The sequence below is a fragment of the Amycolatopsis sp. NPDC004772 genome (genome assembly GCF_053601215.1).
Genome location: NZ_JBSGBK010000057.1, coordinates 1 through 55,852 on the forward strand (window position 1 = coordinate 1; position 55,852 = coordinate 55,852).

38 protein-coding genes and 2 pseudogenes are annotated in these 55,852 nt (G+C 73.6%); 8 read left to right on the plus strand and 32 right to left on the minus strand.

Annotated elements, in window-relative coordinates; genetic code table 11:
- Positions 1 to 147: 147 nt before the first annotated feature.
- The 6 genes and pseudogenes from ACWEF6_RS28565 to ACWEF6_RS28590 form a co-directional block, all read right to left on the minus strand.
- Positions 148 to 660: pseudogene (locus tag ACWEF6_RS28565) on the minus strand (acyl-CoA dehydrogenase family protein); the annotation flags it as partial.
- Positions 653 to 931 (minus strand): acyl carrier protein, encoded by a 279-nt coding sequence (locus ACWEF6_RS28570; RefSeq protein ID WP_449685759.1) that lies wholly within the window; start codon positions 929 to 931, stop codon positions 653 to 655. The pseudogene ACWEF6_RS28565 and the gene ACWEF6_RS28570, both read right to left, overlap by 8 nt.
- A gap of 14 nt (positions 932 to 945) precedes the next feature.
- Positions 946 to 1,785: a 3-hydroxyacyl-CoA dehydrogenase family protein gene (locus ACWEF6_RS28575; RefSeq protein ID WP_449685760.1), complete on the minus strand. Its 840-nt coding sequence runs from the start codon at positions 1,783 to 1,785 to the stop codon at positions 946 to 948.
- Positions 1,782 to 5,168 (minus strand): thioester reductase domain-containing protein, encoded by a 3,387-nt coding sequence (locus tag ACWEF6_RS28580; protein WP_449685761.1) that lies wholly within the window; start codon positions 5,166 to 5,168, stop codon positions 1,782 to 1,784. Before ACWEF6_RS28580 ends, ACWEF6_RS28575 begins: the two co-directional genes overlap by 4 nt.
- The gene (locus tag ACWEF6_RS28585) at positions 5,165 to 5,488 is read right to left on the minus strand and encodes an acyl carrier protein (protein WP_176177228.1); all 324 of its coding nucleotides are present in this window, start codon (positions 5,486 to 5,488) and stop codon (positions 5,165 to 5,167) included. Before ACWEF6_RS28585 ends, ACWEF6_RS28580 begins: the two co-directional genes overlap by 4 nt.
- Complete coding sequence (locus ACWEF6_RS28590) at positions 5,485 to 8,382, minus strand: condensation domain-containing protein (RefSeq protein ID WP_449685762.1); 2,898 nt, start codon at positions 8,380 to 8,382, stop codon at positions 5,485 to 5,487. Before ACWEF6_RS28590 ends, ACWEF6_RS28585 begins: the two co-directional genes overlap by 4 nt.
- 203 nt (positions 8,383 to 8,585) lie before the next feature.
- Between ACWEF6_RS28590 and ACWEF6_RS28595 the strand changes: the two genes are divergently transcribed.
- The gene (locus ACWEF6_RS28595; RefSeq protein ID WP_449685763.1) at positions 8,586 to 8,993 is read left to right on the plus strand and encodes a RidA family protein; all 408 of its coding nucleotides are present in this window, start codon (positions 8,586 to 8,588) and stop codon (positions 8,991 to 8,993) included.
- 23 nt (positions 8,994 to 9,016) lie between these two features.
- The gene (locus tag ACWEF6_RS28600; RefSeq protein ID WP_449685764.1) at positions 9,017 to 9,847 is read left to right on the plus strand and encodes a class I SAM-dependent methyltransferase; all 831 of its coding nucleotides are present in this window, start codon (positions 9,017 to 9,019) and stop codon (positions 9,845 to 9,847) included.
- 46 nt (positions 9,848 to 9,893) lie between these two features.
- Here ACWEF6_RS28600 and ACWEF6_RS28605 read toward each other — a convergent pair whose 3' ends face one another.
- Together ACWEF6_RS28605 and ACWEF6_RS28610 are read right to left on the minus strand one after the other, a co-directional pair.
- Positions 9,894 to 11,786: a non-ribosomal peptide synthetase gene (locus ACWEF6_RS28605; protein WP_449685765.1), complete on the minus strand. Its 1,893-nt coding sequence runs from the start codon at positions 11,784 to 11,786 to the stop codon at positions 9,894 to 9,896.
- A 461-nt stretch (positions 11,787 to 12,247) separates the two neighbouring features.
- The gene (locus tag ACWEF6_RS28610) at positions 12,248 to 12,994 is read right to left on the minus strand and encodes a TetR family transcriptional regulator (RefSeq protein WP_449685766.1); all 747 of its coding nucleotides are present in this window, start codon (positions 12,992 to 12,994) and stop codon (positions 12,248 to 12,250) included.
- Between the two features lie 83 nt (positions 12,995 to 13,077).
- On the opposite strand from ACWEF6_RS28610, the gene ACWEF6_RS28615 reads away from it, so the two are divergent.
- Positions 13,078 to 13,524: a glycogen operon protein GlgX gene (locus ACWEF6_RS28615; RefSeq protein WP_449685767.1), complete on the plus strand. Its 447-nt coding sequence runs from the start codon at positions 13,078 to 13,080 to the stop codon at positions 13,522 to 13,524.
- Positions 13,525 to 14,101: 577 nt separating this feature from the next.
- Here the strand turns inward: ACWEF6_RS28615 and ACWEF6_RS28620 are convergent.
- The 3 genes from ACWEF6_RS28620 to ACWEF6_RS28630 form a co-directional block, all read right to left on the minus strand.
- Positions 14,102 to 14,704 carry a DM13 domain-containing protein gene (locus ACWEF6_RS28620; protein WP_449685768.1) on the minus strand — a complete coding sequence of 201 codons (603 nt, stop codon included), beginning with the start codon at positions 14,702 to 14,704 and terminating at the stop codon, positions 14,102 to 14,104.
- 94 nt (positions 14,705 to 14,798) lie between these two features.
- Positions 14,799 to 15,074: an anti-sigma factor family protein gene (locus ACWEF6_RS28625; protein ID WP_449685769.1), complete on the minus strand. Its 276-nt coding sequence runs from the start codon at positions 15,072 to 15,074 to the stop codon at positions 14,799 to 14,801.
- Positions 15,075 to 15,217: 143 nt separating this feature from the next.
- Positions 15,218 to 15,901 carry an RNA polymerase sigma factor gene (locus ACWEF6_RS28630; RefSeq protein ID WP_449685792.1) on the minus strand — a complete coding sequence of 228 codons (684 nt, stop codon included), beginning with the start codon at positions 15,899 to 15,901 and terminating at the stop codon, positions 15,218 to 15,220.
- Between the two features lie 225 nt (positions 15,902 to 16,126).
- On the opposite strand from ACWEF6_RS28630, the gene ACWEF6_RS28635 reads away from it, so the two are divergent.
- Positions 16,127 to 17,386: a peptide ligase PGM1-related protein gene (locus ACWEF6_RS28635; RefSeq protein ID WP_449685770.1), complete on the plus strand. Its 1,260-nt coding sequence runs from the start codon at positions 16,127 to 16,129 to the stop codon at positions 17,384 to 17,386.
- Positions 17,387 to 17,421: 35 nt separating this feature from the next.
- Complete coding sequence (locus tag ACWEF6_RS28640) at positions 17,422 to 18,849, plus strand: MFS transporter (RefSeq protein ID WP_449685771.1); 1,428 nt, start codon at positions 17,422 to 17,424, stop codon at positions 18,847 to 18,849.
- A gap of 22 nt (positions 18,850 to 18,871) precedes the next feature.
- Here ACWEF6_RS28640 and ACWEF6_RS28645 read toward each other — a convergent pair whose 3' ends face one another.
- The 15 genes from ACWEF6_RS28645 to ACWEF6_RS28715 all read right to left on the minus strand — a co-directional run bounded on the left by ACWEF6_RS28645 (position 18,872) and on the right by ACWEF6_RS28715 (position 44,336).
- Positions 18,872 to 19,960 (minus strand): DNA glycosylase AlkZ-like family protein, encoded by a 1,089-nt coding sequence (locus ACWEF6_RS28645; RefSeq protein WP_449685772.1) that lies wholly within the window; start codon positions 19,958 to 19,960, stop codon positions 18,872 to 18,874.
- A 7-nt stretch (positions 19,961 to 19,967) separates the two neighbouring features.
- The gene (locus ACWEF6_RS28650; RefSeq protein ID WP_449685773.1) at positions 19,968 to 21,317 is read right to left on the minus strand and encodes a cation:proton antiporter; all 1,350 of its coding nucleotides are present in this window, start codon (positions 21,315 to 21,317) and stop codon (positions 19,968 to 19,970) included.
- Positions 21,318 to 21,372: 55 nt separating this feature from the next.
- Positions 21,373 to 22,278: a DMT family transporter gene (locus ACWEF6_RS28655; RefSeq protein WP_449685774.1), complete on the minus strand. Its 906-nt coding sequence runs from the start codon at positions 22,276 to 22,278 to the stop codon at positions 21,373 to 21,375.
- Positions 22,279 to 22,359: 81 nt separating this feature from the next.
- Positions 22,360 to 23,223, minus strand: a complete 864-nt coding sequence (locus ACWEF6_RS28660) for a phytanoyl-CoA dioxygenase family protein (RefSeq protein ID WP_449685775.1) — start codon at positions 23,221 to 23,223, stop codon at positions 22,360 to 22,362.
- A gap of 21 nt (positions 23,224 to 23,244) precedes the next feature.
- Entirely contained in the window at positions 23,245 to 32,799 is a 9,555-nt protein-coding gene (locus tag ACWEF6_RS28665) for a beta-ketoacyl synthase N-terminal-like domain-containing protein (protein WP_449685776.1), read from the minus strand.
- A 117-nt stretch (positions 32,800 to 32,916) separates the two neighbouring features.
- On the minus strand, positions 32,917 to 34,467 hold the full coding sequence (locus ACWEF6_RS28670) for a lactonase family protein (RefSeq protein ID WP_449685777.1): 1,551 nt from the start codon (positions 34,465 to 34,467) through the stop codon (positions 32,917 to 32,919).
- A 55-nt stretch (positions 34,468 to 34,522) separates the two neighbouring features.
- Positions 34,523 to 34,897, minus strand: a complete 375-nt coding sequence (locus ACWEF6_RS28675) for an ectoine synthase (RefSeq protein ID WP_449685778.1) — start codon at positions 34,895 to 34,897, stop codon at positions 34,523 to 34,525.
- A complete protein-coding gene (locus ACWEF6_RS28680; RefSeq protein WP_449685779.1) occupies positions 34,894 to 36,300 on the minus strand; it encodes an AMP-binding protein in 1,407 nt (468 codons plus the stop codon). The genes ACWEF6_RS28675 and ACWEF6_RS28680 overlap by 4 nt, the downstream gene beginning before the upstream one ends.
- Positions 36,301 to 36,324: 24 nt before the next feature.
- The gene (locus ACWEF6_RS28685; RefSeq protein ID WP_449685780.1) at positions 36,325 to 37,770 is read right to left on the minus strand and encodes an FHA domain-containing protein; all 1,446 of its coding nucleotides are present in this window, start codon (positions 37,768 to 37,770) and stop codon (positions 36,325 to 36,327) included.
- Positions 37,767 to 38,204 (minus strand): hypothetical protein, encoded by a 438-nt coding sequence (locus tag ACWEF6_RS28690; RefSeq protein ID WP_310970039.1) that lies wholly within the window; start codon positions 38,202 to 38,204, stop codon positions 37,767 to 37,769. Before ACWEF6_RS28690 ends, ACWEF6_RS28685 begins: the two co-directional genes overlap by 4 nt.
- 23 nt (positions 38,205 to 38,227) lie before the next feature.
- The gene (locus tag ACWEF6_RS28695; protein WP_449685781.1) at positions 38,228 to 39,784 is read right to left on the minus strand and encodes a hypothetical protein; all 1,557 of its coding nucleotides are present in this window, start codon (positions 39,782 to 39,784) and stop codon (positions 38,228 to 38,230) included.
- A 91-nt stretch (positions 39,785 to 39,875) separates the two neighbouring features.
- On the minus strand, positions 39,876 to 40,697 hold the full coding sequence (locus ACWEF6_RS28700) for an AfsR/SARP family transcriptional regulator (RefSeq protein ID WP_449685782.1): 822 nt from the start codon (positions 40,695 to 40,697) through the stop codon (positions 39,876 to 39,878).
- Between the two features lie 336 nt (positions 40,698 to 41,033).
- On the minus strand, positions 41,034 to 41,789 hold the full coding sequence (locus tag ACWEF6_RS28705) for an SDR family NAD(P)-dependent oxidoreductase (RefSeq protein WP_449685783.1): 756 nt from the start codon (positions 41,787 to 41,789) through the stop codon (positions 41,034 to 41,036).
- An 11-nt stretch (positions 41,790 to 41,800) separates the two neighbouring features.
- Entirely contained in the window at positions 41,801 to 42,793 is a 993-nt protein-coding gene (locus ACWEF6_RS28710; RefSeq protein WP_449685784.1) for an LLM class flavin-dependent oxidoreductase, read from the minus strand.
- A 10-nt stretch (positions 42,794 to 42,803) separates the two neighbouring features.
- Positions 42,804 to 44,336: an acyl-CoA synthetase gene (locus ACWEF6_RS28715; RefSeq protein WP_449685785.1), complete on the minus strand. Its 1,533-nt coding sequence runs from the start codon at positions 44,334 to 44,336 to the stop codon at positions 42,804 to 42,806.
- 116 nt (positions 44,337 to 44,452) lie between these two features.
- On the opposite strand from ACWEF6_RS28715, the gene ACWEF6_RS28720 reads away from it, so the two are divergent.
- On the plus strand, positions 44,453 to 45,070 hold the full coding sequence (locus ACWEF6_RS28720) for a TetR family transcriptional regulator (protein ID WP_449685786.1): 618 nt from the start codon (positions 44,453 to 44,455) through the stop codon (positions 45,068 to 45,070).
- Positions 45,071 to 45,113: 43 nt separating this feature from the next.
- Here the strand turns inward: ACWEF6_RS28720 and ACWEF6_RS28725 are convergent, their stop codons facing one another.
- The 5 genes and pseudogenes from ACWEF6_RS28725 to ACWEF6_RS28745 all read right to left on the minus strand — a co-directional run bounded on the left by ACWEF6_RS28725 (position 45,114) and on the right by ACWEF6_RS28745 (position 49,357).
- Positions 45,114 to 45,665, minus strand: coding sequence for an RICIN domain-containing protein (locus ACWEF6_RS28725; RefSeq protein WP_449685787.1), 552 nt, complete (start codon positions 45,663 to 45,665; stop codon positions 45,114 to 45,116).
- 93 nt (positions 45,666 to 45,758) lie between these two features.
- On the minus strand, positions 45,759 to 46,463 hold the full coding sequence (locus ACWEF6_RS28730; RefSeq protein ID WP_449685788.1) for an IclR family transcriptional regulator: 705 nt from the start codon (positions 46,461 to 46,463) through the stop codon (positions 45,759 to 45,761).
- Positions 46,464 to 46,592: 129 nt separating this feature from the next.
- Positions 46,593 to 47,174: a LutC/YkgG family protein gene (locus ACWEF6_RS28735; protein ID WP_449685789.1), complete on the minus strand. Its 582-nt coding sequence runs from the start codon at positions 47,172 to 47,174 to the stop codon at positions 46,593 to 46,595.
- Positions 47,171 to 48,614, minus strand: a pseudogene (locus tag ACWEF6_RS28740) (lactate utilization protein B). Before ACWEF6_RS28740 ends, ACWEF6_RS28735 begins: the two are co-directional and overlap by 4 nt.
- A gap of 17 nt (positions 48,615 to 48,631) precedes the next feature.
- Positions 48,632 to 49,357 carry a (Fe-S)-binding protein gene (locus tag ACWEF6_RS28745; protein WP_449685793.1) on the minus strand — a complete coding sequence of 242 codons (726 nt, stop codon included), beginning with the start codon at positions 49,355 to 49,357 and terminating at the stop codon, positions 48,632 to 48,634.
- Positions 49,358 to 49,743: 386 nt separating this feature from the next.
- Between ACWEF6_RS28745 and ACWEF6_RS28750 the strand changes: the two genes are divergently transcribed.
- A complete protein-coding gene (locus ACWEF6_RS28750; RefSeq protein WP_449685790.1) occupies positions 49,744 to 50,958 on the plus strand; it encodes an MFS transporter in 1,215 nt (404 codons plus the stop codon).
- A 236-nt stretch (positions 50,959 to 51,194) separates the two neighbouring features.
- Here ACWEF6_RS28750 and ACWEF6_RS28755 read toward each other — a convergent pair whose 3' ends face one another.
- Positions 51,195 to 54,026, minus strand: coding sequence for a helix-turn-helix transcriptional regulator (locus tag ACWEF6_RS28755; protein ID WP_449685791.1), 2,832 nt, complete (start codon positions 54,024 to 54,026; stop codon positions 51,195 to 51,197).
- A 737-nt stretch (positions 54,027 to 54,763) separates the two neighbouring features.
- Between ACWEF6_RS28755 and ACWEF6_RS28760 the strand changes: the two genes are divergently transcribed.
- On the plus strand, positions 54,764 to 55,765 hold the full coding sequence (locus ACWEF6_RS28760) for an ABC transporter substrate-binding protein (protein WP_449685794.1): 1,002 nt from the start codon (positions 54,764 to 54,766) through the stop codon (positions 55,763 to 55,765).
- The last annotated feature ends 87 nt before the right edge of the window (positions 55,766 to 55,852 follow it).

The window sequence follows — 55,852 nt, forward strand, 5'->3', positions numbered from 1 at the left end:
GCCGCGAAGCGCACGGTGTCGCTGGACGCGCGCGGGCTGGCCGAGGAGTTCTTCGACGACGACCAGTTCGCCAACGTCCTGCAGCTCGGCGCGGCACCCCAGCGGGTCCGGCACCCGCGTCACGCGGACCCCCGGCGCGTCGGCGGGCACGACCACGCACCCGGCCTGGCCGTTCAGCTTCCCGATCACGACCAGCAGGTCGGCGTAGGCCCCGACGGTGACCCACACCTTCGCGCCGTCGACGACCACCTCGTCGCCCTCGACCGTCAGCGTCGTCTCCATCGCGGCGAGGTCGCTGCCGGCCCCGGGTTCGCTGAACGCCACGCCGGCGAGCGCACCCCCGGTGAGCGCGGTCAGGTGGGCGGCGCGCTGGCGGGCGGTGCCCAGCCGCTGCACCGCCCAGGCCGCCATGCCCTGCGACGTCAGCACGCTGCGCAGCGAACCGCAGAGCGTCCCCACGTGCGCGGTCAGTTCGCCGTTGTCCACACTGGACAGTCCGAGGCCGCCGTGGTCCGGGGCCACCTGCGCGCACAGGACGCCCTTGACGCCGAGCTCGCGCAGCACCGGCCGGGGCAGTTCCCCGGCGAGGTCCCAGCCCGCGGCGGCGTCCGCGGCGAGCCCGGTGGCGAGGGCGGCCGCCTCGGTGTGCGGCTCAGCCATCGGCGGTCTCCCGCAGCCGCAGCACCAGCGCGGTCATCGCGGTCACCGTGCGGAAGTGGTCCAGCTTGAGGTCGGGGCCGCCGATCGACAGGCCGAACGCGCTCTCCAGGTGCACCACCAGTTCCATGGCGAACATCGACGAGACGAGCCCGGAGGCGAACAGGTCGAGACCGGGGTCGACGGCCTGTTTCGTGCGCTGCTCCAGGAAGGCCAGCAGATCCGCCCGGACCGCGTCCGCGGTGACCGGCTCCCGGTTGGTCGTTGTGCTCACAGCTCTCCTCGGGGTCAGTGTCGGTGGAAGCCCTGGCCGGTCTTGCGGCCGAAGTCGCCGTCGGCGACCTTGCGCAGCAGCAGCGCGCACGGTTCGTAGCCCGCGTCGCCGGTGCGTTCGTGCAGCACGCGCAGCGAGTCGACGACGTTGTCCAGGCCGATCAGGTCGGCGGTGGCCAGCGGCCCGGTGGTGTGCCCGAGGCAGCCGGTGAACGCCGCGTCGACCGCCTCGGGGCTCGCGATGCCCTCCTCGACGATCCGCGCGGCTTCGTTGATCGTCCGCTGCAGGATCCGGTTGATGACGAAGCCGGGCCCGTCGCCGACGACGACGGGTTCCCGGCCGAGCCGGTCCAGCAGGGCGGTGGCGGCGGCCATCGCCGTATCGGTGCTGCGCGGCCCGCGGATCAGCTCGACCGCGCGGATCAGGTAGGGCGGGTTCATGAAGTGGATGCCGACGAGCCGCCCGGGGTGGGTGACCGAGGCCGCGAGCTCGTCGATCGGGATGGCGGAGGTGTTGGAGACGAGCAGCGCCCCCGCCCGCACGACGGCCGACACCTCGGCGAGCACCTTCGCCTTCAGCTCGGGCCGCTCGGTGATCGACTCGATCACGACGTCGGCCTCCGCGACCGCGGCGATGCTGTCCGCGGGGGTGATCTTTCCGGCCTTCACGTCACCGGGCAGCTTCCCCATCAGCTGGGCCAGCCGCAGCTGCCCGCGCACGTCGGCCTCGACGGCCGCGACGCGCGCCGGATCGACGTCGACCACCGTCACCGGCAGGCCGTGGCCCACCGCCAGCGTCGCGATCGCCGTGCCCATGACCCCGGCGCCGAGCACCGCCAGCCGTTCGCCGCTCACTTGCCCTCCTTCGCCAGTTCCGGCAGCAGCTCGCCGAACGCTTCGTCGTGCGCGGCCAGGAAAGCCAGGCCTCGGCGCAGCTGCGCGCCGTCGATGGCCGAGCTGAGACCCCGCCGCCGCAACCACGGCTGCCAGGCGCGCACCTGTACCGCGTCCTCGGCCAGCTCGTGGCCCTCCAGCTCGTACAGCGCGACCGCCGACAGCACGCGGCTGTCGCGGGCCAGCGCCTCCTTGGCCACCATCGCCCGCCAGTCCGGCAACGGCATCGGGTCGGTCTCCAGCCCGGTGGCCGCCAGCAGGCCGAACAGGTCCCGGGTGCCGATCGAGCGCTCGTCGGCCAGGTGGTAGACCCGGCCCGCCGAGGCCGGACTCGGCGCCAGCTCGGCGATCGCGCGCGCGATGACGTCGACCGGGGCGACCGGCTCGGCGCGGTCGTCCAGCGGGTGGGTGCCGGTGGCCAGGCCGCTGGCGAGCATCAGCCACACCAGGTCCCGCGTGTTGCACGCGCCCGTGTCGCCGGCCGCCATGATCAGGCCCGGCCGGAACACCCGCGCCCGGATGCCGTCCTCCTCGGCCCGCTCCAGCAGCCGCTCGCCGACCCACTTGCTGATCCCGTAGCCGCCGAGGTCCGGGTGCAGCGGCTGGCGCCGCGTCTCCAGCCGGGTGCCGTCCGTCCCGCTCGCCGGCGCGGTCGCGGCCAGCGTCGAGACCAGGCTGAAGTCGCGGATGCCGTGGCGGCGCACCCAGCTCAGCAGGTCCACCAGCGGCAGGACGTTGTCCTCGCGCAGCACCCGGTACGGCTCGGTGAACACCACCCGGGCCGCGCAGTGCACGACGTGCCCGATCCGGTCCGGCAGCACCCCACCGGCCAGCTCGTCCGCGGTCTCGCCGAATGTGCGCAGGTCCGCGGGCACGGCGACGGCGCGGTCCGGATCGGGCGCGGGCAGCGCCACCGCGGCGGCCGCGTCCCGCAGCCGGGCCGCCGCCTCCGCCGGGTCGGCGGCCCGCACCAGGCAGTACACCCGGCCCGGCGTCGCCTTCAGCAGCTCGTGCAGCAGGAACGCGCCGAGGTAGCCGGTGGCGCCGGTGAGCAGGACGTCCCGGCCCGGCGCCCGCCGCCGCGACATCGGGGCGAGCGGCAGCTTCAGGTCGGCGTCGACCAGTGCGCCGTGGTCGTCCACTTCGGACGGTTCGGCGGTGCCGTCCGCCAGCTGCGCGCGCACGATCCCCGCCAGCCGCCGCACGGTGGCCCGGCTGCCGCCCGCGCGGTGGACGTTGACCAGCACCCCGTGCCGCTGCTGCAGCCGCAGCGCCATCTGCACCGACAGCAGCGACGTCCCGCCCAGCGCGCCGAACTCCTCGTCGACGCCGACGGTCTCGCGCTCGAACAGCTCGCCCCACAGGGCGGCGATGTCGTCCTCCAGCGATCCCGTCGCCGCCGCCGGCGGTTCGGCCGGGCGGGCGGGCGCGAACACGTCCAGCCGGTCCAGCGGCCAGAACCGCTTGCGCTGGAAGGGGTACGTCGGCAGCGGGACCCGGCGCCCGGTCCCGCCCGCGGCGGCCGCCCAGTCGACGTCGACGCCGTTCAGCCACGCCGTGGTCAGCAGCTCGTCGAGCTCGCCCGGGTCGTCGGCGAAGATCCGGTGGATCCCGTCCGCCGCTCCGGGGTCCACAGTGGACACGGTGGTGTCCGGCGGGAGGGCGGCGAGCAGGCCGGCGGGCGGCTGCGTCCCGACGACGACCGCGCGACGCGGCCCCGGGCGGGCGGTGGCGGCCAGCGGGGGCCGGGGCAGCCGCAAGGCCGCGGCGAGCCGGCCGGGCGAGGCCGTCACGACCCGCCGTTCGCCGAACGCGGCCCGGCCGACCCGCAGCGTGTGCGCGATGTCGCCGATCGGGGCGCCGGGCGTGTCGAGCTCGTCGGCGAGCTGCCGCGACAACGCGTCCAGCTCGGCCCGCGTCCGCGCCGAAAGCACGAGCCGGACCGTGTCGCCCGCCTCCGCCGCAGGACGTGCCGGTTCCGGCGGCGCGGCGAGCACCGCGACCGCGTTGGTCCCGCCCACGCCCATCGAGTTCACCAGGACGTGCCGGTCGGCGGCCGGATCGGCGACGCGCTCGGTCGGCACGTGGAACGGGCTCGCGGCCAGCTCGGCCGGGTCCCGCGGGGAGTCGAACGCCGGGTGCGGCGGCAGGACACCGGTGCGGGCGACGTGCACGGCCTTGATGAACCCGGCGATGCCCGCCGCCGGGCCGAGGTGCCCGATGTTCGCCATCACCGAACCCAGCCCGCAGTAGCCGGTGTCCGCGGTGCTCAGCCGGAATGCCTTGGCCAGCGCCAGCAGCTCGACGTGGTCCCCCAGCGGGGTGCCGGTGCCGTGCGCCTCCACGTAGCGGACGAGCCCGGCCGGGACGCCGGACACGCGCAGGGCGGCCGCCACGACGTCCGCGACGCCGTCCAGGTTGGGCGCGACGTACCCGAGGCGGTCGCCGCCGTCGTTGCCGACCGCGGTGCCGCGCAGCACCGCCAGCACGGGATCGCCGTCGGCGAGCGCGTCGGCCAGCCGCCGCAGGACGACCACGCCGACGCCCGAGCCGTACGTCGTCCCGCTCGACTTCGCGTCGAAGGACCGCACGTACCCGTCTTCCGACACCCACCCGCCCGGGGCCGGCTGGTAGCCGAGCAGCGGGTCGAGCACCGTCGCCCCGCCCGCGAGCACCAGGTCGCTCTCGCCGGACAGCAGGCTGAGCGTGCCGTAGTGCACCGCCGTCAGCGACGACGAGCACCCGGTCTGCACGCTCACCGAAGGCCCGCGCAGGCCCAGTTTGTAGGCAGCGCGGGAGGTCATGAAGTCCGCCTGGCCGCCCAAGGTCAGGTCCAGGTCGCCGACCGCGGCGGCGAGGCCTTCGTCGCGGACGCGCGCCGCGAACACCGCGGCCGAGTAGTTGCCGGCCGCGCTGCTGGCGAAGACCCCGGTGACCGGGCCGTCCGGGCGCGGCGGGTGTCCCGCCGACTCCAGGGCTTCCCAGCAGGCTTCGAGGAAGATCCGCTGCTGCGGGTCGATGGCGTCGACCTCACGGGCCTTGTAGCCGAAGAACTCGGCGGCGAAGTCGGCCACGCCCGGCAGCGACGCGCCGACCCGGACGAACCCGGGCGCTTCGAGGGCCGCCTCGGAGTGCCCGGCCGCGCGCAGCTGTTCGTCGCTCAGCTCGCGCATCGACACGACCCCGCGCTCGATGTTGCGCCAGTACTGCGCGGGCGTCCAGGCATCGGGGAACCGACAGCCGACGCCGATGACGGCGATGTCGGTGCTGTTGCCGGCGCTCCGCGCCGGGCCGGGGGCTCCGCCACCCGGACCCCCCGAAGGGATATCGGTCGGAGAGCTCATGCCCGCCCACCGGCTCGGCCGAGCAGCGCACCGCGCGCGGCCGGGCCCGCCGGGGCGGCCACCCGGTCTTCGGCGCCGGCGAGGAACGCCGCCTGCGCGCGGATCGTCGAGTGCCGGAACAGGTCCGACACCCGCAGCTGCCGGTCGGTCAGCTCGCGCAGGTCCTCCCAGAGCATCACGAGCAGCAGCGACGAGCCGCCCGCGTCGAGGAAGTTGCGGTCGAGCGGCAGCGCCGCCGGGTCGGCGAGGTCGAGGATCTCCGCCCACACCGCGCGGACCCGCTCCTCGAGTTCCGTGCCGGTTCCTTCGCTGGTCGTCACTTTTCCTCCAGTGGCCGGGCCGACGGACCGGTGCTGAGGTCCCCGGCGGCGGTGACTATCGCGGCGAGCAGGGTTTCGGCCGTGCCGCGGTCGAACAGGGCGGTCAGCCCGGCGAGCTCGAAGGCCAGGTCACCCGCGTCGTCGACGACGGTGAGCTCGAGCTCGTACTTGATGTGCAGGGGGGCCAGGGGCCGCAGCCGGCCGGGCGGCGGGGTGTCGCGCACGGTCAGGTACACCGGAGTGACCGGCGGCCGGCTGGTGTCGCGGGCGGGGTCCAGCGCGGCCGCGACGGCGTCGAAGCGCGCCAGCGACGTGCCGAACGCGGCCTGGCCCGCCGCGCGGACGCGGCCCAGGAGCTCGGTCCACGACGGGTCGTCCCGCAGGTCGACGCGCAGCAGCAGGGTGTCGACGAACATCCCGACCACCTCCTCGTCGCGGGCCGAGCGGGTCGACCACGGGAAGGCGAGAAGGAAGTCGCGCTGGGAGCCGGTGCGGGCGAGGGTGACGCCGAGCAGGGCCGCGCCGAGCAGGAACGGCGTGCACCCGGCGGCGGTCGCGGCCGCGCGCAGGGCGGCGGACCGCTCGGGACCGAGCGACGCGCGCACCACGAGCGCTTCGGTGCTCTGCTCGGGTGGCCGGGGCCGGTCGTGGGGCAGCTCGACGTCCACCGGTGCCCCGGCCAGCCGCGCGATGACGGCCTCGGTGTCCTGGTCGGCTCCCGCTTCCTCGGCGGGCGAGGGCGGGGTGGCCGGGGCGAGCGGCTCGCCGCGGCCCAGCGCGGCGATCTGCCGCAGCACCAGGTCCATCGACGGCCCGTCGCAGGCGATGTGGTGGGCCACGACGACCAGCAGCACGCCGTCGCGGTGGCGGACGACCTCGGCCCGCGCGAGCGGTCCCGCGGCGAGGTCGAACCCGCGCCAGCAGGCCTCGGCGAGGTGGGCCGCCAGCCGGGCCGCGTCCCACGCCCGCGCGTCGGTCACGGTCACCGGCGGCACCGCGTCACCGGCGCGGACCACGACCCGGCGGCGCTTGCGGTCCAGCCGGAAGGCCGAGCGGAACGCGTCGTGGTGGGCCAGCACCTCGGCGGTGTCGTCCCGCAGCCGATCCGGGTCGGTGCCCGCGGGCAGCTCGAGGACGGCGGGCACGACGTAGGCCTGCCGCAGCCACGGCAGCCGGTCCATGGACCAGAACCGCTGCTGCGCCGCGGTCGCCGGACGCTCCGGCCCGGGCTCGGCCGGCGCCGCCCCCGCCGCGGCGGGGGCCGGTTCGGCGAGCAGGGCCGCCAGCCCGGCCACCGTCGGGTCGGCCAGGAACCGCCGGGCGGACAGGGCCACGCCGGTCTCGTCCTCGATCCGGCGGAGCATGCGCACGACGAGCAGCGAATGCCCGCCCAGGGCGAAGAAGTCCGCCCGGGGCCCGAGCTGCCCCGGTTCCGTCCCCAGCTCGCCCAGCGCGGCGGCGAACAGCTCTGCGGCGCGGTGGTGCGTGCCGGACAACGCCGTGGTGGCAGGCGCTTCCGCCCGCACGGGCTCTTCGGCGGGCGGCTCGGCGGCGAACCGCGAGAGGTCGGCGGCGGGGTCGGCGAGGACCAGCGCCAGGATGTCCACATAGGACTCCAGCAACGCGGCCGCGACCTCGGCGGGGTACCGGCCGGTGTCGTGCTCCAGGCTCACCCGGGCCTCGTCGCCCCTCGGCTCGACGGTGAGCAGGAGGTCGAACTTGGCCGTGCCGGTCGGCAGGATCTCCGGCTGGCCCCAGCGCACCGGGACGTCCGCGGCGGGCCGGGGGAAGTTCTGCAGCGCGAAGGCGACGTCGACGAGCTCGGTCCGGGCGGCCGCGGTGAGCCGGTCGAACGGGATGCGCTGGTGGGTCAGCGCCCGGTAGGCCTCGCCGCGCACCCGGCGGCACAGCTCGGTGAAGCCGGCGCCGTCCGGCACGGCGCACCGCAGCGGCACCGTGTTGACGAAGAACCCCACCAGGTCTTCGACCTCGACCGAGCCGCGGTTGGCGGTGATCGCGGCGGCCAGGAACTCCGTGCGCGCCGAGCGCAGCCGCAGCAGCAACTGGAAGGCGGAGAACAGGACGACGAAGGGCGTCAACCGGTGGGCTCGCGCATAGTCCGCCACCGACTGCCACAGCGGCGCGGGCAGAACGGCGACCTGCTCGGCACCGTCGCGGACCACCCGGCGGCCGGGCTCCTTCGGCAGCGCCCCGGCGAGGGTCAGCCCGGCCGGCACCCCGGCCAGTTCGGCCAGCCGCAGCCGGATCCGGTCCGCGGTTTCGGCCGAGCCGGCGTCCGCGGCGTCGCGGCGGGCGAACTCGGCGTACTGCTCGGCGAGCCCGGGCAGCCGCACCGGCCGGCCGTGCACGGCGGCGTCGTAGGCCAGCGCGAGATCGGTGCCGAGCCGGCCGAGCGACCAGCCGTCGAAGGCGATGTGGTGCAGCACCAGCAGTACCGCGTCCTCGGCGCCGCGGAAGACGGTGGCGCGCAGGACCGGGCCCGCGGCCAGGTCGAACGGCAGGGCGACCCGGTGTGAAGCGCTTTCGCGGGCGTCTTCGGTCGCGACGACCTCGACGTCGACCGGGGCCGCCGGGACGACCTGCTGCACGGGGTCGCCGTCCCGCAGGAGGTACCGGGTGCGCAGCACCTCGTGCCGCCGGACGACCTCGGTGAGCGCGGCCCGCAGCGCGGGCACGTCCACCCGGCCGTGCCACCGCAGGAAGACGGGGACGTTGTAGGTGGCCGCGCCGGGGGCGGCCTGGTCCACCAGCCACAGGCGGCGCTGGGCCGCCGACAGCGGCGCCTCCCCCGGGCCGGGACCGCCGGGCGGCCGATCGGCCGAAGCAATCGGCGAGGACGTCGGAAATCGACCTTGTTCGCGAATTTCGCGCAACTTTCACACCCCCTGCCGACCACCATAGGCAACCTTTTCGTAGATCATCATGTGATCTGGGTCACCACCCACCTTCGTTGGCGATTCCCTGATCATTTCGCTCACTCCCGAAGCCGATCGGGTATCGTGCCGGACGGACGTGATCGAATTGACCGGGCCTCGCCGATTAATCGGAATTCCCGGCAGGTGAACAAAGGACGAACATGCGCACCGAGCTCAGCAACCCGGCGACCGCCCCCGCCCCGGCCGGCCCCTACTCCCAGGTGGCCCGGCTGGACTTCGGCGACGGCGCGCTCCTCATCCTCTCCGGCCAGGTCGCCCTCGACGACGACAACGCCGCGATCGTCGGCGAGGGTGACGTCGCGGTGCAGGCCGAACGGACCCTGGAGGTGATCGGGGCGATCCTGAAGGCGCACGGCGCCGGGTTCGCCGACGTCGTCAACATCCGGACCTACCTCACCGACATGGCCGACCGGGCGGCGTACGCGCAGGTGCGCGGGCGGTACTTCACCGGCGACCTGCCGACCAGCACCACCGTCGCCGTGGCCGCCCTGTTCCGGCCCGAGGCGTTGATCGAGATCGAGGTCACCGCGGTCGTCCGGGGCCGCTGACCCGCGTCCACACAGGGGGAAAAGTGCAGCTCAACCGCTTTGTCACCGCCGAATTCCAGGCCGTCGCGGAACGCCTGCGGGTGCCGGAGATGGGCACCGAGGTGATCGCCCGGCTGCTGGCCGACCTCGTCTGCCTGCACCGGCCGAGCCGGGTGCTCGAGGTCGGGATGGGGTACACGACCCCGTTCCTGGCCGCGGCCCTGGCCGACGTGCGGGACCAGGTGGCCGCCGAGTCGGCGGCGCTCGCCGAGAAGACCAGCCGCCACCTCGCCGACCACGACGAGCTCGACGACACCTGGCTCAACGCCGCGCCGGCCCTGGTCACCCCGGAGTTCCACCTCCGGCCGTACCGGCCGTCCCTGGTCGCCGTCGACGACCTGTCGATCCCCGAGTCCTCGGCCGAACGGGTGCTCGGCGCGCTCCGGGAACTGCGGCTGGACGACCTGGTGACGGTCGTCAACGCCGATATCCGCGACTGCGCCGACCAGCTGCCCGAGGAGTTCGCACCGATCGACTTCGCGTGGGTCGACGCCTGGGAGTGCCTGTACTTTTTCGACAATTTCTGGGAACGCATCAACCCGGACGGCGGAATCGTCCTGATGCATTATCTGCTGACTTATCCGGAGGGTGAGGCCATTGTCCGGTACATCGGCGAGTTCGCCCGCACGAATCCGGGCGAGCTGGAAGTCGTCAACCTCCTCGAATCGCAGAAACTGACCCAGAACAGCCTGACGATGATCCGCCGCACCGGCGGAACCCGAAAGCGCCGCTACGGCGGCCCGGGCGGCCGGGTGCGCTACTCACCGGAACTGCACGCGGCCGCCGAGGCCCACCGGGACGCCGCCCGGCCGTGATCACCCCGCCCCGGCCGCCGGATCACGGCGGCCGGGACGGGGCCGTTCATGGGTGTTGCAGCTCGCGAACCCGCGTGACGAGCTCGCCGAACGACTCCGCCAGCAGGACATCCGCCGGTTCCAGCACGATCCCGAGGCCGCTGCGCACCCGGGAGGCCACCTGCATGGCCAGGATGGAATTCCCGCCCAGGTCGAGGAAGTTCGCGTCGGGCGGAGTGCCGGTCACGCCCAGCACCTCACACCACGCCCGCTCCAGCACATCCCCGGCCGGTTCACCGGACGCCCGCGGCGGCTCGCCACCCACCGGCTCGGCAACCGGCTCGCCGGACGGCCGCGGCGGCGCGACACCCACCGACCCTGCAGTCGATTCACCGAACGGCCGCAGCGGCTCGCCAGGCGGCCGATCCAGCACGCCACCCACCGACCCCGCAACCTGCCCGGGCGACCCGACCGGCGAGCCGGGCGGCCGCTCCAGCGACGCGAGCAGGGCCGCGCGGTCGGCTTTCCCGGTCGCTCCCAGCGGAACCTCGTCGAGCACGATCCACCGGGCGGGCACCATATAAGCCGGGAGCACCCGCTCGAGCGCGGCCGACAGCTCCGCCGAACCGAAGCCACCGCCCGCCGTCGGCAGGACGAACCCTGCCAGCCACGCCGACGGCCCGGCTCCGACCTTCTCCACGAACGCCGCCGCCACCCCGTCGACAGCCGTCGCGGCCTTTTCGATCTCCTCCAGCTCGATCCGGTACCCGCGCAGCTTCACCTGGCGGTCGCGCCGCCCGACCAGCTCCAGCGCGCCGCCGGGCACTTCGCGCACCAGGTCTCCGGTGCGGTAGCTCGACGCGCCCGTCTCGTCCGGCATGAACCGTTCCGCGGTCAAGTCCGGCCGCCCCAGGTAGCCGAGCGCGACGCCGGCGCCGCCGACGAGCAGTTCGCCGATCTCCCCCGGTTCGACCGGCTCGCCATCTTCGCCGACGACCGCGAGGGTGGTTTCCTGCAGCGCGAACCCGATCGGGATGCGGTCCAATCCGGCCAGAGAATCCGTTGTGCAGTCGAAGAAGGTGGCGAAGGTCGTCGTCTCGGTCGGGCCGTAGCCGTTGACCAGCCGGCCGGGCGCGCCGTGGGCAAGCACCTCGCGCACCGCGCCGAGGTCGAGCTGTTCGCCGCCGACCACCAGCGTGTCCAGGAACCCGAAGGCGGCGGGGTGTTCCCGCGCCGCCGCGTGGAACAACGACGTCGTCAGGAAAGCCGCCGACACCCGGGCGTCCCGGGCCAGCCGCGCCCACTCCGGCGGCGGCAGCTCGGCCACGGTCGGCAGCACGACCACAGTGGCGCCGTTGCCGAGGGTGTTCCACAGCTCGAACGTGGTCGCGTCGAAGGCCGGGTTGGCCGTGTTCGCGACGCGATCGCCGGGGCCGAGGGTGCAGAACCGCGCCCCGGTCGCCAGCCGGCGGACGGCGCGGTGCGGGACCAGCACCCCCTTGGGCGTCCCGGTGGACCCGGACGTGGAACAGACGTAGGCGACGTCTTCCCCGGTCAGCTCGACTTCCGGCGCCTCCGGGCCACTACCGGCGTCCGGGACCGGCAGCGACGGCCGGTCCGCGGCGGGCGGGCCGGCCACGACCCGCGCGCCGGCGTCCCCGAGGATCGCCGCGACCCGGCCGGGCGGGGCCTGGGGGTCGACCGGCAGGTACGCGGCGCCGGCCCGGAGGATGCCGAGCACAGCCACCACGAACTCCGGGGACCGCGGCACGGTGACACCGACGACGTCGCCGCGCCCGGCACCGGCGGCCGCCAGCTCACCGGCGAACCGGCCCGAACGCCGCCACAGCTCGGAGTAGGTCAGGCTCGCGCCGGTGCGCGCGTCGGCGACCGCTTCGGCCTCCGGCGTGCGGCGCACCCACTGCCCGACGAGCGCCGGTACCGTTCCGGCTTGCTCCACTGTCGCTCCTCCCACCCCGGGGAACGGGATCAGCTCCGGATGCCGCGCTGGTGAAGGGAAAGCGCCACGCGAGCCGAGCGTCCGTGCGCGCTTGCGGCAGACCGCGGGCGCGACCCTGCGCCGACGGCGCCGGGCACCGTGCCTGCGATTCCCCCGAGCGAGCCCCCAGAAGTTCCCCGGCACCAACGGTCGACTCCGATGCCAGTTGGGGAAAACCATACCGAGCACCGAAGGGATGCCAACCCGCCAATCAGGTGACGGGTCACGGTAGTGTCACGCACCCGCGGTCACGGTCCACATCGGACGATCAAGAGTGACTGCGGCGAAAAGGAATGCGCGTTCGACGACGTGGTGAGCGTCGGCCGGCGAGGCGAATCGCCGCCGCAGCGCCCGGGCAGTCGTTGCCGGCATCGCACGCGCCGCGGACGCGCCCCGGGTGTGGCACTCAGTGCCACATTCGGTCAGGAAGCGGGCCTCCCGCCACCGAGGGCGGCCCGGACCTCGGCGAGCACCTGCTGCAGCGGAGTCGCCGTGGTCATCACGGCGACCACCGTGGCGACGTCGCCGCCCGCGGCGCCGGTCCGCGCCCGGAAGGCGTCGGCGACCAGCGCGAACGCGTCGGCCGCGTCGGCCTGGATGTCACCCTTCCCGCCACTGCGCAGCCAGCGCCGGAGGACGTGGTTGTTGGCGGCGGCGATCGCCGCGGCGAGCACGGCCGCGCGCAGGCTGGCCGCCTCGTCGCCCTGGTCCTCGAAGCGCGCCTGCAGGTACCGCGTGAGCACGCGCTGGTAGCGATCGACCGTCGAGACCTCTTTGTCGCGCAGGGAAGGCACGGCGCGGGTCAAGGCGAAGCGCTTGAGCGAGACGTCGAGGTCGTCGGCGTAGGCGTCCAGGACCAGCCCGACCGCGGCGCACGCCACTTCCACCGGATCGCGCCCCGGGTCCGCGGCCGCGAACACCTCTTCCATCTCGGCCACGATCTCGTCGTGGTTGGCGAAGAGCACGTCGTCCTTGGTTTCGAAGTACCGGAAGAACGTCCGGCGCCCGATGCCGGCCGCGGCCGCGATGTCGTCCACCGTGGTGGCCTCGTAGCCGTTCGCCGCGAACAGGTCCACGGCCGCGGCGGCGAGCGCGCGCCGCAGCCGCCGCCGGCCCGCGGGGGTGGCGCCGGCCCTGGTCGCGGGCGCGCGGTGCGGTGCATCGGTCATGACGGGAAAGTAGCAGCCCGGCTTGCTAGTGGCACTCAGTGCCGCTAACCTGGCATCCTCACCCCGAGCGGAAGGCGCCGAAGATGTCGCTCGACCAGGATCTGCAGCCGGTCTCGCCCCGCGACCGGGCCGACGCGGTGTACCGGCGGCTCTTCGGCTGGTCGGTGCAGTGGCGCGGGAGCCAGCCGTTCCTGTCGCTGGAGAACGGCATTTGCGCCGCGACGCTGCCGAAGCTGAGCGCCGCCCCGGTGCTGGCGCGGCTCGCCGCCAACGGCTGCCAGGGCCCGGCCGTGGTCATCGCGACCCAGCAGGGCCAACGGGTGGCGATCCTGGCGGAGACCGACGGCCTCATCCCGCCGCAGTTCGAACTCCCCCGTGCCGTCGAGGTGCTCGCATGGGGCACGCTGCTCCCCCTGCCCCTCGACCCCCGGCGCGGCACGCCGGGCGCCGAGTGGCTGGTCGCCCCGGATCCGCAGCGCCGGTGGCTCCCCAGCCTGGACGCCGTGCTCGCCGGCCTCCACCGGCAGTAACGCGCCAGGCGCTCAAGGAACGCTCAAGCCTCGGCAGGCGTTCGGGAAACGCCAAGCTGGCCACCCGCCGCCGGAACTCCGCGAGCGCCAACCCTCTCAGGACTCGGCAGACTCTCAGGAAACGCCAAGCGGGCCACCCGCGCGCCGGAGCTCCGCGACCGCCAACCCGCTCAAGCCTCACCACGCCCTCGGGAAACCCCGAGCGGACCACCCGCAAGCACCCGCGAGCCGAAACTCCGCGAGCGCCAACCCGCCCAAGCCTCACCACACCCTCAGGAAAGCCCGAGCGGACCACCCGCAAGCACCCGCGAGCCGAAACTCCACGACCGCCAACCCACCCAAGCCTCACCACGCCCACAGGAAACCCCGAGCGGACCGCCCGCAAGCACCCGCGCGCCGGAACTCCGCGGGCGCGTGTTGCGGCAGGCCGGGGCGGAGGTGGACCTGCGCATCGACCCGGGCACCGAGCACGTCATCACCGGCGAAGCCTGCGCGACGGCCACCGAACTGCTCGACGCGGCAGCGGCGCGGGAGGGCCAGACGCGGCAAGCGGTTCTCGACGGTGACCGGGTCGCGCTCAGTCCCCGGTGTCCCGGCCGGCCAGTTCCGCCGCGCCGAAGGAAACATCGAAGCGGTCGCACCACAGGCTCACGCTGCGGTAACCGGCCAAGTCGGTCCCGGCCGGCAGCGGGTAGTTCTGGTTTCCCTTGTTGCCCTTGAGCTTGCCCGCGTCGAGGTGCTTGCCGTCGTCGAAGACGGCCCAGCCGTCCTTGCCCGGCTTCACCGGCGCGTCGGTGAGCCAGACGTGCACGTCCGGGCCGCTGCTCGTCTCGAGGTTTTCCAGGCGCAGCACCAGCGATCCGTCGGCCGCACGCAGGATGCGGACGGTTCCGGCGGTCCGGTGCTCGTGGCTGATCAGCTTGCCGGTTGCGAGGTCCGCGGGCTCCGCCGGGCGAGACGGCACGGAAGCCGACGGCGAGGAAACCGGCGGCGAGGAAACCGGCGGCACGGACACCGTCGCCGGTGCGGCGGCGGGCTCGGGCAGGGCTTCCTGCACCGTTTCGTCCACCCAGAGCTGCCAGGGCTGGAACCAGTACAGGCCCGCGGCGACCGCGACGAGCCCCGCCACCAGCACGCCGATGAACCAGGGCCGCCCGAATACCCGCCGGGTGCGGTTCATCTCGCTCTCCTCCACGTCGTCGGTCGCCCCTCATTCAACGGGAAGAATGGCCCGGCCCGCGCTCCGAGCACGGTTACCGATCCCTTACGGCGAACTAATTGCCGGCTTCATCCGGGGCGTCCGCGGGCGGGTGCAGTTTGCGGAACTCGGCCAGGAGCATGCTGCGGCGTTCCGGCGCCAGCACCCCCGGCGATTCGTCGGGCAGGTCGCCGAGCGTGGTGATCGTCCGGCGGAACTGGTCGATGTAGCTCCCGCAGCCTTCGCAGATGGCGACGTGGTCGACCAGACGGCGCTCCGTGGCCGGATCGAGCTCGCCGTCGAGGAAGGCCGAGACCAGCTCGACCAGCTCCTGACATGTCATCTTCTTCATGTCGACCACCCGTTCAGACTACCTGTCCGACCTTCCTCGGCACTGCCGTGCAACCAAGAGCTACGGACATACAGTGTCGGAGGGTCGCGCAGCGTTACACCGCGCACGAGGATCGCGGTGCGGCCCCCCTCGGCGACGTGCCGTCACGGTGCGATCGCGTCCGGGTCGTCGGCCGCCGGTGCGGGCGTCAGGTAGTCTTCGAGCCGCTGCCGGACCGCCGCCCTCGCCCGGTGCAGCAGAACCCGCTGGTTCGCCGCCGAAATCTCCAGCATTGCGCAGACCTCTTCGGACGTGCACCCCTCGACATCGCGCAGCGTGAGCACGATCTGCTGCCGCTCGGGCAATTCCGTCAGCGCCGACGACACTTCATTTCTGATTTCCGTCGCCATTGCTTCCTGTTCCGGCGTCGGCCACGCGGCCGGATAGGCCCACCAATCGCCGGGGTACGGATCGGTGGAACCGCGGAAACGGGACGGGTCGACCGTCGGACCGAAGTCCTCGGCCAGGACCACACTGCTCCAGGGGACGGTACGCCTTTCTTGGGTACTACGCCGTTTGGCGGCGTTCACGAGAATCCGGAAGACCCACGTCTTCAACGATGAGCGGCCCTCGAAGTCGCCGATTCCGCGCACCACGGCCAGCCAGGTGTCCTGGACCAGCTCGTGCGCCGAATCGTTGGTGCTGACGAAGGATCGCGCCACGCGCAGGAGTTTTCCCGACCACGCGTCGAGAAGGAGCGCATACGCCGTTTCGTCGCCACCCCTGAGCCGGGCGACGAGTTCGGCATCGGACGGGAGCGGTTGTGCTCCCCCAGTAATTCCTCCCACGGGCCGAGGGTAGCTCAAGACATGGGAGGGCGCAGACAATAGAGCAGCGCATTGATCAACGGAACAGAGCGTATTCGAAAACGCTCGGAACGGCGGTTGCGGCGGCGAAAACCGGGCGGCCCGTCACATCAGGTGACGGCGGGTGTGACGGCAGTGCGACTCCGCGGTCACGGCGAGTCGTGCAGGGTCGGCCCGATGGTCTTCCCTTCTACCGAGGACGCCACGATGCCTGACCTCATCGCCGTCGAGCCGGGCGGCCCGGAATGCGGCTGCGAACTGGTGGCCGTCCTCGGGGAGCGGGACCGGCTGCTGGTACCGCACCGCTGCGGGGACGACTTCCTCGGCTACCTCGGCGACCTGCTCGGGTCGCGGCTGAGCGCCGGCAACCTGGTCGTGACCGGGCCCGCGCTGGACGACGGCCGGGCGGCGGCCGAACTCCGCGCCGGCGACCTCGGCGCGCGACGGCTGGTCCCGTACCGCCCCGGCCGCGGCGTCCTGGCCCTCGCCGACGACCTCGGCCTCCCCCTCGCCGGGGTCGGCGGGGACACCGACGCCGCGTGCCGCCGGTTCCTCCGGTTCGGTGGCGCCGAGGCGCTCGACGGACCCGCCGGGCTGCACCTGCTGGCCGGCGCGGTCGGCGCTCCGCTCGCGCCGGGCCGGCCGGTCGCCACCGAGCACGGCCTCTGCTCGGCGGTGCGGGCGCTGCTGCCCGTCGCGGGGCGCGTGCTCGTCCGGCGGGATTCCGGCCGGGGCGAGGGGCTGGTGGTGACGGTGCACGACGAGATCCGCGACGAACGGCACCCGATCGTGCGGGTGCCCGGCGACGACTGCGACTTCGCCTTCCTCGCCGCCGAACTGTGGCCGCTGCTGAGCGACCACGGCGGCGCGGACGTGCTCGTCGAGGTGCATCGCCGGGTCCTGCGCGCCCACGTCGCGGAATTCTGGGTGCCCGGGCCCGCCGGTCCGCCCGAGCTGCTGGGCATCGCCGAGCGGCGGCCCGGGGTCGCGGGCCTCGAAGTGCCCGGCGGGAACCTGACCGCGGCCCTGCGCGCCGAGCTGACCTCGCACAGCGTGGACGTCGCGGCCGAGGCGGGCCGGCGGGGGTACGCCGGTGCGCTGCGCGTCGACTCGGTGGTGACCGGGGACGGGTGGTTCGTCAGCGGGGTGCGGGCGGGCGCCGGCCGGCACGGCCCGGTCGCGCGGCTCGCCCGGGCGCTGGCCGGGCCGGACCACGCCCGGGACCGGGTGCTGCTCACCCGCGCGGGCATCAAGGTGCGCGATTTCCCGACGGCCGTCGCGGCGCTCGAGATCGCCGAGGTGGCCTACGACCGGCCGGCCCGGACCGGGGTGGCCGTCACCGTCGACGCCACGGCGTGCCGCGGCGAAATCGGCTGGCTGGTCGCCGGGCGCGACGCGGCGCACGCGGCCCGGCTGGAGCAGCGGGCGCTCGCGGCGCTGCGGATGACGTGGAGCTGCGCCGAGTGACGGTCGTGTGACGCCGCAGCGCGGAGGGTGGAACCATGGACACAGCAATCGGTACGCGCCCGGGGACGCGGTCCCCGGCCGGGCTCGGCCCGGCCGGGCTGCTGACCGTGCTGAGCGGCGCCGGTCTGTCGATCGTCGACTTCTTCATCGTCAACGTCGCCTTGCCGACCATCGACCGCACCCTGCACGCGACACCCGTCGTGCTGCAGCTGGTCGTCGCGGCCTACGGGATCGCCTACGCCACCCTGCTGGTGCTGGGCGGCCGGCTCGGCGACCACTTCGGCCGGCGGCGGCTGTTCGCCGTCGGCCTCGGCCTGTTCACCCTCACCTCGCTCGCCGGCGGCCTCGCGCCGACGGCCGGCCTGCTGGTGGCGGCCCGGGCCGCGCAAGGCGCGTCGGCGGCGCTGATGGTGCCGCAGGTGCTGTCGATCATCCAGGCCACCACCGCCGGCGAGCGGCGGTCGAAGGCGCTGGGCTGGTGGGGAGCCACTTCGGGGCTGGCCATGTGCGTCGGCCAGCTGGCGGGCGGCCTCCTGGTGACGGCCGACCTCGGCGGCCTGACCTGGCGGCCCATCTTCCTGGTGAACGTGCCGATCGGGCTGGTCTGCCTGCTCGCGCTCCGGCGGACCGTGCCGGAAAGCCGCTCGGAGCGCCCGCTCGGCCTCGACCGGGCCGGCACCCCGTTGTTCGGTGCGCTGGTGCTGGCGGTCCTGGTGCCGCTGATGGCCGGCCGCGTGCTGGGCTGGCCGTGGTGGACGTGGCTGTCGCTGGGCGCCGCCCCGGTGCTCGCGGTGCTGTTCGCCCGCACGCAGCGGCGGGCCGAGCGGCAGGACGCCACCCCGTTGCTGCCGCCGTCCCTGCTCGCGCTGCCCAGCATGCGACGCGGACTGGCGCTCAGTGCGCCGTTTTTCGCCGGCTTCGGCGCTTTCCTGTTCGTGTACGCGCTGACGCTGCAGGACGGCCTCCGGTTCAGCGCCGCGGGGGCCGGCCTCGCGATCACCCCGATGGCGGTCGGGTTCCTGGTGGCCTCGCTGGTGAGCAGCAGGTTGACGGTCCACATCGGACACCGGGTGGTGACGACGGGCGCGCTCGCCCAGGCGGCCGGGATCGCCGTCCTCATCGGCACGGTCCTGCTCGCCTGGCCGCACGTGCCGATCCTCGCCCTGGTCCCGGGCATGGCCCTCGCGGGCTTCGGCCAGGGCCTGACGATGACGACGATGTTCCGCGTCGTCCTGTCCCGAGTGCCGGCCACCCAGGCCGGCGCCGGGAGCGGCGTGCTGGTGACCGTGCAACAGGTGTCGGTGGCCGCGGGCGTGGCGACGCTCGGCAGCTCGTACCTGTGGCTGGCGGAGCCCGGAGTCCTCGGCATCCGCGACGCCTTCGCGGGCGTGATGGCGGTGCAGGTCTTGGTCGCCTTGGTCATCTTCGCGGCCGGACGCAAACTCCCCGACCCGCGCGGCTGACCCACCACAGGCGACAGACCCCTCACACCCCCAACGTCGCCGAGTGCAGCGAAAGCCCGAAGGTCGCCGCAAGCCGCTCCGCTTCGCGGTCGAAGCCCACACGAAACGCCTTGCCCTTCTCCTCCCGGACGGCGAACCGGCCCTCCACGGCCAAGCCGCCATCGGTCGCCGTGCAGCAGACCCAGCCCACCGCGCGGTCGCCGGTCAGCATCGGCAGGGCGTAGTACCCGAACCTGCGGGCCGCGGCCGGTGTGTACGCCTCGAAGCGGTACGGCCAGCCCCACAGGAGCTCGAAGCGGCGGCGGTCCCAGACCACCGGGTCGAACGGGGCGAGGAACCGGACCCTCGGCGGTACCGGCGTTTCCGGGACGATCGCCTCGGCCGGCCAGGCCCACGCGCATCCGGCCACCACTTCGACGACGAGTTCCCCCGACGCCACCAGGGCGTCGACCGCCGCCGAGGCGTCGATTCCGCCTCGGCGGCGCAGCTGCACCAGTGCGCTTCGCAACGTGGGCAACGGAACCGGCATCAGCAACCGCGCCAGGTACCCGGTCAGCGCGAGCGCCGGGTCGCCCGTCGAGGACACCGGTGCCGCGGGACCGTAGAGCTTCACGCCGTTGCGGCGCCCGGCGACCCGGACCAGCCAGTGCCGGTGCAGCTCGTCGAGCGCGTGCGTGGTGGCCGTCGACGTGCCGCCCCAGAGGTTCTCCACCCGCGCGTCGCCCAGGCGGGCCGCGACCTCCCGAGGGTGGACGACCCCCGTCTCGCCGACCAGCGCCAGGACGTCCGCGGCCACGCCCGAGGGCCGGTACGCGAACTCCGGGCGGCCGCGGGGGTCGGCCAGCGCCCGCAGCCGCGGGGTCATCGCGCCGTAGACGTGCAGGTAGCCCTCGTCCAGGCCGAGCCGGTCGTACGCCCGCTCGAGAGCGCCCTCGCGGTAGCCGCGCACCCGGTGGCGCAGGATCAGGTCCTGGGCGCGGCCCGGGCGGCGGATCGGGTCGTACTGCACGAACTCCAGCGCCTCGACGGCGGCGGTCAGCGCCCCCGGATCACCCAGGGTCGCGTGCACCGCCGCCGCCCGCAGGCGCCGGAGCCGGCCGGTTCCACTCATGAGGCGATCATGCAGCGCGCGCCGTGTCCTCGTCGTCCGGGGCGTCTTCCGGAGCCGGGGCCGGAGCCGGCGCGACGACCGAAGCGGCCGCCGGCGCACGGCGCTTGAGACGGCTCAGCAGCGGCCCGGTCATCAGCGTCGTCACCACGGCCATGATCACCATCGCGGTGAACAGCCGCGTGTCGAGCACGCCGAGGCTCAGCCCGACGTTGAGGATGACCAGCTCGGTCAGGCCGCGGGTGTTGAGCAGGATGCCGAGCGCGACCGACCGGTGCCCGTCGGCCCCGGTGAGGCGGGCCGCCCCGACCGCGCCGGCGAACTTGCTCACGCACGCGACGGCGATCACCGCGAGCACGATCACCACCCCGCGCATCCCCAGCGTCCCGAGGTCGACCGAAAGCCCGGTGACGGTGAAGAACACCGGGAGCAGCAGCAGGCTCATCTGCTCGATCCGCGCCGGCACCTCCGGCGTGCTCGCGGCGACCGCCTCCCGCGGCACCACGGCGCCGAAGAGGAACGCCCCGAACACGACGTGCAGGCCGATCACGTCGGTCGTCCACGCACACGTCAGCAACCCGGCCATCAGCACGGTGTGCACCGCGATCCGGCTGCCCGCCCACTTCCGCTCCGGCGCCAGCAGCCACTTCAGGGCCGGGCGCACCACGTACACCAGCACGAGGACGAACACCGCCGAGCCGAGCGCGATCCGGCCGAGCGGCCACGGACCGCCCACCGTGACGACGGCGACCACCACGGCCAGCACGCACCACGCGAGGAAGTCCTGCGCGGCCGCGCTGGCCAGGGCGACCGTGCCGAGCCGGCTGTGCTGGAGACCGCGCTCGGTGACGATCCGGGCCAGCACGGGGAACGCGGTGATCGACATCGCCGCGCCGAGGAACAGCGCCGGCCCGAGCGCCCCGCCCATCTTCAGCTCGTGCCGGTCGAGCCACGGGTACAGCAGCAGGGCGAGCCCGGCGCCGAGCGCGAACGGCAGCGCGACCGACACGAGCGACACCGCCGTCACCTGCTTGCCGACGCCCCGCAGCCGCGACAACCGCAGTTCGTAGCCGACGCCGAACATGAACAGCACCAGGCCCAGCTGCGAAAGCACCATCAGGTAGGGCCGGGCGGCCGGCGGGAACAGCACCGCCGTCGGGTCGCCGGGCAGCAGGCCGAGCAGGCTGGGGCCGAGCGCGATCCCGGCGACGATCTCGCCGAGCACGGCGGGCTGCCGCAGGCGCTTCGCCAGCAGGGCGAACGCGAACGCGGTCACCAGCAGCAGGCCGAGGTCGGCCAGGACGACGCCGGCCACCGCTTCGCCTCCGCCGGCGGAAGCAGCTTTGATGTGGGGAGTCACGGATTCGACCACCTTCGGGGGGAAAGCCGCCCGCGACGCCGGGGACGACCGGCACTCACTCCCGGTCGTACCGGACGCCGAGCAGGACGGCGAGGATCACGACGGCGCCGCCGGCGATGCCGTTGACACCGGGCACTTCGCCGAGGACGAGCCAGGTCCACACCGGCGTCATGGGCGCGTCGAGGACGTCGATCAGCGACGCGTCCCGGGACGGCACGCGGCCGGAGCCGAGCACCAGGAAAACGCGGCCCAGACCGAGGGTCACGATGCCGAACAGGGCCGAAACGGCGAACCCCTTCGGGTCGAACAGGTCGCGGTCCAGGAAGGGGGCCGCGAGCAGGCTGGAGAGCAGGCAGGCCAGCGCGGACGCGGCCAGCATCGGCGTGTCCCGGTGCCGGCGCGAGATCAGGATGACCCCCGCCACGCACACCGTCATCACGAAGGCCAGGCCCATGCCGGCCAGGTCGCCGCCGCTCAGGCCGCCGCCGGCCATCACGCCGACGCCGACCACCACGCCGGCGCCGGACACCCAGAACACCGGGGACGGCCGGCGCCGGAAGAAGATCAGCTGGGCCAGCCCGACGACGATCGGGATGGTCGCGTAGATGACCGACACGTTCACGACGCTGCCGAGCCGGTAGGCCCCGACCAGGCTGGTCATCCCGACGGTGAACAGACCGGCCACGGCGAGCGCGGGCCAGCGGAAGTTCTCCCGGTCGGTCATGCGCTGCTTGGTGAACAGCCGGGCCACCACCCAGATCGCGAGCGCACCGAACACCCCGCGCAGGAACAGCACGTCACCCAGGGACTGCGTCGTCGCCCGGGTGAACAACCCGATCGTGCTGAACGACGTCGCCGAGCCCAGCATCAGCAGGATGCCGACGACCCGCTCCCGGCGCACGTGCGCGTCGCCGGACTTCTCCCGCACCAACGGCTCCACGTCTGACCTCTCGTCATCCACCGGACCAACCTACGGCACCGCGCCGGCCCCGGCCGGTTTCTCCGTCCACAAAGGACATCCGGCCGGGGACGACCGCGGTGGTCAGAAGACCTGGGTCCCGCCGACGCTGTTGAGCTGCTCCGGCGCGAAGAAGGTGTGCTTCTCGAACACGGTGTCGTAGTCGCCGCGCGCGAGCGTGTCGTCGGGCAGCTTCTCCGTCGGGCGGTAGGCCCGGTGCGGTGACTTCGACGGGTCCACCGGCTCGTTCGACCGCGCGTTGTAGACGCAGTGCATCAGCGTGCGCGGCCGGCTGGTGCTGTTGGGCAGCGAGCCGTGGAGCATGTTGGCGTGGAAGAAGACCGCGTCGCCCGCCTCCATCTCGCACGGGACGACTTCCAGCCGGTCGAGGATCTGCGCGGTCCGCACCGGATCGGCCACGTGCGCGCCGCCGACGTCGACCATGTCGATCCGGCCCAGTTTGTGCGAGCCCTTGACCACCTTCAGGCAGCCGTTCTCCAGGTTGTTCGAGTCGAGCGCGACCGAGCACGTGACGGTGTTCGGGTAGACGCAGTCGTCGTACCAGTAGGCGTACCCCTGGTGCCAGTCGACCGCGCCGGGGACGTCGTCGCTCTTGCGGACGAGCTTGATGTGCCAGAAGTAGCTTTCCTCACCCAGCAGCAGGGACGTGTTGTCGACCATCCGGGCCAGGCGCGGCAGCTTGCCGGCGTAGGTGTCGTTCTGCTCGCACCAGATGGTGACCTTCCACAGTTTCCCTTCGAGGTCGGGAATGCTGGACTGCGAACCGCGGATGTCCGGGTGGCGGTCGAGCTCGTCCTGCAGCGGGCGCAGCTCGCCGGCGGAGAAGAGCCCGCGCTTGACGACGTACCCGTCTTCGTGGAACTGCGCGGCCTCGTCCGGGGTCAGCAACCGTTCGGTGGCGGCCGCCGGGGTGGCGATGGAAGTCATCTCGTGTCTCCTTCGGTTGTCTCACTCGAGGTGTTCGGCGAGCCGGGTGACGTGCGGCGAGCGCAGCATCGAGAAGTGATCACCCGGGATGCGGACTACGGCAACGGAAGTACCTCCCAACTTCTCTTCGGCTTCGGCGGCCAGCGCGGCCGCGCGGCCGGGTCCGAGACCGACGCCGGTGGCGGTCTCGGGCACGGCGACGACGATCGGGCAGCCGAGCTCGCCGACGACCTGCGGCGAGCGGGCGATCTCGCAGTTGACCCGGTAGCTCTCCCAGGCCTCGGCCCGGCTGTCCCCGGACAGGCGGCCCGCGCCGCCGCCCAGCTCCAGCAGGCGCGTGAATTCCGCTTCACCGGCGGGTTCGACGGCGGCTTCGGCGGCCGCGGCGACGGGCTCGCCGTCGACGGCCACGAACCGCCGCAGGGTCCGCCCCCGGCGCTTGAGCTCGACGGCCAGCGAGCAGGCGACCATCACCCCGAACGAGTGACCGGCGAGGGTGATCTCGCCCTCCGGCTGCACCGACTCGACCCGATCGGCCAGGTCGCCGGCCACCGCCACGACGTCGGTCCGGCCCGCCGCCCCCGCCTCGCGGGTCGGCGAAGATAGCGTGACCAGCCCGCCCGGCGTCGTCAGCGCGCTCTCCAGGTCGGGCGCGCCGTCGAGCCGCCCGAAGATGCCGGAAACGTAGAACACCGGGTCCGTGGCCACCGGTTCGGTGGCCGCCGGGGCGACCCGCGGCCGGACGGCGTCCGCGGCCGCGGCCAGGGTCGGCGCGTCGGACAGGTCGTTCAGCGGCACCCGGACCCCGCTCCGGCGCTCGATGAGCGCGCGGACCTCGATCAGGGTCAGGGAGTCGACGCCGTTGTCGGCCAGCGACCGGTCCGCGGCCAGCTCGCCGGGCGCCACCCCGAGCACGGACGCCACCGCCGCGGTGACGAGCTCGCCGTCGGGCGCGGTTTCACCGGCCGGGGCCGCGCTCGTGCTTTCCGGCGCGTCCGGAGTGGCCGCCGGGCGGGGCAGGGCGGGCAGCAAGGCGGTGTGGAACGGGTGCCGGCGCAGGACGGGCGCGCTCAGGTCGGCCGCGATGCCGGGCTCCCCGGTCCGGCAGGCCCGGTCGAGCTCGGGCAGCAGGACGGCCGCGGGCAACGGGTTCTCCCCCGCCCGGCGCAAGGCCGTGTTCAGCCCGCGCCGGGCGGTGACGCCGACGCCGTCCCACGGCCCCCACTGCACCGCCACGACGTCCGGGGCCGCGGCGAGGCCGTCCAGGTAGGCGCAGGCCATGCCGTGCGCGGCCTGGCCGGCGTTGCCGAGCAGGACGCTGGTGGAGCTGAACAGCACGAACCGGGCGGCGGTGCCGGCGAAGGCGGTCCGGAGGTGGTGGCTCCCGCGGACCTTGGGCCGCAGCACGGCTTCGAGGTCTTCGGCGCCGACGGTGTCGATCGTGCCGTCGCGCAGCACCGCGGCGAGGTTGAGCACCAGCGGCTTCGCCGAGTCCGCCAGCACCCGCTCGGCCACCGCGCGGACGTCGGCCTCGTCGCCGACGTCGGCCGGCAGGTAATGGACCTGGACACCGGTGTCCGCGAGCCGGGCGGCGAACCGTTCGGTGCCGGAGTCGAGGACCGACCGGCCGGCCAGCCACACCCGGCCGGTGCCGTGGTTCGTGACGAACCATTCGGTGACGGCGTGGGCGAGGTCGCTCGCGCCGCCGAACACCACCAGGGCGTCGTGGTCGAGGGGCGCGCCGGCCGGAGCGGGACCGGCGGGTTCGACCGCGGGCAGCAGCAGCGTGCCGTCGCAGATCCGTGCGGCGACGTGTGCGCCGCGGTGCGTCAGCAGAGTCTTCACCTGCCGGACGGTCTCGGCGGCCGGGCCGTGCCCGTCGACCGCCAGGGCGAGGGTCCGGACCCGGCGGTCTTCCGAGGCCGCGACCCGGGCCAGTGCCGCGGCCATCGCCCCGGCCGGCCCCGCGGCGGCCCCGTCCGGGGTGCCGAACACGAGGGTGTCCAGCCGCGGCAGCTCCTCGGCCCGCCGGACCGCCCGCAGCAGCGCGGCGGCGAACCACCCGGCCGTGTCCGCGTCCGGCTCGGCCGGCTCGAACCGCAGCACGGCCGTGCGTGCCGACGCAGGCAGCAGTTCCCCGACGTCCGCGCCGGTCGCGACGTCGACGACGACCGGCTCGTCCCGGTCCGCCGGGCGCGGGTTGGCGCAGACGAACAGCCCTTCGTCGGCGACGGTGTCCCCGGCGGGCAGCCCGCCGCACGCCCGGAGCACGTCGACCCGGCCGAACCGGCTGTCCAGCAGGGCCCGCCAGTGTTCTTCGGGCAGCAGCGGGTGGTCCGCCCGGACGTCGTCGTCGAAGGACCACCAGCTGTCGAGCAGCCCGAAGGTCAGGTCCACCCAGGCCAGCGCCTTGAGGTCTTCGACCAGCAGGACCATCCCGTGCGGCGCGAGGCGCCCGGCGAGCCGGTCCAGCGTGGCGCCGACGTCCCGGGTGGCGTGCACGACGTCCACCGCGACCACGACGTCGAAGTCGTCGTCGAGCGCGCCGACCGAGGTGTCGGAGTCGAGGTCGGCGAGCGCCGTGCGGAAGCCGGGGTGCGCCCCGAACCGCTCGGCGGCGAGCCGGTTCAGCCCCTCGCTGAGGTCGGTGAAGGTGTAGTCCGCGGCCGCCCCGAGGTCGCCGAGCGCGGCGAGGACGCCTTCGGTGGTGGCGCCGGTGCCGCCGCCGACCTCAAGGACCTTCAATGGCCGGGTGGAGTGCGCGGCCGCCGCGGACGCGACCACCCCGGCCAGCGCGGAGTTGAGCCGGTTGAGCAGGAACGAGCTCTGGTAGTAGGACCGCAGCCGGGCCGCGCCGGAGCCGCCGAAGAGGATGCTTTCGCCGTCGAGGGAACCGTCGAAGAACCCCGGCAGCTGGCCGGCGCAGTTGCCGACGATGGCCCACTCGGCGTCCAGCGCGCCCTCCGGCGGCACTTCCGTGACGGCCGGGCGCGGGCGGTCGAGCAGGTTCGCGAAGGCCCGCAGGCGCCGGGTGCCGGCCGGCGTGGTCCCGGTCGCTCCGGCCAGGTACTCGCGGGCGCCCGCCGAGTCGAGGACGCGCACGGCGTGGTCTTCCAGCTGCCGGATCCGCCGCTGGTACCGCGTGACTTCGTCGTCCGGTGCGGACAGGGCGGCGTGCGCCTCCTCGAGCGCCGCGGCCACCGGGCCGGGCAGGTCGGCGCCGACCGGGACGTGCGGCCGCCACACGAGCCGGTGGGCCACCTCGCCGCCGCGGCGATCGCCCTGGAACCGGACGCCGGCGAGCTCGGCGACCACACCCCCGGTCTCGCCGGACAGGGTGCCGGAAACGGTGGCCGGCCCGTCGGGACCGACGGCGATCAGGTCGGCCGGGGCCGCGACCGCCCGCAGCCGGGCCCACGCCACGTGCGCGGGCATCCGGACGTCCGGTCCGGCCGTGGCCGCCAGGACGTCCGCGAGCTGCAGCACGCCGTCGACCGCGGCCACCTCGTCGGTGCCGATGCCGAGGCGGGTGCGGTCCCCGCGGGCTTCTTCCGGCCGCCAGTGCGCCCGCGCCGCCGCGGGGCCGGCGGTGATCCGGGCGAGGCCGCGGAAGCCGGTGCCGTAGTGCAGTCCCTGGTCTTCGAACCGCCGGTAGAGCCGGTCGGCGTCGACCGGGTCGGCGGCGCCGTCCGGGGTCTCGACCTCGCGGACCTCGTCGGTGAGCAGGGCCGCGGCGTTGCGGGTCCACGCCTGCCCGGGCCGCCGGGTCCAGAGGACGCACTCGGCGGGCGAGCCGGACCCGACCGAGATCCGGGCCTCCACGACGTCGGTCTCGGCCTCGAAGGCGATGGGCCGCTCGAAGGAGACGTCGGCCAGCAGGACGTCGGTGCCGTCCGGGCGCACCGCGCGCCCGATCCGGGCGAAGAGGCGGAGGATGCCGGCGGCCGGGACGAGCCACCGGTCGCCGACGCGGTGGCCGCCGATCCAGTCCTCATCGGACGGAGCCAGGGTGAACGGCACGTCCGGGGCGAGCACGTCGCCGAGCGGCCCGCGCCGCGGCACCGGGCCGAGCGGCCGGATTTCGGTGCGGTCGAAGGGGTAGGCGGGCAGCGGGAGCAGGCTCCCGCCGGTCACCCGGTTGAGCGCGGCCCAATCGGGCCCGCGGCCGGCGCGGTAGGCCGCCGCGGCGACCTTGCCGACGTAGCCGGGGACGGACTTCTTGAGGTCGCAGACCAGTTCCGGGGCCGGCACCGCGCCGTCGGTCGCCGCGGCGCGCACCAGGCGCGAGAGGGTGGCGGAAAAACCGAGCTCGACCACGATCGCGGGGTGCGGCGAGCGGCCGAGCACCTGCTCGGCGGCGGCGAGGAAGTCCACCGGCGAGGTCAGCTGGGTCGTCCAGTACCGCAGGCCGTCCGGTTCGCGGGTGGGGCCGTAGGCCGCGTTCGAGCCGACGAACGCCACCGCGGCGGGGTGGGCCGGGACGGGCGCGCCGCGCTCCAGCTCGCCGGCCGCCCCGGCCAGCAGCCGGCTGTGGAACGGCTTGCCGACGGGCAGCGGGGTCAGGTGGATGCCCGCCGCGGACGCGGTCCGCCGCAGGTCGTCGAGCCGGGGCCGGGGGCCGGCCAGCACGACCTGCGCCGGGCCGTTGACCGCCGCGACGTCGAGGTCGAGGTCCGCGGCCAGCGCCCGGGCCCGGTCGTGCGAGCAGCGCGCCTGGGCCATGAACCCGGCCGGGGCGGCGTCCATCAGGGTGCAGCGGGCGGCCACCAGCGTGAGCGCGTCCGGTTCGGCCAGCAGGCCCGCGCACACGGCGGCGGTGATCTCCCCCAGGCTGTGCCCGGTGACGACGTCGGGGGCGCAGCCGAACGACCGCAGCAGGTCGGCCAGCGCGAGCTGGAACGAGAACTGCAGGACCTGCTCGCGGATCGTGCACGGATCGCCGCACGCGGCCCCGTCGGTGTCCACCGGCCGCGCCGGGTCACCGGTGCGCCGTCCGACGTGCCGCTCGAACGCTTCGGGCCCGAGCCGGTCCGCGAACTCCGCGAGCAGGGCCGGGAACCGCTCGCCGAAGACCGGCCACCGGACCAGCTCGGCCACCGCGTCCCAGGAGAACCCGCTGCCCTGCCCGGGGAACGCCCAGACGGTCTCGCCGCGCACGGCGGCGGCCGGGAACTCGCGGAACGGCGGCGCGCCGGCACCGTGCACGAGCACGCCCCGGTGCTCGCCGAAGTGCTCGCGGCCGTGGGTGAGGGTGCGCACGACACTCGCCGCGGGCAGCTGGGCCGCGTCGTGGCCGAGCCGCTCGCCCAGCCGCGTCGCCAGTGCGCCGAGGGAGTCCCGGCTCCGGCCGCTGACCGGCAGGTAGAGCGGGGCGTCGCGGTCGCCCAGCGTCCCGGCGTCTTCGCTCACCCGCGGGGCCGCCGGCGAACGGAGCAGGACGTGGCAGTTCGCGCCGCCCATGCCGAACGAGCTGACGCCGCCGCGGACGGGCCGGTCGTCGGGCAGCTTGCGGCTGTCGCCGGTCACCGTGAACCGGCCGGTCCCGGTCAGGCCCGGGTGCAGGGCGGAGAAGCCGTACGTCCCGGGGTAGAGCCGGTACCGGACGGCCAGGCAGGCCTTGACGAACCCGGCGATCCCGGCGGCTTCGTCGAGGTGGCCGACGTTGCCCTTGACCGAGCCGACCAGGCACGGCGTGGCCTCGTCCGGGGCTTGCAGGCGGGACGCGAGCAGCCCGTCCCACTCGATGACGTCGCCGATCGCGGTTCCGGTGCCGTGGGCTTCCACGAAGTCGACCACGGGGTCCGAAGCGCCGACGGCGGCGTCGATCAGCCGGGTCTGCGACGCCGGGTTCGGTGCGCTGAAGCCGGCCTTCGCGGCCCCGTCGTGGTTGACGGCGCTGCCGACGACCTCGGCGTAGACCGTGTTGCCGCCGGTCCGCGCGTCGCGGGCGCGCTTGAGGACGACGACCCCGGCGCCGTTGCCGAAGACGGTCCCGTCGGCCTCGCGGTCGAACGGGCGGCACACGCCGTGGCGGCTGCGGACCGAGCCTTCGACGTACTCGTAGCCCTCCGGCTGCGGGTAGATGATCGACACGCCGCCGGCGAGCGCGAGGTCGCATTCGCCGGCCAGCAGGGCCCGGCGGGCGGTGTGCACGGCGGTGAGCGCGGTGGCGCAGGCGGCCTGCACGACGACGCTGGGGCCGGTCAGGCCGAGCCGGAAGGACACGGTCGAGGTGAGGTAGTTCCGGTCGGTGCCGAGCCGTTCGGCGAGCGTGTTGTGCTCCAGGAACGGGGTGTCGTCGTCGGCCAGCCGCCGCGGCTCGACCTCGTTGAGCAGGTAGGTGCTCAGCCCGGCGCCCGCGAACACGCCGACGTTCTTGCCCGGCAGGCCGGCCACTTCGCCGGCGTCTTCCAGCGCGGTCCAGCACAGCTCGAGGAACACCCGCACCTGCGGGTCCATCCGCCGGGCTTCGGCCGGGCTGATCCCGAAGAACGCGTGGTCGAACGCGTCGACGTCGGCCAGGTGGCCCTGGGCGCGGACGAACGTGCCGCCGTCGCCGGGAGCCGTCACCGCGGAGGTCCCGTCGAGCAGGGTGCGCCAGAAGGATTCGACGTCCGGGGCGCCGGGGAACCGGCCGGCCAGGCCGACGACGGCCACCTCGTCCGGCTCGCGGGCGGCGGCCGGCGCGGGCCGCACGTCGGCGGGCCGGGAGGCCGGCTGCGCCAGGGCCCGTTGCAGGTCCCCGATCACCGGGTGGCGGAAGAAGTCGGCGACGGACAGGCCGGGGTGGTCCCGGCCGAGCCGGGCCGCCAGGGTCATCAGGCTGATCGAGTCGAGTCCGGCGTCGAGGAACCGGGAGTGCTCGTCGACGGCCGGGTTGCCGGTGAGGTCGCGGACGGCGGCGAGCACGGCCGACCCCGCCGCGCCCGGTTCGGCGGCGGGCGCACCGGACGTCCGCTGGATGCCGGCCTCCTCGGCCAGCTTCGTGATCGCCTGGAGGTCGGGTTTGTGGTTGGCCAGCCGCGGGAGCGCGGGCACGAACCGGAGCTCGAACTCGTAGCCGTCGCCGAGGCGCTCGGCGACCCGGTCGCGGATCGCGGCCGGCTCGGGCTCGGCGGCGGAGTCCTGCCGGGTCGCCACGACGACGATCTCGGTGCCGCCGGCGGGGGTCGGGTGGTGCACGGCGACGGCGTCGGCCACGCCGGGTGCCGCGGCGGTCTCGGCCTCCAGGGCCTGCAGGTTGACGCGGAAGCCGCGGCGCTTGATGACCCGGCTGTCCCGGCCGAGGATGTGCAGCCTGCCGTCGCGGTCGGTGTAGCCGACGTCGCCGGTGACGACCGCGTCGGTGCCGCGGCGGACGACCACCGCGCCGCTGAGGGTCGGCGGCAGTTCGACGTCGTCCCCGCCGACCACCCGGACGTCGACGCCGTCGATCGGGAAGCCCGCCGCCGGGCGGTCCGGCCAGCCGGACGGCGGTCCCCCGAGCTGGTGGCTGGTGACGTCCTGGGTCTCGGACATGCCGTACTGGTTGACCAGCCGCGCCGAGGTGCGACCGAACCACTCGCGGATTTCGGGGGTGATCCGGAGCCCGCCGCCGGCGACGAGGACCTCCTTGAGCGCCGGGGTCGCCACGGCCGGTTCCACCAGCGCCGACTCGGCCACCGGCCGCAGCAGCACGGTCGGCAGGTACACCTTCTCGATGTCCGCCGCGGCCAGGAACTCCAGCAGCTTCCGGGGGTCGTCGCGGACTTCCTTGCCGGCCGCCACGAGGGTGCCGCCGCCGCACAGCGTCGCGTAGATGACGTGGTAGGCGATGTCGAACGACAGCTTGGAGAACTGGAGCATCCGCCGCGGCGAGGGGAACGTCCGCAGGTGCCAGGCGACCAGTGCGGAGAGGTCCGCGCGGGCGAACGGGATCGGCTTGGGCTGTCCGGTCGAGCCGGACGTCAGCGTGATGTAGAGCGGCCGCTCCGGACCGGCGGCCGGGCCGCGGGCCCCGGTGACGATCCGGTACGTCCCGAAGCTTCCTTCGAACGATTCCTCCGGCCCGGTGCCGCGCACCGGGGAGCCGGGCAGCCGGACGACCGCGCCGATCCCCGCCACCCCGGCCAGCGCGCGCCGGGTGGCCGCCGGGCCGCGGTCGAGCCGCAGCACGGTGGCCCCGGCCAGGTTCACCCCGAGCACGCAGGCGATCTCGGCGGGGTGCTTGCGGCCCACCACCGCGACGACGCGGTGCTCCGGCGGCAGCGTCCGGCCGAGGACGTCCGCGAGCGCCGTGGCTTCCGCCCACAGCTGCCCGTAGGACGCTGTGCCGGTGCCGGGAGCGTCGACGGCCACCGCGTCCGGCTGGGCCTCGACCACGGCGGACAGCCGCTCGAGCACGTCGAGCTCCGCCTGCGGCGCTCCCTGGCGGCCGTCGTCGCGGTGGTCCGTGTCCCCCTGCAGCCTCGCGCCCAGGTGGCCGAGCACCTCCGGACCGACCACAGTGGACTCCAGCTGCACGCGCAGCCGGCCGTCGCCGTCGCGCCAGTGGTTGAGCACCAGGGCGTACGGCGTTCTGCTGACGGCGGGCTCCGCCACCGACTCGACGAGCTCCCCGCGGTGGCCGAACAGGGTCCGGGGCACGAGCAGGACGTCGAAGGGGTGGGCGGGGTCGGCCGCGGCGCGGAACCCGTCGTCGGCCATGACGTGCTGGAACGGCACCTGCGCCAGAGCACGGGCCCGGTCGTACTCCCGCTCCGCCCACCGCGAGTCGTCGTCGTCCGCCGGCAGAACGGCGATCCCCGGGTTGCCGAAGTAGCCGAACTGCCCGGCCTGCTCCGGCGTGCCGCCGTCGAACGGGATCGCGACGAGCAGCTGCTCCCCCGGGACGAGGTGGGCGGTCGCCGCCCGCAGGCGCCGCAGGAGGTGGACTTCGTCGGGTGCACCGTCCGGCCCCGGGTCCAGGACCCCGCTCCAGCGGTGGCCGCCGGGGTCGGGCTCGACGACCCGCCGCCGCAGGTCCCCCGGGGCGGTGAGCGCCGCGGCGAGCCGGGCCACCTCCGCGCCGGCGTCCTCCGGCAGCGGCGGTTCGGTGACCAGCCGGCCGAGCTCCGGCCCGGCCGAGGCCGGCGGCCGGTCGTCGAGCCCGGCGAGGAACAGCTGCAGCGAGCGGTCGCCGTCGCACACCAGGTGGTGGAACCGGCAGCACAGGTACGTCGCTTCCGGCGTCACGACCAGGCCGGCCGACCACGGCAGTTCCCGGCCCAGATCCCACGGCTGCTCGGCGAAATCGGCGTAGAGGGCGCGCAGCCGAGCCGGGTTCGCGGCCCGCACGGTGGGCCGCACCGCGGCGAGGACGGCCTCCCGCGGCGGCAGCGACCGCCACACCGGCTCACCCGCTGCCGCGTCGACGACCGCCGACAGCAGCGGGTTCCCGGCGACGACGTCGAGGAGCCGGCGCTGCAGCTCCTCGACCCCGATCGGGGCGCTGAGCCGGGCGGCGCAGGCGATCGTCAGATCGGTGCGCCGGACGTCCATCGCCTGCATGAACCACATGCGGAGCTGGGACCGGGTGAGAGCGGTTTCCCTGTTCACGGTGCCCACTTTCGTCGTTCGTGCGCCTGCCTCGGTGTGGTCGGAAGTCTTGCCGGACCGCCGTCGCCACGGCGTCACAGCACGCACGGCGGAGTCCTACTGGTCCTTTGTGGACGGTCAGTACGCGGCGATCCCGAACGGGGGCAGCTGGCCGCCGTTCTCCGGGAGGACCACGTCGAACGCCTTGTGCTCCTCGAGGAACTTCAGTGTGCCGTCGGCGTTCACCTGGAACACCTGCAGCAGCCCGAAGTGGGAGTTGAGCTGGTACAGCCACCGGCTGTCGTGGCTGAGCGCGATGTCCAGCGTTCCGTCCTTGGGGCCCTTGTCGGTGGCCTGCGGGTGCAGCAGCGTCAGCGCCCCGGTGTCTTCGACGCGGTAGCTCGAGAGCGAGCCGCCGCCCAGCGCGTTCGAGGTGAACGCCAGCTTCCCGTCGTTGGTCGGGACGATCCAGCACGTGTCGGTGCCGCTGTTGGGCACGGCCTTGCTGATCGCCTTCAGGGTTCCGTTGCCCAGCATGGTGTAGCTGCTCGCGGTGCCCTTGCCCTTGTCGGTGTGGTTCTGCTCGCTGAACAGGACCGTGCCGTCCTTGGTGAACGCGAAGCCGAACGGGCCGGCGCCGGAGGTGTTCTGCACGGACTTGGCCCCCAGCGTCCCGTCGGGGTTGACGGCGAAGGTGTCGATGGCCCCGTTCTCGGCCGGCTGCGTGGGCAGTGTCGCGACGCGCTCGGACACGACCAGCTGCGAACCGTCCGGGGTGAACGAGACCTGCGCGCAGCCGGAGCGGCCGCCGCCGCTGAGCGGGCGGGTGGACGAGGGGATCGGGGTGAGCCTGCCCTCGACGTCGATCCGGAAGCCCGAGACCGACGGCTGGTCGCCGTGCGTGCAGTTGTCCAGGAACTGGTCGGGGAACCGGAGCACGAACCGGTCGTCGAGCTCACCGCTGTTGAGCGCGTAGAGCAGGCCGTGGTTCACCGTGAGGCTCACCGGCTTGGTCCCGCCGGAGGGCACGTTCGACACCAGCTGGAGGCCGTCGGCGGCGACCCGGAACACGCTGATCGAGTCGCTGCCCGCGTTGGCCACGTACAGCAGCTGCGCGCTGTCGAGGTTGTGCTGCGGGGAGGTCTCCCCCGCCGTGGTGCCGAGCACGATGCCGTGCGCGGAGTCCTCGAAGCTGCCGCTGCCGACGCCGCCGGTCTTGTACCGGCCGACCTCGTGCACCCGCCCGTCCTCGCTGCGCGAGAAGGCGATGACCTCGTTGGCCGTCGGATCGTTCGTCTGCACGAACACCGCGCCGCGGCGCAGGTCGAAGGGGCCACCGCCACCGGCGGCGGGGTTGCCCGCCCCGGCGAGGGAGTCCCCGGCGTCGCCGGCGGCCGTGCCGTTCTGGGCGGCCAGCGGGACCGGCAGCCCGTCCGCGCCGTCCGAGTCGTCGTTGACGACCCAGCCGACGACGAACCCGGCGGCGATCGCGATCACCGCGACCAGCGCCCCGACCACGATCGCCGGGCCGCGGCGCCGTCGCCGCGGCGGCGGGGCGGGCGGCGCGAAGCCGAGGTCCGGCCGCGGGGCGGCGCCGGGTGGCCCGGGCGGCGGCTGGGCGGGGAAGCCCTGGGTGCGGGGGCCGCGGTCGAAGCCGTGGCTTCCTCCGGCGTTGGTCGTGTTGTCCATCGTCACTCCTTTGCTGGACCGGCGGTTCCGGCCGCCTCCCCGGCCGGCGAACCGCTCAGTAGTGCGAGAATTCGGCTTGGTCGAAGGAATGCCGCTCGTCACCACGCAGCGGCGGGTTGAAGACGCTCACCAGCTCCATGTCGCCTTCGGTGCAGGCGATGAGGAAGTGCTCGTCGTGGTCGTCGAGGGCGTAGATGACGCCGGGCGCCAGGTCGAAGGTGGTGCCGTCGGCGGTGACCACCTGGCCCCGCCCGGAGATGCAGTAGCAGGCCTCCAGGTGCCTGCGGTACTGCAGCGGCGATTTCGAACCGGCTTTGACCAGCGTGTGGGCCAGGGTGAACCCCATGTTGTCGTGCTGGGTGAGAAATCGGTAGCTGAGCCCGTTCCCCCAGTCGACGCAGGTCACTTCCGCCTTGGAACGCACGATCATGACAGGGTTCCTTCCTTCGAGGTGGCCACGGCCCGCCGCTTCCCGTTCGCGGTCCGGCCGATGCGGTGTTCGACGATCTCGACGTCGCTCGGGACGGCGGTGGCCGGCAGCTTGGCGCGGCAGTACACGCGCAGCTGCAGCCCGGTGAGCCGGGTCCGCGGCCGCAACCGCACCGACGCGCTGATCCGGTGACCCTCGGCGGGGTCGGTGGTCGCGGTGACGAGCGCGTCGACCACGTCGGTGTGGCGGAGGATGACCGCCTCGACCTGCTGCAGGTTCGTCCGGACGCCGCGCACCTTCACCTGGTCGTCGCGGCGGCCGCGCGGGAACAGCCGGCCTCGCTCGTCGCGCTCGACGACGTCGCCGGTGCGGAACGGGCTTCCGATCGGCACGATCCCGCCCCGCCGCCGGTCCAGGTAGCCCCGGGCCTGGAACGGCGTCGACACCAGCAGTTCGCCCCGCCCCGCGCCGGGCACGGTTTCGCCGTCGTCACCGGCGATGGCCGCCCGCACCCCGGCGATCGGGTCACCGAGGGGCACGGCGCCGAGCGCGAGGGCCTCCTCGGCGTCCACTTCGGCCAGGAAGCTGTCGTTGGTTTCCGTGCAGCCGTAGAGGTTCCACACCCGCGCCCGCGGGAACAGCGCCGGCAACGCGGCGGCGAGACGGGGCGGCAGGACGTCGCCGGTGGAGATCGCGTGCCGCACGCCGGGCAGCGGCCGGGCCGCCGATTCGGTCAGCATCCGCAGGTGCATCGGCGACAGCTGCACGACGTCGGCGCGCTCGCACGCCTCCGCCAGGCGGGCGCCGTCGGTGGCGGCTTCGGGTGCGGCCAGCTCGGCCCGTGCCCCGGCCGCCAGCGCGGCCCAGACGTCCAGCAGGGACAGGTCGAAGTTCAGCGGCACGCAGCTGAGCGTCGCGGCGCCCGGGCCGATCCCGAACCGGGCCGAGGCCCAGCCGAAGAACCGGTCGAGCCCGGCGGTGTCGAGCACCACCGTCCGGGCCGGCCCGGTCGTGCCGGAGGTGGTCAGGAGCAGGCCGGGTGGCGCGGCGGGCCGCACGTCCGCCCGGGCCAGCCGGACGAACTCCCCGTCCCCCGCGAGCACGGCCGAGCACCCCGCCTGGCCGCACAGGTCGACGAGCGCGTCCGACCCGAGTTCGGCGGGCGGCAGCAGGACCTGCTTGCCCCCGGCCAGACAGGCCAGCACGAGGGCGACGGTCTCCGGCGACCGGCGCGGGGCCACGCAGACGGGTCCGGCGGTCCGCGCGACGGCGGGGCCGAACTCGGCGGCCAGGCGCCCCAGGGCCGCGTAGGAGACGACCCGGTCACCGGCGGACAGAGCGGGCGCCTCCGGCGTGTGGCGCGCCCACGCGGAGAAGCGGGCGAGGAAGGACGACGACGGCATGGCGGGCTCCTTCGGAGTCGGGGATCAGCAGTGCCGGTGCGAGAAGTAGTGGAGCTGCCGCATCCCGGCGGCGACGGTCGAGCCGGGTTCGAGCACGGCGCCGGCCCCCGGTTCCAGCCGGCGCCAGGTGGCACTCCCCCGCGGCAGCACGAAGGTCCCGTTGGCCGACTGCAGATCGGTGACGACGACCTGCCAGCCCCGCAGCGCGATCCGGGCGTGCCGCCGCGAGACGAGCGGATCGGCCAGCGTGACCGGATCGGCCTCCCCCGCGGCCACGGCCTCGTCGAACTCGGGCATCCGGCCGAGCACGAGGTCCCGCACCAGCGGGACGGTGGTGCCGTCGTCGAGCACGAGCACCCCCAGCTGCGGCCGCGGCCCGACATCGGGCGAGCGAGGAGCCTGCGCCATCGAGATCCCGCACACCGAGCAGTAGGAGACGGCGGGATCGTTGAAGTGATCACGAGCGCACCGCACACCGGACACGGTCGCGAAGCCGCCGGAGCGACTGTCCGTTGTGGACTCGATGGTGATGGCTTGCGCGGTATTGGTCGGTTGCGCCGGGATCGGGACGGGAGCCGCGGCCTGCGCCGGCACCGGAGCTGGCGCGGGCGCCGGAGCTGTCGACTGCCCCACTACGGCAGCCGGAGCCGCGGCTGGGACCTGCGCCGACACCGGAGCCGGTCCGGCCGCCGGAACCGAAGCCGGGCCTGTCGCCTGCTCCGCTACCGCGGCCCGAACCAGAGCCGGGGCCGTCGCCTGCTCCGCCACCGAAGCCGGGGCCGCGGCCGGGACCTGCGCCGGCGTCGGAGCTGGCGCGGGCACCGGAGCCGGAGCCGTTGCCTGCCCCGCCACCGGAGCCGAGGCCGCGGCCGGGTCCTGCGCCGGAGCTGGTGCGGGCGCCGGAGCCGGCTCGGTCGGATCCGGAGCCGGAGCCGGGGCCGCGGCCGGGTCCTGCGCCGAAGCCGGCGCGGCCGGCACCGAAGCGGGCTCGGCCGGAGCCGGGGCCGGCGCGGGTGTGTCGTCCACCGTGCCCAGATCCGTGCCGCCCAGGACCGCGCGTACGGCGTCCACCCGATCCGTGATCACCCGGTCCAGGACCGTTGCCGCGTCGCGGCCGTCGAGGTGGACGTGCCGGCCGTTGACCGTCACGATCAGCTCGGCCCCTCCGTGCACGACCGCCGCCATGCCGTTGCCGGTCGGGCCGAAGGCGCAGAGGGCCGGGAAGTCTTCGGCGTCCGCGTCGATCAGTCCCGCCACCCGGCGGCTCAGCTGCCGCGCATCGGCCTCGTCCGCCGCGATCGCGGCGACCGCGTCGAGCAGCGCGCCGATGCGGTGCTGCCGGCCGGGCACCGCTTCGCAGACCAGGGTCAGGTCACCGTAGCGGGCCAGGACTGCGTTGCCCCGCAACGGGTGCAGCCCGTCCGGGGCCGTCGCGGCCGGGTGCGGTGCGTTGTCCAGAACCGTGCTCATACCAGTCTCCCGCCGTGAAACCTCCATCGGATGAACGGCACCCGCATCGGCCCGTTCGCGAACAGCCACACCGCCAGCCAGACGACCCCGAAATGGATCAGGAACGCGCCCCACGGCACCGGGCCCGGCAGCCAGGGCAACCGCCCCCGGCCGGCCAGGACCCACACGAGGATTCCCTCCGGCACGGCGGTGAGCAGGCCGAAGAGGGTGGGCCAGTCCTTCTCCCACCGCCACTGCATGAGCAGGTGGTAGACGAACTCCCAGCCGACCCCCAGCACGGTGACGGCGCCCAGCACCACGAAGGTGGCCTGGTACCGCTGCGCCACCGGGGCGTCGATCGGCAGGATCGGCGCGAGCAGCGCGGTCAGTGCACCACCGAGGAAGATCAGCAGGAACAGCCGGGTCTGGATCCGGCCGAGCAGTGTCGGCACCACGTCGTCGTCCTCTCCACGTACGGTCAGATCCGGCGTCCGGTGGCCCACTTCAGCCACCGGGCGATGGAGCTGACCGGTCCCATGTGGTCGCAGTAGCCGCGCCGGGCGATGTCGTCGATGACGTCCTGCGCGGCGAGCTGGAGCCCGAGGAAGGTGTCCACCCCGGGGAAGTAGCCGCCGTACGCGGCCGCGCCGGTCGCGTAGAGCCGTCCTTCGCCGTTGTCCGCTCCGCGCACGTCGAAGGCTTCGCCGACGTCGAGCCGACCGAGCACGTTGCGTCCGACGCCGGGCTGGCGCAGCAGGTCGCCCAGGACCCGGTGCTCGCTGATGTCGCCGTTGAGGCCGGTGCAGTCGATCACGTAGTCGACGGCGACGTTCGCCAGGCCCTCGGGGCGGCCGATGGTGGCCACCATGCCCGGCCCGTCGAGCCGCAGGTCGGCGATCCGCCCGGAGACCGGCTGGTACCAGCCCTCTTCCCGGGCGGTCCGCTGCCCCTCGCGCCAATGCCGCCGCGACGGCGTCGTCGTCCCGCCGATCTGCTCGTAGATCCGGACCCGGTCGGCGCCCTCCAGCCCGTGCATCCGGGCGCGCAACTGGCCGCCCCACGCGGACTTCGGGTAGTTGAAGCCCTGGAACGCCCAGCCGTCGCGACCGGGCCGCCGCGCCCACGGGTGCGGCCCGTGGTGGCCGGCGTAGAAGGTGCGGAACAGGTGCACGATCCGGGTTTCCGCGCCACCGGCGAGCCGGTCGGTGATCAGCCGGTGCAGGACGGCCGAGGCAACGACCCCGCCGCCGCGCACCAGCACGGTGCCGGGCCGGTGGCGCAGGGCCTGGTACACGTGCTCGTGATCCTCGTAGCCGTTGACCAGGTGGTGGAAGTCGTTCATCCGTTCGCGGAACGCCTGCATGTCGGGCAGGAACCGCAGGCCCGGGTAACCGACGGCCAGGTGCACGTCCCGCGACCGGAAGGCGACGTGCCCCGGCGCCGGGCTCCCGTCGGCGGCGGCCGGGGACAGCAGGCTGAAGTAGCCACCACCGGCGCGGCGGCGGACCACCTGCACCTCGCCGCGCACCAGCATCTCGCCGTACCGGATCCGGTCGGCCTCCCGCGCGATGCCGTCGAGCACCGTGCCGAGCACCGGGGTGTAGAAGTCGGCGAAGTCCGGCTCCAGGAACACCTGCGTCAACGGCTTGAGGCTGCGGGTCCGCCACGCTTCCTGCAGCGCGTAGGACGGGAAGCCCCACAGGTTGTCCGGCCGCGACGCCGAGTCCGACCGGATCCGGCGGGCCCGCGGCAGCTGCGAAACGCGGGTCAGGTACTCGTAGGTCTCCCACGGGTGGGCGAGGTTCGACAGGACGCGGATGTCCTGCGCCGGCACGTCGCCGGCGATCCGCAGGTAGTCGACGGTGACGAAGGAGCCCATTCCCCCGCCGACGCTGACGAAGGGGGCGTCCTGCACCGGGATGCCCGCGCCGGCCACCATTTCGTCGGTCCACATGGCACTCTGGTCCAGCAGGGGCGGGACGGCCCGTGCGGTCGGCAGCTGCGGCGCAGCCACGGCATCGGTCGTGTCAGTCACTTTCACTCACCGGCTCACTGTTCTCGTCGCTCCGGGGAACATTCACTCGCAAGAGTGACGGCGACGCCGTCGGCGCACCGTTCTCCGAGCGTCACACGTCGAGGTCGGCGGCCGGTTCGTCGAGCAGCTGGCCGATGCTGGAAGCGGGTTCGACGCCCAGTTCGTCGCGGAAGATCCGCTGGTAGTCGGCGAAGTAGGAAAGCGCTTCCTGCTGGTTTCCCTGCACCAAGCAGGCCCGGATGAGCGTCTGGTGTGCACTGTCGCGCAGGGAATCCGCCTGCACCAGCGCCAACGCCGTGCAGACGGCCGCGCCGGGCAGGCCCTCGCCGGCCAGGCGGCGGGACAGGGTTTCCAGCGCGGCCAGCCGGAGCTGGTGGTAGCGGGTCTGGTACTCCAGCAGCCATTCGTCGTCGAGGTCGGGCAGGAGGTCGTGGTGGAAGCCGGCGTCGAGGGCTTCGGTGCGCACCGCCGCGGGCAGCGGGCCTTCGGTGGCGAGGATCCGGTTGGCCAGCGCGGTCGTCTCGTCCAGGTCGATGCGCAGCCCGCCGGCGAGCCGCAGGTACGAGCCGCACACGACGATCAGGCCCGGACAGGTTCGTTCCAGCCGGTAGATGACGGTGCGTAGATTGGCGTGGGCGCGCGCGGTGGTGGCGTCGGGCCACAGCAGGTGCGCGATCTGCCGCCGCGCGACCGAGCCGGAGTGGCAGACGAGGACGGCGACGAGCCGCTGCCCGGTCGTGCTCACGTCGACCAGTTCTCCGCGCAGCACGAGCCGGAACCCGCCGAGCAGACTGAGTTCGCCCACCGGAGTGGCCTCTTCGGACGTCCCGATCGGACGCTCGGGTGCGGACGGCCAGACCTGCGCGTCCGGGCGGAAGAGAGCGGACCGGGTGGTGGTGACGTCGACGAGCATGGGATGTCCCCCAAACGCGGGTCGGAGATGGTTTCGTGGAGTACCGAGACGCCACGCCGCGGGACCGTTACATGATCACGGAATTCTCACGATCCGTACACGGATCACCGGGAATTCCGTTGCAACGAGGGGGAAAGACGAAGGATTGTCACGAAAAGTAGTCGTTTGAGAAAGCGTCGGACGGGGTATTCCGTCACTTCGGCTCCGTGCCCCGGGCCGGAACTGTCCTATTCGGCCGGTTCCGGCCGGCCGTTCACACCCACGCGAACCGCTGTCGGACCGTCCGCACACCGATGCCCGGCCGGTTCGTCACCGAACCGGCCGGGCACCTGCGCGTCAGACCAGCGACGCCGTCAACCCGCCGTCGAGGACGTAGTGGCTGCCGGTGATCCAGCTCGCCCGGTCCGAGGCCAGGAACGCCGTCACCTCCGCGATGTCCTGCGGGGTGCCCAGCCGGCCCTGCTTGGCCGCGACGAGGTCGCCGAACGGGACCTGCGTGGCCGCCTCGAAGTCCGGGACCAGGCGTTCGACCATGGCCGTGTCCGCGAAGCCCGGGCAGACCGCGTTGACCCGCACCCCCGTCGGGCGCATCTCCACCGCCGCCACGCGGGTCAGCTGGATCACCGCCGCCTTCGTCGCGCAGTAGGACCCGAGCAGCGGGCTGCCGCCGATCCCGGCGATCGAGGCGATGTTGACGATGTTGCCCTTGGACTCCACCAGGTGCGGGGCCGCCGCCTTCATCGTCACGAACGTGCCGCGGACGTTGACCGCGAAGATCCGGTCGAAGCTCTCCGTCGGCTGCTGCAGCAGCGGGGACGACACCTCGATGCCCGCGTTGTTGACCAGGACGTCCAAGCCGCCGAGGAGGTCGACCGCCTGCTGGATCGCCGACTGGACCTGGGTTTCGTCGGTGACGTCGCAGTTGGCGACCCCCGCGGCGCCGATCTCGCCGGCCGCCTGCTTGGCCGCGAGGGAGTCGAGGTCGCTCACGACGACCCGGGCCCCGCGTTCGGTGAACAGCGCCGCGATCGCCTTGCCGATACCGGCACCGGAGCCGGTGACGAAGACGCGCTTTCCCTCGAGTTCGGACATGCTGATCCCTTTCACATCGCGTCGATCTTGGGGAGGATTTCTTCCTTGAGGCGCTTCAGGTCGTCGAGCGTCTTCGCCACCGGGACGTCCTGGAAGGGCGGCCACAGGAAGGGCATCGTCAGCCCGGCTTCCCGGTAGCGCTTGAGCCGGTCGGTGATCTGCGCCTGCGAGCCCACGAGCAGGTTGGTGCCCTTGCCCAGCGGGCTCTGGTCCATATCCTGGTCGGTGATGACGAACCAGATCATGCTGGCGATCTCGAGGTCGTCGACCGACCGCGGGGTGTCGAGGGCCTCGAGCTCGCGCTGGATCTCGGTGCGCCACCTCGTGATGTCCTCGGGCGAGTCCTGGATGCCGATCCAGCCGGCGAGCCCGTACTTCGCGATGCGCGCGGCCGACCGCTTCGCGTCCTTGAGGCCGCTGAAGAAGATCGGCGGGTGCGGTTTCTGCACCGGCTTGGCGCCGAACCCGCTGCGCTGGAAGTCGGCGAACTCGCCGTGGTACTCGAACAGGTCGTTGGTCCAGATGCCCTGCATGATCTCCAGGGTTTCCCGGACGTGCTTGTGCCGCTTCGGGAAGAGGTGCGACGCGCTCGCGGCGGCGAACTCCTCGGGCATCCAGCCGGAGCCGACGGCGACGTTGAGCCGGCCGCCGCAGAGGTGGTCGATGGTCGCCAGTTCCGCGGCGAGGACGCCGGGCGAGCGGTAGGGCGTGTCGATGATGCTCATCCCGATCCGCACCTTCGACGTCTTCGCCGCGAGCCACGGGATGAGCGGCATGCCCTGGAGGAATTCGCCGCGCGAGCTGACCGGCAGGCCCTTGGGGAAGCCCTCGATCATGCCGAACGCGTACTGCATCTCCTGGGTGTCCGACGTCTCCGGGACGATGATCCGGTCGAGCGTCCAGACGGAGTCGAAGTCGAGGTCCTCGGCCAGCGCGGTGAGGTCCTCGAGCTCCCGCACGGTCACCTTGTCCCGGAAGTTCGGCAGGTAGAGCGCGAGTTTCATGTGTTCTCCTTCAGCGGGTGGCGAGGGTGGTGCGGATGTCGGCCTTGAGCACCTTGCCGACGGTCGAGCGGGGCAGGTCCGGCCAGACTTCGACCTGCTTCGGGGCCTTGACGCTGCCGATGCGGTCCTTGACGAACGCGATCAGCTCCCCGGTGTCCAGTTCGGCACCGGGTCTCAGCTGGACGACGGCGGTGACGCGCTCGCCCCACTTGTCGTCGGGCAGGCCGACCACGGCGCAGTCGCGGACCGCGTCGTGGGCCAGCACCGCCTGCTCGACCTCGGCGGAATAGACGTTGAACCCACCGGTGATGACCATGTCCTTGGCCCGGTCGACGATGTGGAGGAAGCCTTCGCCGTCGAGGAACCCGATGTCGCCGGTGTGGTGCCAGCCGTGGGCCGACGCCTCCGCCGTGGCTTCCGGGTCGCGGTAGTAGCCGGCCATCACCAGCGAGCCGCGCACGCAGATTTCACCGCGTTCCCCCGGCGGGACCGGGTTTCCGTCGCCGTCGAGGATCGCCACGGTGACCAGTGGCGACGGCCGCCCGGCCGAGGACAGCCGTCCGGTGTGGACGGTGCCGTCGGGCCGCCGGTGTTCGGCCGGGGCCATCGTCGAGATCATCATCGGGGCCTCGGACTGGCCGAACAGCTGCGCCATCGGCCCGATCCGGTCGAGCGCTTCGGTGAGCCGGGCCGTCGACATCGGGGCCGCGCCGTACCAGAAGCACTGCAGCGACGAGAGGTCCGTGCGGTCGAGGGCTTCGTGGCCGAGCACCAGGTAGATCAGCGTCGGCGGCAGGAACGTGTGCGTGACGCGGTGGTGTCCGATCAGCTCCAGGAACCGGCCGACGTCGGGCTTCGGCATGATGACGACCTCGCCGCCGCGCGCCAGGACCGGGAAGCACAGGACGCCGGCCGCGTGCGTCAGCGGGGCCAGGGCCAGGTAGACCGGACGGCCCTCGAAGGGGTAGCTCATCAGCGTGATCGCCGACATCACCTCGAGGTTGCGGTCGGTGAGCATGACGCCTTTGGGACGTCCGGTGGTGCCGCCGGTACCCACCAGGGCGACGACGTCGCCGGGCGGGTCGGCCACCGCGGGCGGGTCGTCTTCCGCCCGGCCGAGCCAGTCGTCGAAGCCGGGCGCGAAGGCGTCGCCGTCGCCGAGGCGGACGAGCGTGGTCAGCTTCGGCAGCTGCGGGGCGATCCGGCGGACCAGGTCTTCGAAGGCGGGCTGGAAGACCAGGGTGGCGCAGTCGAACAGGTCCAGGAGCTCGGCGTTCTCGCCGGCGGCGTTGCGCGGGTTGATCGGGCACCACACCGCGCCGGCCCGGGAGATGCCGAAGACGCAGGTGAACGCGGTGGGGTCGTTGGCCGAGAGGATGCCGACCTTGTCCCCCGGGGCGACGCCGGAGCGCCGCAACGCGCGGGCGACCGCTTCGGCGAGCTCGACGACCTCGCCGTAGGACCGGGTGACCCCGTCGAGGGTCAAGCAGGGCGCCCCGGGGTCCAGGGAGGCGCCTTTCTCCAGGTAGAAGAACAGAGACATCGTCGTCCCTCCCGACATCGCCGGCGGCTGGTGAAGACCATGACCGCCATTTGGACGAATGTCAAGATTTTCTTGGACGATTGGTCAGAAAACGGCCGGATGGTATCTTCGGGGTCGTGACCAGCGCAGCCGCCGTGAGGCGCCGGACCCCAGCCGACAAGTTCGAGGACCGCCGCCGGGAGCTGGCCGACGCGGCGCTCCTGGCCCTGGCCGACCTCGGCTACGCCCGCACCAGCCTGCGCACGATCGCGGAGCACACGAAGTTCTCCCACGGCCTGCTGCACTACTACTTCGCCGACAAGGTCGAGCTGATCACCTACTGCGTCCGCCGCTACAAGGCGGCGTGCGTCCAGCGTTACGAGGGCGGCGTCGGCGAGGCGGCCACGGCGGCCGAGCTGGCGGCGGCGTGCGCGGACGGCCTCGCCACCGCGCTCGGCGAGGCGCCCCTGATGCACCGCATGTGGTACGACCTGCGCACGCAGTCGTTGTTCGAGCCGGCCTTCCGCGAGGACGTCGCCGAGATCGACGACAGCCTGCGGGACATGATCTGGCGCAACGTGACCGCGTACGCCGGCCTCGCGGACGCCGAGCCGACGTGCTCGGCGGCGGACGCGTACGCGCTGTTCGACGGGCTGTTCCAGCAGGCCCTGCTGCGCCACCTGGCCGACGAGGAGACCGCGCTCGACGACCTGCGGCGCGGGGTGCGGGAGCTGTTCCCCCGCCTGGTCGGCTGACGCCCACGGGCCGCCGTGCCCGGCACGGCGGCCCGCACCCGGGTCAGGGGATGTGCCACTGCTGGGGCGGCGTGTCCTCGCACGTCCACTGCTGCAGGAGCGTGCCCGGGGTGTTGCTCCAGTCCTTGTCGTCCACGCAGCGCCCGGTCATCAGGTTCTTCACGCGCGACGTCGGGACCGGCGGGGAGAACGGCTGGGTCTCCACCGCCCACAGCTGCATGTAGCCCTGCCGGGCGTCGGCCCAGCAATCCCACTGCTGCAGAAGGACACCCGGCGCGGAATCCCCGCCGGGGACGTCGAGGCACTTGCCGGTTTCCAGGTTGCGGAGCCGGTAGTAGTGCGTCACGCCGATGGTCATCACGTACTCTTCGGTCCAGCGTTGCGGCGCCCCTCCCCAGCAGTACCACTGCTGGATGCGAGCGCCGCTGGCGCGGTCGCCGCCGACCACGTCCATGCACAGGTGGCTGCTGTTGCTGATGAACAGGTAGGGACCGTAGTCGGGCGCCGCGTTCGCCGGCGAGCCGGCGAGCAAGGCGGCGCCGGCCAGGCCGGCCGACACGATCGACGCGGCGATCCGCCGGACGATTCCGTTCATTTCGCTTCCCCTCCCGAGAAAACCCGGGCCCCGGTGGGCCCGGTTCCGGGATTCTGGGCCCGCCGCCCCGGCGGCCGGAAACGCTCGTCTCGGTCAGCGGAACGACCGGGGGTGCGGGAGCCGGTCGGTGATCTCTTGCGACGCCCGCCGGACCAGCTCGGCGAGGCCGCCCGGTGCGGTCCGGCGCACCACGACCGCGCCGACCGAACCGGCGAAGGAGCCGTCCGGGTGCCAGATCGGGGCGGCCACGCAGGAAACGCCGGCCGGGTGCTGCTCGGCCAGCCACGGGCCGCCGACCCTGGCCAGGATCTGCCGGCGCCGCCGCTCCACCGGCAGGCGGTCGCCGGCGGCCCGGCCGGCGAGGAGGACCTTTCCGGCCGCCGTGGCGTCCGGCAGGGTGTCCCCCGGCCGCATCGGCGGGAATTCGACGCTCCCGCACCGGGTTTCGGCGACCACCCGGACCCGGTCTTCGTGCAGCACCGTCACCACGACCGCGGTGCCCGTGAGGGCGGCGAGCACCTGCACCGGCTCCCGGGCCGCGTGCTGCAGCCGGGGATCCGGGTTCCAGGCCGCCCCGAGCCGGGCGAGCGACCGCCCGATGAAGTACCGCTGTTCGTGCCGGTGCACCGCCCCGAGCGAAACGAGCTGTTCGAGCAGCCGGTGCACGGTGGCTTTGGGCAGGCGCACCGCGCGGGCGAGATCGGCCAGCCTGCTGCCGTCGGCGGACCGGGACAACGCCTCCAGCACGCGGAACGCCCCCTCCAGCACGCCCCGCCCCCGGTGTTCTCCGGATTCCATCGATGCCCTCCTCCCCGGACGCCCGGCAGGATGAAGATCGCCGGCGATATCCGGAGGGGACCGGGTTTTCCCCTGATACGAACCCACAGGGACTTCTCAGGAACGCGGCGGCCCGGGCCACCGCCCCGGTCACGCCGTGACGACGATGACGTGCAGGCTCCGCGGCCCGTGCACGCCTTCCACCCGGGTCAGCTCGATGTCGCTGGTGGCGCTCGGCCCGCTGATCCAGGTCTGCGGGCGCGCCGGGTCCAGCGCGGCCACCGCCTCCGGCACCCCCGGCACGATCTGCTCCGCCCGGAGCACGCACACGTGCACGTCCGGCAGCAGGCTGAGCGCCCGCCGGCCCTGCCCCGGCCCGTGGTCGAGGACGATCGTGCCGGTGGTCGCGATGCCCAGCGCCGCCGTGGTGACGACGGCGTCGAACCCGGCCGGCCCGGCGGTGCTCGCCACCGGCGGCGACCCCTCGATGCCAACCGGGAACCCCTCCGGTACCAGCACTTTCCGCGCCGGTCCCAGCGCCGCGCGGAGCGCGTCCGGCAGCTCGGCGGCGGTGCACCGGGTGAGGGTGGCCCGGTAGTCGGCCACGCGCTCGGCGAACAACGCGACGTCCGCGACGGCCGAGCGATATCCGCGGGGTACCACGGCTTCCGTGCGGTCGGCGTCCCGCAGTGCGCCACGGACGGCCGCGAGGATCCCTTCCCGCGCGCTCATCGCTTTCGCCACCAGGACCGGAAGGACTCGGGCGGCGGCGCGGGCAGGTCGCGGCTGGTCGTCCACAGTGAACCCGGCCACGGCAGGCGGGACAGGGCCCGGCGGCCGCCCGGGACCAGCCGCCGGCCGAAGCGGGTCAAGGCCCGGTTCGCGACCCCCAGGCCGCGTTCAGCCGCGCCGAGCCGGCGGGCGTCCGACAGCACCCAGGACGCCGTTTTCATCGCCACCGCCTCGGGTTTCGGGGGCCCGCCGCGGTGTGCGTCGACCACCCGGGACCGCAGGTGCACCAGGACTTCCGGGATGTCGATGCGCACCGGGCAGGCCTCGAAACAGGCGCCGCACAGGCTGGACGCGTACGGCAGCGAGTCGGTCTGCTCGTCCACACCGACCCCCTTGAGCAGCGGGTTGAGGATCGCGCCGATCGGGCCGGAGTAGACCGACCCGTAGGCGTGCCCGCCGGTCCGTTCGTAGACCGGGCAGACGTTCAGGCACGCCGAGCAGCGGATGCAGCGCAGCGCCTGCCGGCCGGCTTCGTCGGCGAGCGCGCGAGTGCGGCCGTTGTCCAGCAGCACCACATGCAGCTCCTGCGGCCCGTCGCCCGGTGTCACCCCGGACCACGTCGAGGTGTACGGGTTCATCCGCTCCCCCGTGCTCGACCGCGGCAGCAGTTGCAGGAACACGTCGAGGTCGGCCCACGTCGGAACCACCTTTTCCAGGCCCCATCAAGGAAACCAGCACGTCGGGCAGGGTCAGGCACATCCGGCCGTTGCCCTCGGATTCGACGACGACCAGGGTGCCGCTCTCGGCGACGGCGAAGTTCGCGCCGGAGACGGCCACCTTCGCGCGCAGGAACTTCTCGCGCAGGTGCAGCCGGGCCGCGTCGGCCAGCTCGGCCGGGTCGTCGGTCAGGCCCTCGGGCGCCGGACGGCCCGCCGCGGCCATCTCGCGGCGGAAGATCTCCCGGATCTCCGCGCGGTTGCGGTGGATCGCCGGCACCAGGAGGTGGCTGGGCAGGTCGTCGCCGAGCTGCACGATGAGCTCGGCGAGGTCGGTTTCCCAGGCGGTGACACCGTGCTCGGCGAGCACCTCGTTGAGGCCGATTTCCTGGGTCGCCATCGACTTGACCTTGACGACCTCGTCGACGCCGTGGTCCCGCGCGATGCCGGCGACGACCTCGCAGGCCTCCCGCGCGTCGCGTGCCCAGTGCACGGTCACGCCCCGCGCCTGCAACGCCGCTTCGAGGGTCAGGAGGTGCTCGTCGAGGCGGCGCAGGGTGTTGTCCTTGATGGCCGCGCCCGCCAGCCGCAGTTCCTCCCACTCGGCCACCTCGCCGACGACGGCCGCACGCTTGGCGCGGATGGTGCCGGTGGCGTGGGCGAGGTTGCGCCGCAGCTGCGTGTCGGCGAGCGCTTCCCGGGCCGCCGCCGGGAAGGCGGGCATGCCGACGAACGTGGCGCTCACGCCTCCTCCTCGGTCGAGGCGAGCACGTCGGCCAGGTGCAGCACGCGGACGCCGGACCGCTGCCGGGACAGCAGGCCGCCGACGTGCAGCAGGCACGAGTTGTCGCCCGCCACCAGCACCTCGGCTCCGGTGGCGCGGACGTGCCGGGCCTTGTCCGCGCCCATGGCGGTGGACGTCTCGGCGTTCTTGACGGCGAAGGTGCCGCCGAACCCGCAGCACTCCCCGGCGGCGGGCAGCTCGGCGAGGTCGAGGCCGCGCACCGCCCGCAGCAGCCGCAGCGGCTTGTCGCCGACGCCGAGCATGCGCAGCGAATGGCAGGTCGGGTGGTAGGTGACGCGGTGCGGGAAGTACGCGCCGACGTCGGTCACGCCGAGGACGTCGACGAGGAATTCGCTCAGCTCGTGGACCTTCGGCCCGGTCTCGGCCAGCCGCGGCTCCCCCGCGCGCCGGGCGACCAGGCCGTGCTGGTGCCGAGCCGACCCCGCGCACGAACCCGAGGGCGTGACGACGTGGTCGTACCCGGCGAACGCGTCGGTGAACGCGCGGACCACCGGCACGGCCTCGTCGAGGTAGCCGGTGTTGACCATCGGCTGGCCGCAGCAGGTCTGCGCCGGCGGGAAGTCCGCGTCGACGCCGAGGCGGCGCAACAGCCGGAACACCGCCTTGCCGGTGTCGGGGAACAGCGCGTCGTTGATGCAGGTGACCAGCACGGCGACCTTCATCCGCTCACCCGCATCGCGCACCTCCGAATTGAAAGGTTTCAAAGTTCTGGTCGTTGACGCTACTACGACCCATTGTTACGTTTCAAGTGCCCGCGCACGGTGATCCACAGTGACGACGCTGCCGTTCCCGGGGTCCCCACTGCGCCACTTGGGGAGACCCCGTTCCACGATGGGGATTTCGCCACCACGGACCGTGACCGGAGTGGACAGAGGCCCCCGCTCGGGGCGTCCGGCCGTGCCGATGCACGCCCATTCGCAGGCCCGTAATCGTTGAGGGACAACAAAATCTCGTTCATCCGTCAGGTGACGGATGTCTGGAATGCGCGCAGCACGAAACATTGCTCTACGGAGTTTGCCGCTCCGGCCTCGACACCCGAGGAGGAGCGATGTCGCGTGCTACCACCACGGTCTCCACTCTGGTCATCTTCGTTCTCGCACTCAACCTGCGGCCGGCCGTTACGAGTCTCGGCGCGGCGTTGCCGGACATCTCCGTCGCCGGCGGCCTGGTCGCCGCGGTGCTCGTCGCGTTGCCGCTGTGGGCGATCGGCCTCGGCGGCTGGGCGACGCCGTGGCTGTGCAGCCGGGTGGGGACGCACCGGACCGTCACCGTGGCCCTCGTCGGGCTGATCCTGTCGCTGGCCGGGCGGGTCCTGGGGGGTTCGGTGGAACTGCTGATCGGGACGGCGCTCGCGTGCCTGTCCATCGCCGTGCTCGGCACCATGCTGCCGTTGCTGGCGCAGGGATCCGCCGCGTTCACGTTCGGGCTGGGGGTGGGCAGCACGGCCGGCGCGCTGGTCACGCCCACCGCGGTCATGTCGTCGTCGTGGCGGTTCGCGCTCGGCGTGTGGGCGGCCTCGGCGCTGGTGGCCCAGCAGGTCTGGCAGCGCACGCCCGGCGAGTTCGCGCCGCCGCGGAGCGCACCGGGCGCCGTCCGGGCGTCGGCGTTGACCCTCCACTTCGGACTGATCTCGACGGTGACGTTCCTGGTCATGGGCTGGCTGCCCGGCATCCTGCGCAGCGCCGGCGTCCCCTCGGCGACGGCGGGTGCGTGCCTCGCGCTGTCGATGGCGATGGGGTTGCCGATGATGTGGCTGGTGCCGGGCTGGACGCGCCGCTGGCGCAACCAGACCCTGCTGGTGGTCGTCCTGGCCACGCCGAACGTCATCGGCGTCACAGGGCTGCTCCTGGCGCCCGCGGCGGCCCCCTGGCTGTGGGCCGCGGCGACCGGAACGGGCATGGGCGCGCTCGCGTTCGCGCTGACGACCATTTCGCTGCGCAGCAAGGACAGCTCGGTGGCGCTGTCCGCGGTGGTCCAGGGGGTGGGGTACGTCATCGCGGGCTTCGGGGTGCTGGTCTGCGGCTGGCTGCACACGGGAACGGGCACCTGGCGGACACCGCTGATGCTGGTCCTGGCGGTGTTGCTCGGCCAGATGGTCAGCGGGCACATCGCGGTGTTCCGCCGAACCCCGGCGCCGGCACCGGAGCCGGCCCCCCAGCCGGAGCCGGCGCCCGAGCCGAAGCCGGCGCCCGAGCCGGAGCCCGCGGCCACCCCGCCGCGCGTCGTGCATCCGCAGGACGACACTCCGGAGGTCGCTGCTTGATCTCGCCGCGCAGGGACGCGCTGCCCCGGGGCTGCGGGGCAGCGTGCCCGCGCGGGTTCCGGTCGGTTGCGCGGGTAGCGGAAGGATCGGCCCGCGCACCGGCAAGGGTGGCCCGCGCACCCGACTGTCGGCCGGCGCACCTGGAAGGTCGGCCCACCTGCCGGGAGGGTCGGCCCGCACACCCGCAGGGTCGGCCCGCACACCCGCAAGGTCGGCCCGCGGGGCCGGGGCGTGGCTCAGCCGGAAGCGGTCTGGTGGCGGGCCGCTTCGCGGGCGATGTCGATGCGCGAATGCACCCCCAGCTTGGTGAGGATGTGCGAGACGTGCGTGCCCACCGTGCGCGGCGACAGGTAGAGCCGGGCCGCGATCTGCGGGTTCGACAGGCCCTCCACCACCAGCGCCGCGATCCGGCCCTCCGTCGGGGTCAAGCTGTCCCAGCCGTGGGTGGCCTCACGATGTTTCACCTTCGGCCCGCGGCGGATGCCCAGGGCCCGGAACAGGGCGCGCAGCCTGGCCACGTCCCACTGGGCGTCCAGCTCCGCGTACAGGTCGATGGCGCGGATGAACGCCGCCCGCGCCGAACCGCGGTCTTCCGGCCGGGCTTCGGCGAAGGCCAGTGCGGCCGCCTCCAAGGCTTTGGCCTGGGACAGCGGGCGGCCCGCGTCCGCGTAGCCGTCGGCGGCTCGCAGCAACGTCGTCCCGTCGCGCTCGAGCAGGCCGCGGCAGTACAGGGCCAGCGCGCGGCGGTGCGGGACCGCCGAGTCGGCGGCGATGCCGCGGGCCCGGGCCTCGATCTCCGCCGCGGTCCGGACGTCGCCGATCGTCATCGCCAGGCGGGCGGCGTCGCCGAGGCGCTCCTCCCCCGCGTCTTCGCCGGCCGGTACCGCCGTCAGCACGGCGAGCGCCCGGTCCGGCGCGCCCGCGTGCTCGAAGGCGAGGCTGCGGGCGCGGACCAGGGATTCCACCACCTCGTCGCCGACGCGTTCGGAGTGCAGCGCCGCGACGTCGAGGTGGCGGCGGGCCGCGGCCGACTCGTCGCGGTGGAAGTGGATGATCGCGGCGACGCCGTGGTCGCAGCACACCACGCCCGGGTCCTTGTGGTCGTCCGGCACGACGTCCACCTCGGCCAGCGCGTCGTCCCACCGGCCGGCGCCCAGCATCAGCTGCCCGATCGCGCTCTGGACCTGGGTCAGCCGCGCCTCGCTGCCGGTGCGCTCGGCCAGGTCGCGCGCCTGCCCGGCCGCGGTGAGCGCATCGGCGTAGCGGTCGAGCGCGCCGTAGGTGACCGACTGGTTGATGCGCAGCAGCAGGGTGAGTTCGATCAGCGTGGGGTCGCCCCGCACGACGGCGATCGCGCGCTCGAACAGCGGCAGCGCGGCGGCCCACTCGCCGCGGGCCATCGCGCACTGGCTCAGCACGTGCAACGACCACCCCGTCGCCCAGCGGTCTTCGGCCGCGCCGAGCTCCGCCAAGGCCGCGGAGGCGGCCCGGCCGGCAGCGTCGATCTCGCCTTGGACGCGCCGGATCCGCGCGATGAGCACCAGCAACCGCGCCCGGTGCCGGGCCTGCAGCCCCGGCTGGTTCAGCGCCTCGTTGAGCGCGGGCAGGGACTCGGCGGCGCGGCCGGCCGTCCCGCGGCTCTGCACCACTGTCGTGTGCAGGTCGACGCGCACGTCGGGGTCGCGGACGCGATCCAAGGCACGGCAGGCGATCCGCTCGGCCTGGGCCACGTTGCCGACCCGGTAATAGGCGTCGGCCAGCCGGCAGGCCAGCGCGCCGGTGACCGCGTCGTCGAGGGGCGCGTCCCGCACCGCCCGTCTCAGCAGCGCGACGGCGACCACCGGCGCCTGGCCGATCAACGGCATGGCCACCTTCAGCAGCCACCGCACGGCCCAGTCCGGGACCGGCACGCGAGTGTCCGTTGTGGACACCATGGGCAGCAGCTGCCGCGCCACCCGCTCGACCGGGGCGCTCGCCTCGGCCAGCGCCCACGCGGCGGACTGGTGCCAGGCGACGCGGACCGCCGTCGGCATCTCGTCGTACAACGCCGTGCGGATCAGCGGGTGCCGGAACTCCAGGTCGTCGCCCGCCGCCACCAGGACGCCGGCGGCGCGGGCCTCGTCGAGGGCGGGCAGCAGCTCGGCGAGCGAGGAGTTCGTCACGGTCATCAGGTCCGCGACCGAGAAGCCGACACCGAGCAGCGCCGCCGTCCGCAGCACTTCCCGCGCCGGTTCGGTGAGGAAGCCCAGCCGGTCCGCGATCGCCTCCGGCAGCGAGTCCGGCGTGGCCGCGCCGGTCAGCTCCGCGATCCCCGCGTGATCCACCTCCAGGCAGGAACTCCTGGTCAGCGCGTCGACGAGTTCGGTGAGGTACAACGGATTCCCGGCGGCCCCGGCGGCCAGTTCCTCCAGCCGGGCCCCCGGTTTGCCGCCGGCCAGCGCGGCGACCAGCTCGAGCACGGCCGGTTCCGCGAGCCGGGTCAGCCGCAGCCGCTCGGCCGGGCGGACGATCCGGAAGAGCGAGCGCAGGTCGTCGCGGCGCGGCACCGGCCGCAGCACGCCGATCAGCAGCAGCGGGAGCTGCCGGACCAGGCGGGCGAGCCGGCTCCACACCGCCACCGTCGTGCTGTCCGCCCACTGCAGCTCGTCGACGACCAGCACGGCCGGGCCGTCCTGGCACAGCTGGTCCACCAGCGCGATCAGCTGCTCGGCGGCCGCGGCGGCGAGGTCGGCGCCCTTGCCGGCGACGGCGCCGCCGCCCAGCAGCTCGTAAACGGCGTCACGACGGGGATCCCGCGTGGCCGGGGTGATCTCCAGTGCGTCCAGCAGCGGCAGCAGCGGCAGGGCCTGCCCGAGCTCGTCGCCGGCGCCCCAGTACACCTGGCAGCCCGCGTCGGAGGCCGCCACACAGGCGGACCGGACCAGCGCGGACTTGCCGATCCCCGGCTCGCCGTCGACCAGCACGGCACGCCCGCGACCCGCGGCGACGTCCCGGATCCACGCGACCAGCCGGGACAGCTCGCTGTCCCGGCCGACCAGTAGCTCCGTACCGTCCGTAAGCGGTCGCACACGGGGGATTTTAGAAGTAAAACCTGTTCCCCAACAAGAGGACCACTTGGCCGGTCCGGAACGCCGGCCGGTCGTCCGGCGTTCCCGGGGAGTAAACCTCCCATTCGGCAAATGCGCCGATTCGTGATCCGGGCGTGATTCACCCGGCCGGGCGCGCCGGATCTTCTGCCCCGTAACCGCAGGTCACAGCCGGTGCGAGTGGTCCGGACAAGCCGCGGGGCGGCCCGGCGCGCGGCCGACGAATCCCTTGTGTCGCAGGCCGTTGACAACGCTTCCTCGGACAGGTGAACTTCGCCCGCGCCGGCCGGCCGCCGCCGGCGAGGCGGCGGCATCGACGATTTCGACACCTTCGCGGCTATTACCTGCGTTGGCAGACAACGGCGGGAAAACCCGCCGCCGAGTTCGATTTCGGCGCGGCAACTACACCGGGTTCGCGGTCCCGGGATATGGCAGTCGATCTGTTGTTTCCGCTTTGCCGGTGCCCCTCCGGCCACGTTTTTCGCACCCCGTCCGCGCCTGCGTCGAGTCTCGCGGCGAGCGCTCGGTGACCGCGGGGAGCGCAAGATCGTCGATCTAGTATTCGTGCCGCCATTGTGGTGAATTCGCGGATCCGGCGGCATCACGCATTGTCAAGGGCTGCCGGGGTCCCTACAGTTGCCCGCCTGACGCCGGGGAGTGAATCACGGACCTTCCTTGGAGCCGGTACATCAACTGTCATCTCCTTCGAGGAGCAGACCTTGTTCGGAATAGTCAGGACCAATGCCCGTTTTCGTGCCGCACTCGTTCTCGCGGTCGTCACGGTCGTAACCGGTTGCGGCGCGCTCGGCGCGACCGGCTCGAGCACCTCGTCGAGCGGCAGCGGGCTGGAGAAGTCGGCGCTAAAGGTATCGATCCTGCCCACCACCGACCTCGCACCGTTCTGGCTGGCCCAGGACGAGGGCTACTTCCAGGCCGAGGGACTCTCCGTCGAGTCCGTCATCGCCGCCAGCGGCCAGGCCTCGTTGTCGAAGTCGATCTCGGGCGACGTCGACATCGCGTTCTCGACCTACCCGCCGTTCTTCACCGCCCGCAGCACCGGCGCCGCCGACATGCAGCTGGTCGCCGACGCGACGTCGGTCAACGCGAAGTCCAACGCGATCGTCACGGTCCCGAATTCGCCGGTGAAAACAATCACCGACCTGGCCACCGCGAAGATCGCCATCACGGCCAAGAACACCGCGTCGGATCTTCTCACCCGTTCGATCATGCAAGATCACAACGTCGATTTCAGCAAGGTGAAATGGGTGCTCATCCCGCTGCCCAACATCGCCGCGGCGCTGCAGCAGGGCCAGGCCGACGCCGCGTACCTGCCGGAGCCCTACATCACGCAGGCCGCCAAGACGGCCGGCGCGATCCCGGTGATCGACATCAACAGCGGCGCGACCCAGGACTTCCCGCTGACCGGCTACGGTGCGACGCGGAAGTGGGTGAAGGAGAACCCGAAGACCCTGGCCGCGTTCCAGCGGGCCATGCAGAAGGCGACGCACGACGCCCTGTTCGACCGCGCCAAGGTCGAGCCGCTGCTGGTGCGGTTCGCCAAGATCGACGAGGACACCGCCAAGCTGCTCACCCTGCCGGGCTACGGCGCGGTCCTGGATTCCCGCCGCCTGCAACGGGTTCCCGACCTGCTGCTGCAGCTCGGCGCGATCCCGTCGCCGATCGACGTCAACTCGATGATCGGCCCGCAGGCCGGCAGATAACCGCCGCCCCCGGTCGTGGGGGGGGGGGGGGGGGTGGTGGGGGGCGGAGCACAAACAACAAACACCGCCCCCAGGGGCGAACGGCGG

Excerpts from the sequence above, each read along its gene's own strand:
- ACWEF6_RS28730 (WP_449685788.1), bottom strand. The coding sequence starts at position 46,463 with ATGGAATCCGGAGAACACCGGGGGCGGGGCGTGCTGGAGGGGGCGTTC.
- ACWEF6_RS28745 (WP_449685793.1), bottom strand. The coding sequence starts at position 49,357 with ATGAAGGTCGCCGTGCTGGTCACCTGCATCAACGACGCGCTGTTCCCC.
- ACWEF6_RS28610 (WP_449685766.1), bottom strand. The coding sequence starts at position 12,994 with ATGACCGATGCACCGCACCGCGCGCCCGCGACCAGGGCCGGCGCCACC.
- ACWEF6_RS28645 (WP_449685772.1), bottom strand. The coding sequence starts at position 19,960 with ATGAGTGGAACCGGCCGGCTCCGGCGCCTGCGGGCGGCGGCGGTGCAC.
- ACWEF6_RS28580 (WP_449685761.1), bottom strand. The coding sequence starts at position 5,168 with ATGAGCTCTCCGACCGATATCCCTTCGGGGGGTCCGGGTGGCGGAGCC.
- ACWEF6_RS28640 (WP_449685771.1), top strand. The coding sequence starts at position 17,422 with ATGGACACAGCAATCGGTACGCGCCCGGGGACGCGGTCCCCGGCCGGG.
- ACWEF6_RS28705 (WP_449685783.1), bottom strand. The coding sequence starts at position 41,789 with ATGTCCGAACTCGAGGGAAAGCGCGTCTTCGTCACCGGCTCCGGTGCC.
- ACWEF6_RS28615 (WP_449685767.1), top strand. The coding sequence starts at position 13,078 with ATGTCGCTCGACCAGGATCTGCAGCCGGTCTCGCCCCGCGACCGGGCC.
- ACWEF6_RS28680 (WP_449685779.1), bottom strand. The coding sequence starts at position 36,300 with ATGCCGTCGTCGTCCTTCCTCGCCCGCTTCTCCGCGTGGGCGCGCCAC.
- ACWEF6_RS28670 (WP_449685777.1), bottom strand. The coding sequence starts at position 34,467 with ATGGACAACACGACCAACGCCGGAGGAAGCCACGGCTTCGACCGCGGC.
- ACWEF6_RS28700 (WP_449685782.1), bottom strand. The coding sequence starts at position 40,697 with ATGCTCGTCGACGTCACCACCACCCGGTCCGCTCTCTTCCGCCCGGAC.
- ACWEF6_RS28620 (WP_449685768.1), bottom strand. The coding sequence starts at position 14,704 with ATGAACCGCACCCGGCGGGTATTCGGGCGGCCCTGGTTCATCGGCGTG.
- ACWEF6_RS28625 (WP_449685769.1), bottom strand. The coding sequence starts at position 15,074 with ATGAAGAAGATGACATGTCAGGAGCTGGTCGAGCTGGTCTCGGCCTTC.
- ACWEF6_RS28715 (WP_449685785.1), bottom strand. The coding sequence starts at position 44,336 with ATGTCTCTGTTCTTCTACCTGGAGAAAGGCGCCTCCCTGGACCCCGGG.
- ACWEF6_RS28725 (WP_449685787.1), bottom strand. The coding sequence starts at position 45,665 with ATGAACGGAATCGTCCGGCGGATCGCCGCGTCGATCGTGTCGGCCGGC.
- ACWEF6_RS28685 (WP_449685780.1), bottom strand. The coding sequence starts at position 37,770 with ATGAGCACGGTTCTGGACAACGCACCGCACCCGGCCGCGACGGCCCCG.
- ACWEF6_RS28710 (WP_449685784.1), bottom strand. The coding sequence starts at position 42,793 with ATGAAACTCGCGCTCTACCTGCCGAACTTCCGGGACAAGGTGACCGTG.
- ACWEF6_RS28635 (WP_449685770.1), top strand. The coding sequence starts at position 16,127 with ATGCCTGACCTCATCGCCGTCGAGCCGGGCGGCCCGGAATGCGGCTGC.
- ACWEF6_RS28735 (WP_449685789.1), bottom strand. The coding sequence starts at position 47,174 with ATGAGCGCGCGGGAAGGGATCCTCGCGGCCGTCCGTGGCGCACTGCGG.
- ACWEF6_RS28750 (WP_449685790.1), top strand. The coding sequence starts at position 49,744 with ATGTCGCGTGCTACCACCACGGTCTCCACTCTGGTCATCTTCGTTCTC.
- ACWEF6_RS28595 (WP_449685763.1), top strand. The coding sequence starts at position 8,586 with ATGCGCACCGAGCTCAGCAACCCGGCGACCGCCCCCGCCCCGGCCGGC.
- ACWEF6_RS28660 (WP_449685775.1), bottom strand. The coding sequence starts at position 23,223 with ATGACTTCCATCGCCACCCCGGCGGCCGCCACCGAACGGTTGCTGACC.
- ACWEF6_RS28675 (WP_449685778.1), bottom strand. The coding sequence starts at position 34,897 with ATGATCGTGCGTTCCAAGGCGGAAGTGACCTGCGTCGACTGGGGGAAC.